General features: G+C 62.2%; 37 protein-coding genes and 1 tRNA gene (1 of these 38 running past the window's edge). 23 read left to right on the top strand and 15 right to left on the bottom strand.

Annotated elements, in window-relative coordinates:
* On the bottom strand, positions 1-445 hold the beginning of the coding sequence (gene pdxR, locus CDV46_RS01845; RefSeq protein WP_087721653.1) for a MocR-like pyridoxine biosynthesis transcription factor PdxR. The gene continues 1,184 nt to the left of window position 1, outside the view; only the first 445 of its 1,629 coding nucleotides appear in the window; the start codon lies at positions 443-445; its stop codon lies beyond the left edge, outside the window.
* A 108-nt stretch (positions 446-553) separates the two neighbouring features.
* On the opposite strand from pdxR, the gene CDV46_RS01840 reads away from it, so the two are divergent.
* Complete coding sequence (locus tag CDV46_RS01840; RefSeq protein WP_087721652.1) at positions 554-1,279, top strand: GNAT family N-acetyltransferase; 726 nt, start codon at positions 554-556, stop codon at positions 1,277-1,279.
* Positions 1,280-1,393: 114 nt separating this feature from the next.
* Here CDV46_RS01840 and CDV46_RS01835 read toward each other — a convergent pair whose 3' ends face one another.
* The 3 genes from CDV46_RS01835 to CDV46_RS01820 form a co-directional block, all read right to left on the bottom strand.
* The gene (locus CDV46_RS01835; protein WP_058377862.1) at positions 1,394-2,686 is read right to left on the bottom strand and encodes an NCS2 family permease; all 1,293 of its coding nucleotides are present in this window, start codon (positions 2,684-2,686) and stop codon (positions 1,394-1,396) included.
* 90 nt (positions 2,687-2,776) lie between these two features.
* A complete protein-coding gene (locus tag CDV46_RS01830) occupies positions 2,777-3,820 on the bottom strand; it encodes a porin (RefSeq protein WP_087686718.1) in 1,044 nt (347 codons plus the stop codon).
* Positions 3,821-5,457: 1,637 nt separating this feature from the next.
* Positions 5,458-6,297, bottom strand: a complete 840-nt coding sequence (locus tag CDV46_RS01820) for a metal-dependent hydrolase (RefSeq protein ID WP_087721649.1) — start codon at positions 6,295-6,297, stop codon at positions 5,458-5,460.
* A gap of 159 nt (positions 6,298-6,456) precedes the next feature.
* Here CDV46_RS01820 and CDV46_RS01815 point away from each other — a divergent pair, with 159 nt between their 5' ends.
* The 4 genes from CDV46_RS01815 (at position 6,457) to CDV46_RS01800 (ending at position 10,931) form a co-directional block, all read left to right on the top strand.
* Positions 6,457-7,107, top strand: coding sequence for a TetR/AcrR family transcriptional regulator (locus CDV46_RS01815; RefSeq protein WP_254915899.1), 651 nt, complete (start codon positions 6,457-6,459; stop codon positions 7,105-7,107).
* Positions 7,108-7,210: 103 nt separating this feature from the next.
* Positions 7,211-8,818, top strand: coding sequence for a Na/Pi cotransporter family protein (locus CDV46_RS01810; RefSeq protein WP_087721648.1), 1,608 nt, complete (start codon positions 7,211-7,213; stop codon positions 8,816-8,818).
* A 254-nt stretch (positions 8,819-9,072) separates the two neighbouring features.
* Positions 9,073-9,315, top strand: a complete 243-nt coding sequence (locus tag CDV46_RS01805) for a hypothetical protein (RefSeq protein ID WP_087721647.1) — start codon at positions 9,073-9,075, stop codon at positions 9,313-9,315.
* Positions 9,316-9,725: 410 nt separating this feature from the next.
* The gene (locus CDV46_RS01800) at positions 9,726-10,931 is read left to right on the top strand and encodes an arabinose transporter (protein WP_087721646.1); all 1,206 of its coding nucleotides are present in this window, start codon (positions 9,726-9,728) and stop codon (positions 10,929-10,931) included.
* Here CDV46_RS01800 and CDV46_RS01795 read toward each other — a convergent pair.
* Entirely contained in the window at positions 10,906-11,811 is a 906-nt protein-coding gene (locus tag CDV46_RS01795) for a PhzF family phenazine biosynthesis protein (RefSeq protein ID WP_087721645.1), read from the bottom strand. The two genes, CDV46_RS01800 and CDV46_RS01795, sit on opposite strands and share 26 nt — an antisense overlap.
* A gap of 543 nt (positions 11,812-12,354) precedes the next feature.
* Between CDV46_RS01795 and CDV46_RS01790 the strand changes: the two genes are divergently transcribed.
* Positions 12,355-13,665 (top strand): MFS transporter, encoded by a 1,311-nt coding sequence (locus CDV46_RS01790; protein ID WP_087686726.1) that lies wholly within the window; start codon positions 12,355-12,357, stop codon positions 13,663-13,665.
* A 26-nt stretch (positions 13,666-13,691) separates the two neighbouring features.
* On the opposite strand, the gene CDV46_RS27015 is transcribed toward CDV46_RS01790, so the two are convergent.
* From CDV46_RS27015 to CDV46_RS01765, 6 genes are all read right to left on the bottom strand, one after another.
* Entirely contained in the window at positions 13,692-13,835 is a 144-nt protein-coding gene (locus CDV46_RS27015; protein WP_176398983.1) for a hypothetical protein, read from the bottom strand.
* 22 nt (positions 13,836-13,857) lie between these two features.
* A complete protein-coding gene (locus CDV46_RS01785) occupies positions 13,858-16,098 on the bottom strand; it encodes an NADP-dependent isocitrate dehydrogenase (protein ID WP_087686727.1) in 2,241 nt (746 codons plus the stop codon).
* 465 nt (positions 16,099-16,563) lie between these two features.
* A tRNA-Val gene (locus CDV46_RS01780) sits at positions 16,564-16,638 on the bottom strand.
* Between the two features lie 255 nt (positions 16,639-16,893).
* Positions 16,894-17,631 carry a DNA polymerase III subunit epsilon gene (gene dnaQ / locus CDV46_RS01775; RefSeq protein WP_058377872.1) on the bottom strand — a complete coding sequence of 246 codons (738 nt, stop codon included), beginning with the start codon at positions 17,629-17,631 and terminating at the stop codon, positions 16,894-16,896.
* A 71-nt stretch (positions 17,632-17,702) separates the two neighbouring features.
* Positions 17,703-18,149 (bottom strand): ribonuclease HI, encoded by a 447-nt coding sequence (gene rnhA, locus CDV46_RS01770; RefSeq protein ID WP_058377873.1) that lies wholly within the window; start codon positions 18,147-18,149, stop codon positions 17,703-17,705.
* An 11-nt stretch (positions 18,150-18,160) separates the two neighbouring features.
* Positions 18,161-19,018 carry a methyltransferase domain-containing protein gene (locus CDV46_RS01765; protein WP_087721644.1) on the bottom strand — a complete coding sequence of 286 codons (858 nt, stop codon included), beginning with the start codon at positions 19,016-19,018 and terminating at the stop codon, positions 18,161-18,163.
* Positions 19,019-19,032: 14 nt separating this feature from the next.
* Between CDV46_RS01765 and gloB the strand changes: the two genes are divergently transcribed.
* The 8 genes from gloB to mdtD all read left to right on the top strand — a co-directional run bounded on the left by gloB (position 19,033) and on the right by mdtD (position 30,574).
* Positions 19,033-19,860, top strand: coding sequence for a hydroxyacylglutathione hydrolase (gene gloB, locus CDV46_RS01760; RefSeq protein WP_087721643.1), 828 nt, complete (start codon positions 19,033-19,035; stop codon positions 19,858-19,860).
* Positions 19,861-20,211: 351 nt separating this feature from the next.
* Positions 20,212-21,906, top strand: a complete 1,695-nt coding sequence (locus tag CDV46_RS01755; RefSeq protein ID WP_087721642.1) for a transglycosylase SLT domain-containing protein — start codon at positions 20,212-20,214, stop codon at positions 21,904-21,906.
* 197 nt (positions 21,907-22,103) lie between these two features.
* The gene (locus tag CDV46_RS01750; RefSeq protein WP_087686732.1) at positions 22,104-22,286 is read left to right on the top strand and encodes a hypothetical protein; all 183 of its coding nucleotides are present in this window, start codon (positions 22,104-22,106) and stop codon (positions 22,284-22,286) included.
* Positions 22,279-23,040 carry a lasso peptide biosynthesis B2 protein gene (locus CDV46_RS01745; protein WP_087721641.1) on the top strand — a complete coding sequence of 254 codons (762 nt, stop codon included), beginning with the start codon at positions 22,279-22,281 and terminating at the stop codon, positions 23,038-23,040. Before CDV46_RS01750 ends, CDV46_RS01745 begins: the two co-directional genes overlap by 8 nt.
* Positions 23,041-23,113: 73 nt before the next feature.
* The gene (locus CDV46_RS01740; RefSeq protein ID WP_087721639.1) at positions 23,114-24,871 is read left to right on the top strand and encodes an asparagine synthase-related protein; all 1,758 of its coding nucleotides are present in this window, start codon (positions 23,114-23,116) and stop codon (positions 24,869-24,871) included.
* A gap of 32 nt (positions 24,872-24,903) precedes the next feature.
* A complete protein-coding gene (locus CDV46_RS01735; protein WP_176398982.1) occupies positions 24,904-26,715 on the top strand; it encodes an ABC transporter ATP-binding protein in 1,812 nt (603 codons plus the stop codon).
* A 288-nt stretch (positions 26,716-27,003) separates the two neighbouring features.
* Positions 27,004-28,905 carry a propionate--CoA ligase gene (locus tag CDV46_RS01730; protein ID WP_087721636.1) on the top strand — a complete coding sequence of 634 codons (1,902 nt, stop codon included), beginning with the start codon at positions 27,004-27,006 and terminating at the stop codon, positions 28,903-28,905.
* 208 nt (positions 28,906-29,113) lie between these two features.
* Complete coding sequence (gene mdtD / locus CDV46_RS01725) at positions 29,114-30,574, top strand: multidrug transporter subunit MdtD (RefSeq protein WP_249277397.1); 1,461 nt, start codon at positions 29,114-29,116, stop codon at positions 30,572-30,574.
* Positions 30,575-30,635: 61 nt separating this feature from the next.
* Here the strand turns inward: mdtD and CDV46_RS01720 are convergent, their stop codons facing one another.
* On the bottom strand, positions 30,636-31,562 hold the full coding sequence (locus CDV46_RS01720) for a LysR family transcriptional regulator (protein ID WP_058377885.1): 927 nt from the start codon (positions 31,560-31,562) through the stop codon (positions 30,636-30,638).
* A gap of 242 nt (positions 31,563-31,804) precedes the next feature.
* Between CDV46_RS01720 and CDV46_RS01715 the strand changes: the two genes are divergently transcribed.
* A complete protein-coding gene (locus CDV46_RS01715; RefSeq protein WP_087686738.1) occupies positions 31,805-33,202 on the top strand; it encodes a M20 family metallopeptidase in 1,398 nt (465 codons plus the stop codon).
* On the top strand, positions 33,199-34,578 hold the full coding sequence (locus CDV46_RS01710) for an MFS transporter (protein WP_087721634.1): 1,380 nt from the start codon (positions 33,199-33,201) through the stop codon (positions 34,576-34,578). Before CDV46_RS01715 ends, CDV46_RS01710 begins: the two co-directional genes overlap by 4 nt.
* Before the next feature lie 91 nt (positions 34,579-34,669).
* Here the strand turns inward: CDV46_RS01710 and CDV46_RS01705 are convergent, their stop codons facing one another.
* The 3 genes from CDV46_RS01705 to CDV46_RS01695 all read right to left on the bottom strand — a co-directional run bounded on the left by CDV46_RS01705 (position 34,670) and on the right by CDV46_RS01695 (position 48,860).
* Positions 34,670-34,981, bottom strand: a complete 312-nt coding sequence (locus CDV46_RS01705; protein ID WP_087721633.1) for a DUF5076 domain-containing protein — start codon at positions 34,979-34,981, stop codon at positions 34,670-34,672.
* Positions 34,982-35,892: 911 nt separating this feature from the next.
* The gene (locus CDV46_RS27315) at positions 35,893-46,983 is read right to left on the bottom strand and encodes a two-partner secretion domain-containing protein (protein WP_087721631.1); all 11,091 of its coding nucleotides are present in this window, start codon (positions 46,981-46,983) and stop codon (positions 35,893-35,895) included.
* An 8-nt stretch (positions 46,984-46,991) separates the two neighbouring features.
* Positions 46,992-48,860, bottom strand: coding sequence for a ShlB/FhaC/HecB family hemolysin secretion/activation protein (locus tag CDV46_RS01695; RefSeq protein ID WP_140413269.1), 1,869 nt, complete (start codon positions 48,858-48,860; stop codon positions 46,992-46,994).
* Between the two features lie 528 nt (positions 48,861-49,388).
* On the opposite strand from CDV46_RS01695, the gene CDV46_RS01690 reads away from it, so the two are divergent.
* The 7 genes from CDV46_RS01690 to CDV46_RS01660 all read left to right on the top strand — a co-directional run bounded on the left by CDV46_RS01690 (position 49,389) and on the right by CDV46_RS01660 (position 57,336).
* Complete coding sequence (locus CDV46_RS01690; RefSeq protein ID WP_087721627.1) at positions 49,389-51,731, top strand: bifunctional salicylyl-CoA 5-hydroxylase/oxidoreductase; 2,343 nt, start codon at positions 49,389-49,391, stop codon at positions 51,729-51,731.
* Positions 51,732-51,740: 9 nt separating this feature from the next.
* Positions 51,741-52,565 carry an SDR family NAD(P)-dependent oxidoreductase gene (locus CDV46_RS01685; RefSeq protein WP_087721625.1) on the top strand — a complete coding sequence of 275 codons (825 nt, stop codon included), beginning with the start codon at positions 51,741-51,743 and terminating at the stop codon, positions 52,563-52,565.
* Positions 52,566-52,629: 64 nt separating this feature from the next.
* The gene (locus CDV46_RS01680) at positions 52,630-53,493 is read left to right on the top strand and encodes an enoyl-CoA hydratase family protein (protein ID WP_087686745.1); all 864 of its coding nucleotides are present in this window, start codon (positions 52,630-52,632) and stop codon (positions 53,491-53,493) included.
* A 13-nt stretch (positions 53,494-53,506) separates the two neighbouring features.
* Positions 53,507-54,715, top strand: coding sequence for an acyl-CoA dehydrogenase family protein (locus CDV46_RS01675; RefSeq protein ID WP_176398981.1), 1,209 nt, complete (start codon positions 53,507-53,509; stop codon positions 54,713-54,715).
* An 82-nt stretch (positions 54,716-54,797) separates the two neighbouring features.
* Entirely contained in the window at positions 54,798-56,441 is a 1,644-nt protein-coding gene (locus CDV46_RS01670) for an AMP-binding protein (RefSeq protein WP_087686746.1), read from the top strand.
* Positions 56,442-56,455: 14 nt separating this feature from the next.
* Positions 56,456-56,926: an acyl-CoA thioesterase gene (locus tag CDV46_RS01665; RefSeq protein WP_087686747.1), complete on the top strand. Its 471-nt coding sequence runs from the start codon at positions 56,456-56,458 to the stop codon at positions 56,924-56,926.
* Between the two features lie 2 nt (positions 56,927-56,928).
* The gene (locus tag CDV46_RS01660) at positions 56,929-57,336 is read left to right on the top strand and encodes a RidA family protein (RefSeq protein ID WP_058380173.1); all 408 of its coding nucleotides are present in this window, start codon (positions 56,929-56,931) and stop codon (positions 57,334-57,336) included.
* Positions 57,337-57,671: the final 335 nt, after the last annotated feature.

Genomic DNA, 57,671 nt, shown 5'->3' with positions numbered 1-57,671 from the left:
GTGAGTCGCCGACGTGGGGCTCGGGCGTCTGGTGCGCGACGTCGGCGCTCGTAGTTTTGGCGACCACCGCGTCTTCAGCCGATCTGCGGCGGGCCGATTGTCTGGCGGCTTCTTCGGCGACACGCGGGTCGAGCGAGAGTTGGGCGACACGGGTGCCAAGCCGGTGCGGCACGATGAAGCCTTCGGCGGCCAGTTGGTCGTAGACGATCGACACCGTGTTACGCGAGACGGCGAGATCTTCCGCGAGCGTGCGCGAGGCCGGCAGGCGTGCACCGGCGGGCAGCCGTCCTTCGAGAATCGCGTGCTTGAGCCGGGCGAGCAATTGCTTCTGGAGCGAGAGGCCACGTCCCGTGCCGGTGTTCAGCGGACTGTCGAACAGCGCCGCGACATTCTCGGGCCCGGGATCGTTGTGGATCTCACTGGCGTGCTTGGCGGATGCGGGCATGACGTGGCACCATTAGATTGCATGATTGTGGTGCTTTTTATCGTACCACCAATGCGTTACTTTGGTGTCGTGACACTTGCGTCCATCACGTTCCTGGAGAGGACATTCATGACCGAAGCACCGTTGTTCAACGAATACGACCAACCTATCGGGCCGCCGATGCCGGATTGGACGCCGCGCGCACAGCCGCCCCGCACGCCGATCACTGGCCGCTACTGCCGTGTCGAACCGCTCGACGTGGAGCGTCACGCGAAGGACTTGTTCGACGCCTACGCAAGCGCCCCTGACGGGCGTGACTGGACTTACCTTGGCGTGGGTCCGTTCGCCGATTTCGATAGTTATTACACGCATGCCACCAAGCAGGCCGCGTCCACCGACCCGATGCACCATGCGGTGATCGATCTGGAGACGGGCAAGGCCGTGGGCACGCTTGCCCTCATGCGCATCGACACGGCCAATGGCGTGACCGAAGTGGGGCACGTGGCGTACTCGCCGCTGCTCAAGCGCACCCGGGCGGGCACGGAAGCCCAGTATCTGTTGCTCAAGCGCGCCTTCGACGAGTTGGGTTATCGCCGTTACGAATGGAAGTGCGACGCGTTGAACGCGCCATCGCGCCGGGCGGCCACGCGCTACGGCTTCACGTTCGAGGGCATCTTCCGTCAGGCGATCATCTACCGAGGCCGCAGCCGCGACACGGCGTGGTTCTCGATCACGGACGGTGAGTGGTCTGCCATCAGCCGCGGTTTTGCGCAGTGGTTGTCGCCGGAGAACTTCGATGCCGAGGGTGAGCATCGGGCGAGTCTGGCCGAACTGATTTCGGCCGCGAAGGGATGACCTTCCGATAGAAAACGCCCCGCTGGAATTGCTTCCAGCGGGGCGTTTTGTCGTTCAGAGACTGGCGTTGCGTGTTGCGGTATTGCCCGCCAGTCTCGCCGGGTTCGCGGGGTATTACCCCGGGAAGAACGCGTACTTCAACACGAACAGCACGGCGATGACCCATGCGGCCGGGTGCACGTCCTTCGCACGGCCCGTGAACAGCTTGAGCACGGCGTAGGAAATGAAGCCGAATGCCAGACCCGTCGCGATCGAGTACGTGAACGGCATGGCGAGGGCGGTCAGGGCGGCCGGGGTGGCTTCCGTGATGTCGTCCCATTCCACGTCGAGCAGTTCGCGCAGCATCAGGCCGGCCACGTAGAGCAGGGCCGGGGCCGCGGCGTAGGCCGGGACCGAACCCGCCAGCGGCGCGACGAACAGTGCCAGGATGAACAGCCCGGCAATGGTGAGGGCGGTGAGGCCCGTGCGACCGCCGGCTTGCACGCCCGAGGCGCTTTCCACGTAGGCGGTGGTGCTGCTCGTGCCCAACAGCGAGCCGAAGAAGATGGCGATCGAGTCGGCGAACAGTGCGCGTCCCAGCCCCTTGTATTGGGTGCCTTCGAGCAGACCGGCGCGCTTGGCCACACCCATCAGCGTGCCGGTGGCGTCGAACACTTCGACCAGCACGAAGGCCAGAATCACGTGCACGAAGCCAGCGTGCAATGCGCCGGGAATGTCGAGCTGGAGGAACGTCGGTGCGAGGCTCGGCGGCATGGCGAACACGCCCTGAAACTGGTTCAGGCCAAGCACCATCGAGAGCACCGTCACGACGAGAATGCCGATGAGGATGGCACCCCGAATGCGCAGCGCGTCGAGCACGGCGATCAGGAAGAAGCCGAAGATCGCGAGCAGCGCTTGCGGCGAGTGCAGATCGCCGAGGCCGATCTTGGTGGCCGGGTTGGCCACGACGATGCCGGCGTTACCCAGCGCGATGATCGCGAGGAACAGACCGATACCGGCCGCGATGGCGCAGCGTAGCGATTTGGGTACCCCGGCAATGAGCCACGATCGCACCCCAGTCACGGTCAGGATGATGAAAATACACCCCGAGATGAAGACTGCGCCCAGCGCTTGCTGCCAGGTGTAGCCCATGGCCCCCACCACGGTGAACGCGAAGAAGGCGTTCAGGCCCATACCGGGCGCCATGCCGATCGGGTAGTTGGCCACGAAGGCCATGATCACCGAGCCAATCGCTGCCGCCAGACACGTCGCCACGAACACGGCACTCTTGTCCATGCCGGTGGTGCCGAGAATGTTGGGGTTGACGAAGATGATGTAAGACATCGTCAGGAAGGTGGTGAGACCCGCCACCATTTCTGTCCTGACATTGGAGCCATGCTCCTCGAGTTTGAAGAATTTGGTCAGCAACGTGCGCTCCTATTCACTTTGTTATGCCGTCGTCCGTGTGCAGCGGGGGCGCGCGCATTGTACTGCGCGCGCGCCGTGCTGCCGAGTTTGTCAGAACTTGGTGCGCATGCCCACCCCGAAAGTATTGCCGGCTTCCAGCCCCGACACCTTGTCGTTGAGGTAGGCGGCATACAGATCGGTGCGCTTGGAGAGGTTGTAGTCGTAACCGACGGCCCACGTGTTGCGGCTCACGTTATTGGCGCCGGTGTTCTTGGTATAAGCGTAGGACGCCATGACACTGCCGCCACCGAGCGGCACCGACACACCGAACTGGCCGCCGTTGGAGGTGAGGTTGCCGCCGGTGATGTTGTTCTTGATGTACTGATACTGGCCGTAGAGCTTGACGATCTGGAAGTCGTACGTGAGACCGGCCTGCAACGCTTGTTGATTGCGGAAGCCGGTAATGCCGGCCTGATCGTCGGGCGTCGAGTCGAATTTCACTTGCTGGAACGCGACGGTGGCAGCAAGCGGGCCATGGAAGTACATGGCGGCGGCGCTCCACTTGTTCTGGCCGGCTTCGCCCGCCTTGTTGCCGAAGGCGTACGAGAAGCTTGCGCCCAGACCCTTGTAGTCGGGCGTGGCGTACATCACGCCGTTGCTCCAGCCGGAGTCACCCACGATGCCTTGCCCGGATTGGCCAAGGAACGTGTGATAGACCATCGGGCTGAAGGTATAGGAGTCGACAAACGGGTTGAACAGAATCGTCGACACAAAGTACGACGTGGTCAACCGGCCCATCGTGACGGTGCCGAGCGTGTTCGACTGGAGACCGACGTAGGCGTTGCGCGAGAAGAAGCTGTCGCCCGTGTAGCGGCCGTAGTTACCGTTTTGCGGCAGGAAGAAGTCTTCCAATACGAAGATTGCCTTGAGACCGTCGCCCAGATCTTCGCTACCTTTCATGCCCCAGTACGACGTGGACATGCCGCCGCCGCCCTGCGTCCATGCCCGCTCGCCGCCGGGTGTTTTAGCCGCGCCGACCCAAGCGTCGACCTGACCGTAAAGCGATACGTTGGATTGTGCTTGTGCCGCCCCTGCCGCCGCACCACAAACCGCGAGGGCGAACGCGCCCCGCAGCCATCCCGCTGCCTTGCTCATGAATGTGTCTCCGTCTCGTTTTGATTTATGCGTGCGCCTTGTGCAGTTGTTTCACCGATGCATTTCAGGGGCACGCCCGAGTCATTGACACTGACTTCACGTTGCGCGGTATCGGTGCTGCTTTAAGGCGTGATCATTATTATCAAGACGGTAATGTCGAAATATCATCGGGGTTTGATACTCGGTATTACGTTGTGAACGGCATACGGCGCGGGTTAACACCGAAGTTTTCTTGGAAAACTTTCAAAAAAATGGCCGTCTCTGTGGGCGGCCTTAAGTCTTTTGAATCGTAGTGCGGATTCGCGAGCGTGTATGAGCAGGGTTACAGGGGTATTGCCAGAGTCGTTGGGGCGGCATGCGCAGTGACGCCAATGCTGATGTGATCACCCCCTTGGGCACGGGTGGCGAACGCGCAAAGCGATTGCACTAGCTGGTCGCGTTTGATATCACGCGAAGCGGCGGCGGGATGGGATTCAGGGGCGTCCCATTTGAGGCATTCGTGCGTGTTGGGGTCGCGAAGACACTCGTAGGGGATTCCCTTCTGATCAAGATCGATGCCGGGCTGGGCAGAGCCATAGACTGCACTCATCGCATTATCTCCAAGTGGTGTCCTGAGAGCCTCTACGACAAGATTGCGTTCGCGGCTCACGTTCAATCTGTCACGCAAACCTGGCGCTGCATTCTGATTCACTTGAACTTGGGAGTCGTCATTGCGGTCATGTGAAAAATCATCGCGGGCGCGCTGGGAAATGGGCGTCTAATGCAACGCCGTCGGGACATGCACGATAAATAAAAAAAGGCCGTCGCTATGGACGGCCTTAAGTCTTTTGAATCGTGGTTGCGATTCGAAAGACGAGCAGGAAATCTGATGCTTGCTTTTTGCTGTTCGCTATTTTGTGAAAATTTCAATTCTTCGGTTGGTTGGCGTCTGACCTACGCATAACGTTTGCGGTCTGCCGCCGGTACGGTCCCCGTTTTCGTCGCTCCCCGTTACTCGCTTTGGAAAACGGGGACCGCACCGACGGCCATCTCCCTACCTCCGCATCGTCGCAACCGATCGCGTTACCCGCTTCGCCGCGCTTCTCCCTCTCTCTCATCCCGATAACACCGCCTTCTCCAACGCAAAGGGTCTCGCCAGTCGTCCCCACGTGCTTCGCATCTGCTGGTGACGACCGTCGAGACCCTCGCTCCTCCCGATGTCGTTCTCCATGCCCGGTCCACCTGGGTCTCCGTAGTGAACACCCGTGGGACTCAACGCGAAGCGGGTCTCCCAAAGCGATCACCTGACCCGACCGGGAGTAGGGAAGTACCGCGGGGATATCGAGGGTCTCGGCGACCATCCCCAGCAGATGCAAAGCACGTGGGGATGGGCGACGAGGCCCTCTGCGTTGGAGAAGGCGGTGTTATCGGGATGGGGGAGTCGGGGAGCATGGAGACGCGGGTGGGGCGATCGGGTGCGACGTTGTGATCGCGTGTGACGAGCCGTCGGCCCGGTCCCCGTTTTCCAAAGCGAGTAACGGGGAGCGACGAAAACGGGGACCGGGCCGGCGGCAGACCACAGGAGTGTGAGTCGCCGGGCCTCGGTGCATCGCAAAGATCATCGTTAGCCACGAACGCCGTAAGCCAAACGCCACCGCTCAACGCACCGCGCGCCAATCCGCGTTATGCGCCGCCAGCCAGCTCTCAGCCAATTGCGGATCGCCGTGGTTGTTCGGATGAAACCCCGTCGACATGTACTTCAACATCGGCCCCGTGCAACGCCACACCACGCCATCGCGGCCGAAGAACATCGTCGTGAATCCCCACCACGTACTCGGTTTGAATAACGAGCCGTCGCGCCACAAATTGCTGATCGTCTGCGCATGGCTTTCCAGCGCGAACATCATCAACACATACACGTACGTGAGAACGCGCATCCGCTCGCTGCCGCCCAAGGCGCGATACAGATCGAACGCCACCGCCTTGTGCTCGGTCTCTTCCGCCGCATGCCAGCGCCACATCAATCGCATCTTCGGCTCGGCCTTCGCCAGCCAGCGGTCGTAACGCAATGCGCCATCGCCAAACACCGCCGTGCAATGCTCATACGCCGCCGTCACGGCCAGCATGTACATCGGCGAAAGCTTTCGACGCCGCGCAAATTGAATCCGGCGCGTCGCCCAGTTTTCCCAGTGATTCACCAAGCCCTGTTTGGTCAACTGCGCGTTGTACTGCCCGTGGATGTGACGGTGCGTCGCCTCCTGCCCGATGAACTGCGCAATGTCGGCGCGCAGCTTGTCATAGCGCGAATCGTCGGGCAAACGATCCATCGTGTCGCGAACGGAATCGATGAACGACTGCTCCCCAACCGGGAAACTCATCGACAACGCGTTGTAGTACATCGTGCGGTAGGCGTCCCCACTGTGCCAGTGGCGCTCGAAGCCACTCGCCAGATCGACCGTAAGCTTGCGAACGGTAAGGGCTGAAGTGTCTGTGGTCATGGCGCTTGCCTCTTAAATGTCTCAAACGGTTGGGCGGAACCGCAACGGCCGCCGTTTTGTGGCACCGGCATGTCGTCACTTGAATTCCTCAACGAATGTGAGCATTATTCATTTCTTGCGCACTTTGCCGCAACTCGCTTCCCGCTCAGGTTTTTCGACATGTCCACACCCAAATCGCCCGCCCCGCTCAATGCCCCGTCCACCATGCGAAAGCGGCCGATGCAGGCGCGCGCACAACACACGGTGGAGACCATTTTCGAGGCCACTGCTCAGGTTCTTGATGAGGAAGGCGAGGGTGCGCTGACGACCAATCGCATTGCCAAGAAGGCCGGATTCTCGATCGGCACGCTGTATCAGTACTTCCCGACCAAGGAAGCCATCCTGCTCGCGATGATTGCCCGCGAACGCCGTCGGGTGATGGACGAACTCAACGAACGGCTCGCGCGCGCAGCAGAAGAGGGCGCCGACCCGGAGCGCGTGATTCGCGAGCGGCTGCGCGTGCTGATCGAAGCGTTCGGCTCCGGCGGCCGCGTGAAGCGCTCACTTATCAAGATGGCGTGGCAACTCGATCATCACGAAAACATCATGCAGGCACTTCGCGAAGCCTCGGAACACATTGCCATTGCGATGGCCCGACGCGATGCACCGGGCATGCGCCCGCCCACCGCCGCGACGGTGTTTGTGCTCACCCGCGCCGTCATGGGCACGCTGCGCTCGGCAGCGCTCGAAGACTCGCCATTGCTTGGCACTCCGGAATTCGAAGACGAGCTTTACCGGTTATGCTGGGGCGTTTTGCGCGCAGACGCTTGATTGTCGTCTTGGTGTCGTCTTAGTGTCGTCTGAAGGTCGTTTGCGTGTCGTTTAAGTAAGGCTTGGGTGTCTTCTCTCCCATCGCACTAAGGAAACGCATTCCATGGGCGAAATCGTCAAGGCGGTAAGCATTCTGGCCGGCGGCGTCGGCATCTTTCTGGTCGGCATGTCGATGATGTCCGATGGCCTTAAACTCGCCGCCGGACCAGCCCTTGAACGTATCCTTGCCGGGGCCACACGCACGCGCTGGCAAGCCTTCGCCTCCGGTGTACTGGTCACCGCCATCACGCAGTCGTCGTCAGTCGTGACGATCGCCACCATCGGCTTCGTCAACGCTGGCCTGCTCAAGCTCGGCGGCGCGCTCTGGCTGATGTTCGGCTCGAACCTCGGCTCGACGATGATGGGCTGGATCGTCGCCGTCATCGGCCTGAAATTCAATATCGATGCCTTCGCCCTGCCGATGATCGCGGTCGGCGTTGCCTTGCGCCTCTCCGGTGCAGGCTCGCGACGCGGGGCCATCGGCAATGCACTCGCCGGTTTCGGCCTGCTCTTCTTCGGTATCTCTTTGCTGCAATCGGCCTTTATCGATATGGCCGGCGCGATTCGCATGCCCGACGGGGAAGGGCCACTCGATGTCCTCCTGCAAGTGGTCGTCGGCTTCGTGCTGACCTGCATCGTGCAGTCGTCCGCTGCCGCGATGGCCATTACGTTGACCGCTGCGCAAAACGGCATGCTCGGTGCGCAAGGCGCTGCCGCTGTCGTGATCGGTGCGAACGTCGGCACTACAGTGACCGCCGTCATTGCAGGCATCGGGGCCACCCCCAACGCGCGCCGGGCTGCCATGGCGCACGTCGCGTTCAACGTGGTCGCTGCGGTGGTGGCTCTGCTCCTTCTGCCGTGGATGATCGGCGCGATTACCGCCGCCATGAAATGGTTGGGCTATACCGACGATCCGGCCATCAAGCTCGCCATTTTTCACACGACGTTCAACGTGCTCGGCGTGCTGCTGATGATTCCGCTGGCCACGCCGCTGTTGCACTGGCTACAGCGACGTTTTCGAACGCGGGAAGAGGACGAGGGTGCGCCGCAGTTTCTCGACGACAACGTGCTTCAGGTGCCGCAACTGGCCGTGGAAGCGCTCAAGCACGAAGTGGATCGACTCGGTGATATGTGCCGCCATATGGTGCGCGGCGCACTCCTCGGGACCAGCGCCGGCGTGCTGGCACAAGAGCACGCTTCGGTCACGCGGCTGGGCGGCGCGTGCCAGACGTTTGCGGAGCGCATGAGCCGTGTGGCAATGGAGGCAGCCGCTGCACAGGCGTTGGCCGACACGCTGCGCACACTGCGCTACTACGAGAGCGCGGCGGAGCAGGCCGTCGCCGCTGCCGCGTTGCGTGATCAGACGACCACGGCGACGGGACTCTCGGATGTGTATAACGCCTTTCAGCGCGAAGCGACGGCACTGCTCGACCACGTGGAAGGCGATGCCATGCCCGCCGATGGCGGTCAGTCGCTGACGACGCACGCCGCTGCGATGGAAGCCTCTTACGGCGGACTCAAGGCGAAATTGCTCGCCGACGGCGCAGCGGGCACCGTGCGTATCGCCATCATGGAAGAAGCGCTGCGCCGCTACAGCGCCCTGCGCCGCGCGCTGCAACAAACGGTCAAGGCGAGCACGCGTCTCGCGAGAGGCACTGACCCGATCGACTGACCGGCGGGGAATTTCAGGGGGCGCAGTGCCCCGTGTCAACGTCGCGTGACCTATCGCCGACAGTGAGCGGCGGCGCGAGTGCGCGCGAGGGGGCGGCCAGCACACCGCACCGAGAACGTTATCTACCAATATGGTAGAAAAAATACCAAATTGGTTTGTTGTTGATTTATAGTTAACGCGCGCTGCGTTAGCGGAATCGCTCGTCGAATCCTTTGCGTCGTGGCACCTCCCCCCATCCACTGCCAAGGACTGTTGTGCTGAATTTCATCCGGGACGCGATCGCGCTCATCAAGCGGCACAAGGGCGCGTTCGTCGTGCTCAACGTGACGTTCTTCGGCCTTGTCGGCCTGAGTTTTTACACCGCTGCCGACAAGCCGGAATCGCCGCCTGAGCGCGAGCTGCGCGTGCCGGTCCGGGTCTTGGTGCATCGGCCACTCGTCAAAGCCGGGCGGTTTATTTTCTGCCTGCCGCCATCCGGCCACTGTGGCCGTCGCTGACGAAGTCGCGTGCTAATGCGTGCGGGTGCCTGTTGTTGCGCTGCGTCACCTCATCTTGCGTTACACGAAACGCCCCGCTAGAATCCGCAAATGATTGATGGCAGACGGTGACGATTCATGTGACTCACATGATGATGTGCCGGTGCCACGTAAGCGTTCACGTCAACCAACGCATTCTCCGCGACAGCGGTCGGTCAGTCCGGCTTATCGGTCGAGGGGTGTGCGTTCGTATGTCGACCGCCGGACAATGCCATCCATTGCGCCGGTCCTCTTCCGCGCTGCGCGTCTCCCTTCCCCTGATTTTCCCGATTCGATTTTCCTGACGGCCTCCCGCGTCGCGGTCATTCGACTGCCGGCCTGCATCGCCATTGCTTTGTCGTGTGCGCCGGTCTTACGTGGAGTCTTCTCGCATGTCGTCTTCCGCTGCATCGCCCGCTCAAGCGGCTGCCGCAGCACCCGCTAACGCCACCGCGTTGCTGGTGCGCTTTTCTCTCAACGTGTTTCTCGCGTGCCTGACCATCGGCATGTCGCTCTCGGTCGTGCCGCTGTTCGTGCACGACACGCTCGGGTATCACAACATCGTCGTCGGCTTTGCCGTCGGTATTCAGTCGCTGGCCACGGTGCTCACCCGCAAGTTCGCCGGACGCACCGCCGATCAGCGCGGTGCCCGTGTCGCCTTGAAACGCGGCCTGCTGTTCGTCGTACTGTCGGGCATCGCCTTGCTCGCGACCAGCCTGCTCGTATTGCCCGCCGGGCCGCGTCTGGGCGTGCTCACGGCCGCGCGTTTGCTGCTCGGTGTCGGTGAAAGCCTTGTCATTACGGGCACGCTCACCTATGCCATCGGCAGTCTCGGTGCGCCGCAATCGGGCCGCGTGATGTCTTGGACCGGTGCGGCCATCTTCGGGGCGCTCGCCGTCGGTGCGCCGGTCGGACTCACGCTTTACGGCAGCACGTCGCTCGTGGGCGTAGCGGTTGCAACCTGCTTGCTGCCGTTCATCGGATGGTGTGTGATCGCGCGTATTCCTGCCGTCGCGCCCGCACATCACGCGGGTGGCGCGCTGCCGTATTCGCAGGTGCTGCGCATCGTCTTTCTGCCGGGGCTCGCCCTCGCCATGCAGGGGGTCGGCTTCGCCGTGGTGGGCGCGTTCGTGGTGTTGTTCTTCGACTCGGCGCGGTGGTCAGGTGCCGCGCTGGCGCTGTCGGCATTCGGTCTGGCTTTCGTGCTGATGCGCCTGATCGGCGGGCGCTGGCCCGAGCGATTCGGCAATCTGCGCGTTGCCCAGATTTCGATGATCGTGGAAGCGCTGGGTTTGCTGCTGGTGTGGCAAGCGCCGGGCGCCGGCGTGGCACTCGTGGGCACGGCACTCGCAGGCGCTGGTGCGTCGCTGATCTTTCCGTCGCTCGGTATCGAAGTCGTCAAGCGCGCACCGGCAGCCAGCCGTGGCACCAGTCTGGGAACGTATGCCGCGTTTCAGGACATCGCCATTCTGCTGACCGGGCCGCTGGCCGGTGCCGTTGCCAACCCGTTCGGCTATCGCGCGGTGTTTCTGTGCGGTGCCGTCGCGGCCGTGCTCGGTGCGGTCGTGGTCGTTACATTGCGTGCACGTCGCCGCTGATCCAGCACCCGGCGGCGGCTTCGAGCGTGTCGCGTAGCGTCACGGTGATGGCTGACGGATGCCCCATCGCCACGCCCTGACGCACCACGACGCCGCGCTCGCCCGGGCGCAGCCAACCGAAACGTCGTGCGCCGTAGAGCAGGGCGGCGGCCGCAATGCCGGTCGCCGCATCTTCCGGATATCCCGACGAACGCGGAAACTGGCGGGCCTGCAAGATCGGCAGCGATTTGCCGTCGCCGACATCCTCGCGCGCACACGGATATAACCCAGTGGAGCCGATGGCGTCGCAGGTGGCGAGCATCGTTGCGAAGTCGGGCTGGAGCGCTTGCAGTTGCGCGACGTTGCGTAACGGGATGAGGGTCTTCACGCGGCTCGTGGCGGCATTGCAGATGCCCTCAAGCGCGATGTCGTCCGGCGAGATTCGCAACGCCGCGCAAATGGCGGTGATGGCACTCGCGTCGATGATCGGCTCCGTGCGTCCCGCCGGTTGGCTGACTTCGATGTGCTCGCCGTCTGCTGCCAGTCGGCCTTCAACGATCCCGCTCAACGTTTCGATCCGCACGGGCTTGCCGTCCCAACGCCCCTCGCGACGCAACACCCACAACGACCCCAGCGTCGCGTGGCCGCACATCTCCATCTCGTGATTCGGTACGAAGAACCGGAAACGCCAGTCGTTGCCGCTGTTTTCAGGGGCCATGACAAACGCGCTTTCGTGGCCGTAATGGGCGGCGACACGTCGCATGTCGTCGGCGCTCATTGCATCGGCATCGAGCACGATGGGGGCAGGGTTGCCACCGTTTTCGGCCGCCGGGAAAACGCTGACCAGCGAGACGGCGGCCGGTGCGGGAAGTGAAAACGGAAGTGGGGTGTGCAACGTCATGGGCGTAGGGAATTCGAAGCCATCAGTGTTGAAAGATTACGCTTTGCGCGGAGTGTCCGTAAGTCTCTTCGAAAAGGAATTTCCGGACGCGCGCTAGTCGTCGTGGGTATGTCAGTGCTCGCATGGCCCGTGTGGCATGGCGATGTGCGGTTGACGTGGCGGATAACGGCGTGTCGTGTCAATTCACGTAGAACGTCACATTGTTACGACAAGCGAAACCGCACGCACTTTCAGAAAATAACCATTGACTGAATCAATGCTCGAAGTCGGGCGGCGTTTGTTGGTTTACAATCGCGCCGGCCTCCCGAAAACGAAAGGGGATGGCAGGGTGAGAACCGTGGCGCATCGGCCTATCCGGCTGGGGCGCAACGTCCGGAGACAAGGCTTCGGGCCCCGTGTGACGCATTCCCGTCACGCGAGAATCGTGCGGTCTGTGAGAGCAGTCGAGTAGGTAAGGCAGCGTGATCGGTACGAGTGGTCCGTAGGCACTGTTGCAGTGGCAGTTCTGGCTGCGAGGGCAGCCAAAAGATCGAAGTGGAGACCATGAGTACTATCGCTAGCGGTACCAATACCGGCGCACGCACGCGCGAAATCGAGGCGCAAGCCTACGCGAAAGCCACCTGGCGTTTGTTGCCGTTCCTGTTCCTGTGTTACGTCGCGGCCTACCTTGACCGCGTGAACGTCGGCTTCGCCAAGCTGCAAATGCTGAACGATCTTCAGTTCAGCGAGACGGTGTACGGTCTGGGGGCCGGCATCTTCTTCATCGGCTACTTCTTCTTTGAAGTACCGAGCAACATCATCATGCACAAGGTCGGCGCCCGTCGCTGGATCGCCCGCATCATGATCACGTGGGCCGTGCTCTCGGCCGCCACGCTGCTCGTCAAGACGCCGACGCAGTTCTATCTGGTGCGCTTCTTCCTCGGTGTGGCAGAAGCCGGGTTCTTCCCGGGCATCGTGCTGTACCTCACGTACTGGTTCCCGGCACAACGTCGCGGCCGTATGAACGCCCTGTTCATGATCGGGATTCCTATCGCCGGCGTGTTCGGCGGCCCGCTGTCGGGCTGGATTCTCTCCGCGTTCAATGGCGTGGGCGGATGGGCCGCATGGCAGTGGCTGTTCTTTATCGAAGCCATTCCGTCGGTGATTCTCGGCGTGGTCACGCTGATGTACCTGCCGAACGGCATTCGCTCGGCCTCGTGGCTGTCTGACGAAGAGAAGACGATTCTCGAGAACAACATCGCACAGGACGGCGCGGGCAAGGCGCAGCACTCGATCGCGTCGGTGTTCACCAACCGTCGCGTGTGGCTGATGGCACTGATCTACTTCTGCTGCATGATGGGTCTCTACGGCATCGGCTTCTATCTGCCGACGCTGATCAAGGCCAGCGGTGTGAAGAGCGCACTCGACGTCGGTCTGCTGACCGCCATTCCTTACGCTTGCGCTGTCGTGAGCATGATCACCGTGGCCCGCAGCTCGGACCGCACGGGTGAGCGCCGCTGGCACTTTGCCGTGGTCTCGTTCGCCGGTGCCATTGGTCTGTACCTGAGCACGGTGTGGGGCAATAACGTGCCGCTGGCCATGGTCGCGTTGTCGATCGGCACGGCAGGCATGCTGGCCACGATGCCGGTGTTCTGGACGTACCCGAGCGCGTTGCTCGTGGGCGGCTCGGCAGCAGCGGCCATCGGCATGATCAACTCGATCGGCAATCTGGCCGGCTTCGTGAGCCCGTTCATCATCGGCTGGCTCAAGGACGTGACGCAAAGCACCAACGCGGGGATGTACTGCGTGTCGGCGGCGCTCGCGCTTGGTGCCGTGCTGGCACTCACGCAGTCGAAGGCGCAGGTCAATCGCTGATGCGATTGATGTGAGCGCTCATGTCATCAGTCACCCGGTTTGCGCCGGGTGGCGAGATAAATAAAAAAGCCGGCAATTGGATTGCCGGCTTTTTTATTTGCTGCGTGCGATGCGTTGAAGATCGGTGGCAGCAGAGCGGCCCAGAAGGGCCACCCGTGCTGCAACGTCACGCAAGCATCGCCGCGGTACGACTTACGCCTTCGCGACGCTTTCCAGCGCGGCGTTGAACGTCTTGCTCGGACGCATGACCAGATCGAGCTTCGCGAAGTCCGGCTTGTAGTAGCCGCCGATATCGGTCGGCTTGCCTTGCACGTCGGCGAGTTCGCCAACGATGGTCTTCTCGTTCTCGGTCAGTTGCTTGGCCAGCGAAGCGAATTGCTTGGCCAGCTCGGCGTCGTCCTTCTGCTCGGCCAGTTCTTGCGCCCAGTACATCGACAGATAGAACTGGCTGCCGCGGTTGTCCAGCTCGCCGGTCTTCGGCGACGGACCCTTGTTGTTGTCGAGCAGCTTGCCCGTGGCGGCGTCGAGCGTCTTGGCGAGAATCTTGGCGCGTTCGTTACCCGTCTTGATGCCCAGGTCTTCCAGCGACACGGCCAATGCGAGGAATTCGCCGAGCGAGTCCCAACGCAGATGGTTTTCTTCCACCAGTTGCTTGACGTGCTTCGGTGCCGAGCCGCCTGCACCCGTTTCGTACATGCCGCCACCGGCCATCAGCGGCACGATCGACAGCATCTTGGCGCTGGTACCCAGTTCCATGATCGGGAACAGGTCGGTCAGGTAGTCGCGCAGAATGTTGCCGGTCACCGAGATGGTGTCCAGGCCGCGAATCACGCGCTCGAGCGTGTAACGCATGGCGCGCACTTGCGACATGATCTGGATATCGAGACCCTTGGTGTCGTAATCCTTCAGGTACGTTTCGACCTTCTTGATCAGTTCGGCTTCGTGCGGACGATACGGGTCGAGCCAGAACACGGCCGGCATGCCCGAGTTGCGCACGCGGTTCACGGCGAGCTTCACCCAGTCGCGGATCGGTGCATCCTTGACCTGGCACATACGCCAGATGTCGCCGGCTTCCACGTTTTGCGACAGCAGAACTTCACCGGTCGCGATGTCGACGATGTTCGCCACGCCGTCTTCAGCGATCTCGAATGTCTTGTCGTGCGAACCGTACTCTTCTGCCTTCTGTGCCATCAGGCCCACGTTCGGCACCGTACCCATCGTGGTCGGATCGAAGTTGCCGTTGGTCTTGCAGAAGTTGATGATTTCCTGATAAATGCGCGCGAACGTGCTTTCCGGAATCACAGCCTTGGTGTCCTTCGGACGACCATCGGCACCCCACATCTTGCCGCCGATGCGGATCATGGCCGGCATCGAGGCGTCGACGATCACGTCGTTCGGGGCGTGCAGGTTCGAGATGCCCTTGGCCGAATCGACCATCGCGAGTTCCGGACGGTGCTCATGGCACGCGTGCAGATCGCGGATGACTTCTTCGCGCTGCGTGCTCGGCAGCGTTTCGAGCTTTTCGTACAGATTGACCAGGCCGTTGTTGACGTTCACGCCCAGTTGGTCGAACAGCTTGCCGTGCTTCTCGAAGGCGTCCTTGTAGAAGATCTTCACGGCGTGGCCGAACACGATCGGGTGCGAGACCTTCATCATGGTGGCTTTCACGTGCAGCGAGAACATGACACCGGTCTCGCGCGCATCTTCCATCTGTGCTTCGTAGAACTCGCACAGTGCCTTCTTGCTCATGAACATGCTGTCGATGATTTCGCCGTCGAGCAGCGAGACCTTCGGCTTGAGCACGATCGTCTTGCCGCTCGTCGTGACGAGTTCCATCTTGACGTCACGGGCGCGATCGATCGTCATCGACTTTTCGCCGTGATAGAAGTCGCCATGCGTCATGTGCGCAACGTGGGTACGCGAAGCCATGCTCCACTTGCCCATGCTGTGCGGATGCTTCTTGGCGTAGTTCTTGACGGCGAGCGGGGCGCGGCGGTCCGAGTTGCCTTCACGCAGCACCGGGTTCACGGCCGAGCCGAGGCACTTCGAGTAGCGCTTTTGAATGGCCTTTTCTTCGTCGGTCTTCGGATCTTCCGGGAAGTCGGGGATCTTGTAGCCCTTCGATTGCAATTCCTTGATCGCGCTCTGGAGCTGGAACACCGATGCGCTGATGTTCGGCAGCTTGATGATGTTCGTGTCCGGGTCTTGCGTCAGACGGCCCAGTTCGGCCAGATTGTCCGGCACGCGCTGTTCTTCCGTCAGGAATTCGGGGAACTCACCGAGGATACGGCCCGAGACCGAAATGTCGCTCGTCTCGACAGCTACGCCGGCCGGCGCAGCGAACGTACGAATGATCGGGAGAAAGGAGCTCGTGGCCAGAAGCGGCGCTTCGTCGGTCAGGGTGTAGATGATGCTGGGTTGCTGCTTACTCATCGCGAAGTCTCGAATCCAAGAATCAGGAAAAGGTGGGGGAACGCCGCCGACTGGAAACAGCCCGGTAGCCATGTGCGAATTTCCCTGATTGTGACACGGGTCGGGGGCAAAACTGAAATGCCTTTTCGTAATGTGAAGGCTTAGGTCTTATATAAGACTTGCCCTATAGGCCCCGTCGGACGGTTCAAACGCCCGCAGCATGCGGCACTCGGCCCTTGGGGTGGCGACGAAGCGGGGGTGTCAAGACGCAAGCCATCGTTCGCTGACGCACATGCGGCGAAAAATGCGAACGGATCATCGCGAAAAAGCAATGAAAACGACGCCGTTGCGGATGAGGCGATTAACTTCGGTGCTGCTGGGAAAGTAATTTGCGCGAGAGGGAGTTGCGCAAGAATCAGTATTTCGGAGGTGGGCTTTTCCGTCTCGGGGACTGACTCACCGCTGAGTCGGAAAAGCCTGAAATACTGGTGGGTGGTACAGGGATTGAACCTGTGACCCCTGCCGTGTGAAGGCAGTGCTCTACCGCTGAGCTAACCACCCAAATCATTAACTAAATCAATGACTTAGTGTTGATTGTTGAAGCTTTCGTTTCGCAATCAGGAGCAGAACTTTAACTGTTTTCGTAGAAGTCTGCAACCTTTCTTTTAATCTTATTTTGCTGCCGTCGTGATGATATCTCTCGATCACTTCACGTCGTTTCTTGCGATGACTCGCAAGCAGCAAAGAAAGCGATTATAAGGACGTTTTTTGCGCTTGTGAAGGGGTTCCTGCGAATATTTCGCAGAAATCGCCAACTCACGCTGCGGGTGCCGCTTCGCCTTCGGGCGGCGCCGGCTCGGTGCGCCACACGCAGGTGCCCTTGATGCCCTTGTCGATCTCGCTCAGCACGCCGTCGTGCATCGTCACTTCTTCCGCGGCGGCGAGAATGACCGGTAATTCGAACTGACGCAGCGAGATTTTCTCGCGCTGATTGCCGTCCTCGTCGTCGCCATCGCCCGCGTCGATCACGAGACTCTTCTGGCCGCGCGTCATCGCGAGATAGACGTCGGCAAGCAATTCCGCGTCGAGCAATGCGCCGTGCAGCGTGCGGTGCGCGTTGTTCACGCCCAGACGTTCGCAAAGCGCATCGAGCGAGTTGCGCTTGCCTGGGAACATTTCTCGCGCGCGCAGCAACGTGTCGATCAGGCTCGCGCAGTTCTCCATGAACGGCGGCCAGCCCATGCGGCCGAATTCCATGTCGAGGAAGCCCAAATCGAAGGCCGCGTTGTGAATGATGATCTCGGCACCACGGCAATACTCACGCAGCTCTTCGGCCACGTCGGCGAACTTCGGTTTGTCGGAGAGAAATTCGGTGGTCAGTCCGTGCACCGCCAACGCGCCCGGATCGCTGTCGCGCTCAGGGTTGATATAGAAGTGCAGGTTGTTGCCGGTCAGGCGGCGATTGACCAGTTCCACGCAACCGATTTCCAGCAGGCGGTCACCCGTCCTGGGGTTCAGGCCAGTGGTTTCGGTATCGAGAATCAGTTGTCGCATGGTGTTCGGTGTCTTTCAGAATTGGCTTGCAGGCATCGGGCTACGCGGAGGCTGGCGCAGGCGCAGGCGGGTTAAGCCCGGCGCAGACTCTCGACGCCGCGATTGGCGAGTTGGTCGGCAGCTTCGTTGCCTTCGTGACCGGCGTGGCCCTTCACCCAGCGCCACTCGATGTCGTGCTTTTGCGAGACGGCGTCGAGTTCTTGCCAGAGGTCGGCGTTCTTCACGGGTTCCTTGGCGGCCGTTTTCCAACCACGCGCCTTCCAGCCGTGAATCCACTCGCTGATGCCTTTCTGTACATATTGCGAGTCGGTGTGAAGTACGACCTGACAGGGTTTGTTCAGCGCCTCGAGCGCGCGGATCACCGCGAGCAGTTCCATGCGGTTATTGGTCGTGTTGGCTTCGCCGCCGAACAGTTCCTTGCGGTGCTTGCCCGCGACGAGCAGGGCGCCCCAGCCGCCGGGGCCGGGATTGCCTTTGCAGGCACCGTCGGTATAGATATCAACTTGCGGCAAGGTTATCTCTCAAACAATCAATCAGGCAGGTCGGCCATTTCCGCGATCTTGCGATGCGTCGTGTTGGGCGTGGCCACCGGCGCCGCAGCCGGCTGGAGGCCGAGTATACGCTTGCGCACTTTGCCGACCAAGCGCATGCCGCGCACGCGCTTGACCGCACGTACCGCATAAAGCGCACCGAAAATCGGCCACCAGCGGTCGCCCGCCGGTTCCATGAAGTCGAACCGTTGCAGCCAGTGTTCGCCTCGCAGCGGCGGGCGATAGCACCCGAACCGGCCACGGTCGATATCGAACGAGAGCAGCTTGAGCCAGTCCTTGAGCCGCGTGAACGCGATCAGGTCGGCCCCCGGCGGCAAAAACGGCGCGCCGGCCAGCTTGCCGAGTTCTTCGCGGGCGCCCCACAGACTCAGATTGTTGAAGCCGGTGATGATCACCTGCCCCTCGGGGACCAGAATGCGCTCGACTTCGCGAAGGATGTCGTGCGGGTTCTCGGCAAATTCGAGCACGTGCGGCAACACGACGAGGTCGGTGCTTGCCGTGGCGATGGGCAATTCGTCGAAGCGGCTCACGAGGATGTCGCGCATGACCATCTCGGGCGATGCCGTGTCGCATGACAGGTTGCCGGTGGTATCACTGGCGGCCTTGGTCATGAGTGGCGGGGCTTTCACGCCGCGCGGCGCGGTAAGGACGAGGCCCCGGTAAGGCATGCGATTCTCGCGCAGCGTATCGAGCTCGGGGCGGCCAAGTTGCAGCGCATGATAGCCGAACAGATCCCCGACCCATTGGTCGAAGAGGGCCTGTTCCCATGCAAGCGCGTAGCGGCCTGGCGGTGAGACGAGCCAAACGGGCCAGTCTATAATCGGACGTTCTGACATGGTGGCGAGTATATATGGATGCGCACGCAGATGCGGTGACCGGGCAGTCGACCGGTACACTGACCGTCTTTCCCGTCCCTGCGTTCCAGGACAATTATCTCTGGGTCATCGATAACGGCAAAGATGCCGTGGCCGTCGACCCGGGCGACGCCGCGCCGGTGCTCGCCTATCTCGATGCGCGCCATCTGACGCTGCGCGCCATTCTCATCACGCACAAACATGCCGACCACATCGGTGGCGTCGACGCGTTGCTTGCACGCTTCGATGTGCCGGTGCACGGCCCCGCCCACGAGCCGATTGCGTGCGTCGATCATCCGCATGAGGGCGGCGAGACATTCTCGATCGACGCCCCGGCCATGACGCTGGAGGTCATCGATGTGCCCGGCCATACGTTGGGTCACATCGCTTACTTCCTGGGCGAAGGGGCGGCAGGTGCGCCCCGGCTGTTCTGCGGCGACACGTTGTTCTCGTGCGGTTGCGGCCGGCTCTTCGAAGGCACGCCGGCGCAGATGCTGACGTCGCTCGACAAGCTCTCGGCCTTGCCGCCGGCTTCGCTCGTGCATTGCGCGCATGAATATACGCTATCGAATATTCGCTTCGCGCTGGCGGTCGATCCCGACAATCAGGCGTTGGTGAACTGGCACGACAAGGCGACAGCGCTGCGCGCCGCCGGTCAACCCACGCTGCCGACGACGCTCGCTCAGGAGCTTGCCACCAACCCGTTCCTGCGCAGCGACGCCCCCGCGGTCGTGGCGTCTGCCCAAGATCACGCCGGGCGCACGCCGCTCTCGCGTGAAGCGGTCTTCGCGACCGTGCGTGGCTGGAAAGATACCTTCCGATAAGCGGGCGCACTAGTCGCGAGAACGTCAGGCTGTCAACAGCCTGACGTGCCATAACCTCTGTCCCAATCCGAGCGTTGACACCTGCGCGGGTGCCTGCTCTGCCTTGCCGTATCGCCCCGGATGTGATGTTTCGGTGTCATATCGATGGCATCGTATATGGGCAAAATGCGTGAGGTGCGTGTGGCGAAGCGTTGACAATTCAGGCCTTCTATCTAAGGAATAACCCTGATTTTTCGGGCGTTTTGGGCGAATTTTTGCAAAAAATTTAGGCATAAAGGTTGACGCATCCGAAGGGTTTCCTTAACATCCTTGCCAATTTCATGAAGATGTCACCCTATTCGAGCCCGATCAATGCGACTTATCGTTAGCTTGCTTCTGACGCTGCTTCTGGCGGCTTGTGCCAGTACAGCGCCACCTACAGGTGCATCGAATTCCACGCCCGAAGCGCAGAGCAAGTCGCCGCTCGCATCGAATGCCAAGGGAAAGCAACGCGTGTCGAGCGATCAGACGATCGACCTTGATACCGACTCGATCAACGATCTGGCCTACGGCAGCGACGATGCCGATCTCTGGGCCCGCATCCGTCACGGCTTCTCCATTCCCGATCTCGACACCGATCTCGCGCAGGACCGCACGCAGTGGTACGCGCAGCGCCCCGAGTACGTGGAGCGCATGATCCAGCGTTCGAACAAGTATCTGTTCCATATCGTTGAAGAGCTTGAGCGCCGTCATATGCCGACGGAACTCGCGCTGCTGCCGTTCGTGGAAAGCGCCTACAACCCGCAAGCGCTGTCGACGGCGAAGGCCGCCGGCATGTGGCAGTTCATCCCGAGCACCGGCAAGACGTACAACCTGAAGCAGAACATGTTCCAGGACGAGCGCCGCGACGTGCTCGCGTCGACCACCGCCGCACTGGACTATCTGTCGAAGCTGTATGCGATGTTCGGCGACTGGCATCTGGCACTGGCCGCGTACAACTGGGGCGAAGGCAATGTGCAGCGCGCCATCGACCGCAATCAGGCGCAAGGGCTGCCGACCGATTACCTGAGCCTGCGCATGCCGACCGAGACGCGTTACTACGTGCCGAAGTTGCAGGCGATCAAGAACATCATTGCGCACCCGGATCTCTACAGCGTGAAGCTGCCGGAGATTCCGAACCACCCGTATTTCGTGAGCGTTACCACCAAGCGTGACATCGACGTGGCGCTCGCTGCCAAGCTGGCCGATCTGCCGCTCGATGAATTCCGCGCGCTCAACCCGTCGTTCCGCAAGCCAGTGATTCTTGGTGCTGCCCAGCCGCAGATTCTGCTGCCGTTCGATAGCGCCGAAGTTTTCCAGAAGCGCCTGAAGGGTTATGACAAGCCGCTGTCGAGCTGGACGACGTACACGTCGGCATCGCGCGAGCGTCCGGAAGACGTGGCCCGCAAGCTCGGCGTCGACGCTGCCGTGATTCGCTCGGTGAACAACATTGCACCGCGTATGCGTCTGAAGGCAGGTTCCACACTGCTGGTGCCGCGCTCGGATGACATCGACGAAGACATCAGCGCATCGGTGGCCACCAACGCCGTGTTGGCGCTGGAGCCGGATCTGCCCGACACCCGCAAGGTGATGGTGCGTGCCCGTAAGCACGACACGCTCGCTGCCGTCGCATCGCGCAGCGGTGTCTCCGTGGCCCAGATCAAGGGCTGGAACCATCTGCGCCGCGACGCGCTGACCGGCGGGCAACTGCTGGTGCTGCATGTGCCGGTGAAGGATGCGTCGCGTGTGATGGCGGCTTCGGCAGCGCCTGCTGCCCCTGTCGCCTCGGCAGCCAGCAAGGACGAAGATGACGCACCGCGTACACGTCTGGTCAAGGGCAAGAACGGCAAGATGATTCGCGTGGTCGACCACCGTCCGGCCGCCAAGACGACCAAGACCGTGGTATCGACCACGAAGGCCGCACCCGCCAAGTCGGCTGGCAAGGCACCGGCAAAGGTAGTCGCCAAGACGGCAGCTAAGCCGGCCGCCAAGGCCCCGGCCAAGGTCACGAAGACCGCACAGCGCTAAAACGCCGCAGACGCCGCACAACGTAGTACCCGACGCCCGTGAGATCACTCTCACGGGCGTTTTGTTTTTCCCCTCGGTAATCGGCTACCGCTTCCGCGCACCTGCCTTCGGAAAATTCCCATAAATGCACTGGCTCTCGTTTCCTATGATGGAGACGCGGACGATTCCGTTCGCGCCCATGACTTAAGGAGTGCTAAATGAATAAGGCAATGGCAACTGCGAAAGAAGTGTCCGAACTCGAAGCGCTGGCCTCCGTGGATGCCACGCATGCCACGCGGGGCGTGCTCGGCAACGACGCGGAAGGCATCACGCTCCTGCCGCTGTGCTTCAAGCCGATCTGCATTCCCACGTTGCCGCCGTTGACCGGGGGCCATGCCTGAGGTGTCCGACCCGACACACATCGGAACCGGCGCGTGTGCGGACGCGCCGGTTTTCCGCCATCTGGCACCCGATGTTCACATCGCGGGTATCGACGGCCACGTCGTGGTGCTCAAGCTCTCGCAAGATCGCTACTTCAATCTCTCCCACCAGCACTCGCAGGGGTTGCGTCGATTGATCGGCTGGCGCAGTGACGGTGATATCCCCGTTGACGTCCTGCTCGCCACGCAGGCGATGTTCGACGCGCAGGGCATTCTTGCACCCGGTGCGCACGCCACCCCCGACCCTCGTATTGCGAAACGCGATATGTCGCCACGACTCGGCTTCGATGCATGGCTCGCCATGCCCGCCGACGTGGCTCGCGAGTCGCGGGTGCGTGACGTGATGCGCGCGGGATACTGGCTCTGGCAGGCCCAGCGCGTGACGCGGCGCGCCCGCATGCGTGGCGTGGTCGACATGGTGGTGCGCTCGCAGTCCGGCGTTCGAACGCAGTACGGCGCGCCTCAGGACTACCTGCCGTACGTGGCGGCCATGCACAGCGCCGCGTTGGTGTATCCGCAATGCTCGCCGTGTTTGCCGTGGTACGCCGCGCTCACCGCCTGGTGCGCCCGCGACGGTTTGCGCCTGCGTCTGGTGATCGGCGTACAGCGTCAGCCCTTCTATGCGCACGCGTGGGCGGAGAGCGACGCGCGGGTGATTGGCGATGACCTGCGCCGGCGCGAGCAACTCGCCGTGATCTACGAGACACCGGTCTGACTTGCGACCGCGTCGAAGCCGCGTCGATCGTCGGATTCCTCACACATTCAAGCATCCAAGCACGGAGCCACTGATGAAACTTGCCCGCCTGAGACCGGGACCTGCCGAGCGGCACGAGCCCTTTCCCGACGCTGTGGTGATGCGCGGTCTGGACGGCGTACCGGTGGCACGCATTCGTCCCGATGCCGACAGCACACGGCTGCATTCAAGCGGGCAGAGCGAACTGCTGGCCTGGTACATCAGCGGCACCTTGTTTCTCAAGGAAGATGGCCGGGAGGTCGCCCCGGGCATGGACGTGGCGCGGTTGGCGCTGGAGTCGCCCGAGCATTTTGTCGAGCGCTACTGGGGACACTATCGTGTGATCGTGCATGACCGCTGGCGTGGCACGACACTGGTGCTGTGCGACCCCTGCGGGCAGTGTCCGACGTACTACCGTTTTTGCCGCGACGGCGCCGTACATGTGGCGGCCGACCCGGCGGCACTGGTCGACGATCACCCCACCTTCGATAGCCTCGCGCTGAAGTCGTTTCTCGTGCATGGCGATCTGGGCGGCGTGCAGTGTGCGCTCCACGATGTCGAGCGTCTGCCGTTGGGTCACGCGCTGTGGATTCCGGAGCGCGGCGCGCCGCAGACACGTGTTGTATGGTGGCCTGACTGGCGGATGGCCGATCAGGAAGCGCAGAACGTGGCCTCGGGGGGGGGGCTGTTGCGGCTATTGCGACGTTCGGTGGAGCGTAGTGTCGGTGACCGGCCTGCGGTGCTCGAACTCTCGGGTGGTGTGGAGTCGACGTCGCTCGCGCTCGCATTGGCCGAGTCAGGGCGGGCGGACACCTGCACGGCGATCAATCATCGCGATCCGTCATCGCCATCGAGCGACGAGTCGCATCATGCCGGTAGCGTCGCGCGCCACGTGCGCATGGCCTTCGAACGGCTGGATATCGACTGCGCAGCCTTCTCGCCGTCGCCGTCGTCGGCGATTCCGCGTCTCGCGCGCCCGGCATTGCATCTGTGCATGCTGGCGCAACTCGATGCCGTGCGTGAGCGGCTGAGCACCTACAGTGGCCATCGGCTGGTGAACGGGCACGGTGGCGATGCCATCTTTCTCGCGCCGCCGCCCAATGGGGCGTTTCTCGATGCTGTTGCCGATGGTCAATGGCGCCGGGCGTTCAGTGCGTGGCGCGATCTGGCCGTAATGCAGCGCTTGCCGCTGTGGTGGGTAGCGCAGGGCGCGTTCGCGCAGCTTGGGCAGCGTCACGCGAATCCCGACGCAGCGCTCACGACGGGGCTGCTCACGCCGGCGGCCCGCATTGCCGATACGCCGCGCACCGAGCCACTGGCGTCGGCGTGGCTGTCGCGCTGGGCGTTGCGTGTGCGTCCCGGCAAGCGGGCGCAGATCCTCGGCATTCTTGGCAATCTGCGCGACGTGGAAGTGCAACCCTCGCTCGCCGCGGCCGGTACGGTGTTTCCGTTCCTGACGCAACCGATGGTCGAGGCTGGGCTGAAGATGCCGACCTACCGCCTGTTCAACGCGATCCATAATCGCCTGCCATTGCGCCGGGCAGCGTATCTGGCGAGCGGATTGCCGAATCTCTGGCGGCGGGACAAAGGGGTGTTGACGGGCATGGTCGGCGCGGGTGCAGCGGCGAATCTGGTGCATATCGAAGAGGTCTGCCTCGATGGCTATTGCGCGGCGTCGGGCTGGATTGACCGCGATGCGTGCCGACGGGCGATCGGTCGCATGGCGCACCATCATCTGGAATCGATGACGACGATCCGCAGACTCTATGCGATCGAAATGTTCGTACGCGGCTGGCGCGTGGGCGCGGTATGAGGCGGCAAGCGGGCTGGCGGGCGTTATGTTTTGTGCTGCGAAAGCTCTGGGCGCGCGAGACGCAGACATCGCGTCATCGTGTCTGGGTGGTGATGGCGGCGCTGGCTGCGGCGTTCATGCTGGCGTTGCGGCTTGTGGCGCCGTGGGTGCTCGGGCTTGCCGTCGATGCGCTGACGGGCGAGCGGGCAGTCGGTTTGGCGTTGCCGCTGGCGACGGCCTACGTGGTGCTCTGGTCGGCAGCGGCCATTGGCGAGCGTGGCAAAGACCTGTTGATTCAGCGCGCGATGGAAGACCTGCGGCGGCGCACGGCACTGGGTTATCTGTCGCGGCTTGTCGGTCTGCCGGCGCATCGCGCACGCGAGGTGAATGCGGGGCAGACGCTGGATTGCCTGTTTCGCGTCGAGGTGGCGTTGCCCGTCATCGTGACCGGTCTGGTGTTCGGTTTGCTGCCATTGGCGGTGCAGGTGCTGGCGACGGGCATCATCCTGATGGTCAACTTCGGCGTGATTTACGGGGTGTTGCTGGGCGCGACAGTCGTGGCCTATGGGCTGACATTGCGCCCATCGCTCGCCCGCGTGACGCGCCGGGAAGCACAGGCGAACGACATTTCTCGCGCCACGACGGGAGCGCTCGCCGATACGCTGACGCAACTCGAATGTGTGAAGACGTTTGCACAGGAACCCGCAGAGATCAGCCGACTGTCGCAACGGCTGCGCACGCGTTACGTGGCGGCGCTCTCGACGGCGACCACGGCGCAGGTCACGAGCGCGTGTCAGATGGCGATCATGGCGCTCGGCGTGTCGGCCATGACGTTGCTCGCTGTGCGCGATGTCGTGCGCGGCGCGGAACCCGTCGGCACGCTGGTGCAGATCAACGCCTATCTGCTGCAATTCGCACTACCTGCGGCGATGCTGGGCGCGCTGGTGTCGCAAGTGGCGAGAGCGCTGGTCAGTGTCGATGAGCATCTTCGCGATGCCACGAGCGGGCCGATGACGGACGACGTGGAAGGTGTGGAAGCAGCGAAAGAGGCGAAAGAGACGAAAGAGTCGGGACAAGGCGGCGTAGCCGAGGCGGCAGGGATTCTGGCCGTGCCGTCACCGCGCGCCCCGTGCATCGAACTCGATCAGGTCAGCGTGACGCTGCATGACGGCCCGCCGGTGGTTGCGCGCGTCAGCCTCAGCATTCGCGCCGGAGAATACGTGGCAATCGTCGGACCGTCGGGCGCTGGCAAATCCACGCTGTTGCGCCTGATGACAGGGCTCACGTTGCCGATGCAGGGGCAGGTCCGCATCGATGGTCGTACGCTCAATGGTGCCGCTGCGACAGCACTGCGTCGCGTGACCGGATTCGTCACGCAAGACTGCCGGTTGTTCGACCGGTCCGTGTTCGAGAATGTCGCGTACCGCGCGGGCTTATTCAGCGCGACGCCTCCCGAAGATGCGGCCATCCGCGACGAATTGGCACGTGTGATGGCCATCGCCGAGGTGCCGGACGTGACGTCCGTCATGGGGCTATCCGGCGGGGAGCGTCAGCGAGTGAACATCGCTCGCGCCTTGTGGGGACGCCCTCGATTGCTGTTGCTCGACGAGCCCACCGCGGCGCTCGACGCCCTCACCGAAGCCCGCATCCTCAACCGTCTGGCGCACGAACGTGCCGGCGCGACATGCGTGGTCGTGGCCCATCGACTTGCGGCCATTTGTCGCGCCGGCCGGATCGTCGTGATGGATCAAGGGCATATCGTCGACGTCGGCGCTCACACGGCGCTGCTCGCACGCGGCGGCCTGTACGCCCGCATGTGGCAGGCACAGCAGGCCGATCTTGGGGCGGAAGCCGTACTGGGCTGACGCACCTGCTTCGGCCTGGCGTTCGTCGTTGCCTCCGCGTAATCCCTAGGTTCTACAGCGCCCCGAGCCACCCCCGGGGTAAGCCTTCCGTAAGCGTCAACGCGCACACTGAACGTGAGGCATCCTAGGGTGTCCGACGAATTCCATGCCATACCCGCTTTGCTGTCGATGCCCGCTTGGTGTACCGACATTGCCGGCTCGATCCGGCGCCGCGCGGCGTCCAATCCTGTGCCGTATTCAGCCAGGTTGCGACGCGTGCGAGCCCACCAAAACATGCAAGGAGACATCATGACTTCGTATGCGTCGTTTCACGCCCGCTCGGTGACGCCCGAATCGCGCGAGGCGTTCTGGGAGGAACAAGCGCGTCTGATCGACTGGGAGACGCCTTTCACCAAGGTGCTCGATTACGACAAGCCGCCGTTTGCCCGCTGGTTTGTCGGCGGCCGCACCAATCTTTGTCACAACGCGGTCGATCGTCACCTGCCGTCGCGCGGCTCGCAAAACGCGCTGATCTGGGTGTCGACGGAAACCGAGCAGGAGCGCGTGTACACCTACGACGCGCTGGCCGCCGAGGTCAATCGCATGGCCGCGTCGTTGCAATCGCTGGGCGTGACGCGCGGGGAGCGCGTGCTGATCTACATGCCGATGGTGCCCGAGGCGCTGTTCGCGATGCTGGCATGCACCCGTCTCGGCGCGATTCACTCGGTGGTGTTCGGCGGCTTTGCGTCGGTGAATCTTGCCGCGCGTATCGACGATGCGCGCCCGAAAGTCATCGTGTCTGCGGATGCCGGCTCTCGCAACGGTAAGGTTGTGCCCTACAAGCCGCTGCTCGATGAAGGGATCGCGCTCGCGCAAAGCAAGCCGGACAGCGTGCTGCTCATCGACCGTGGTCTTGTGCCGATGGATCGTGTGGAAGGGCGAGACGTCGACTACACGGCCCTGCGCGAGCAGCATCTCGATGCGTTAGTGCCTTGCGAGTGGCTCGAATCGAGCGAGCCGTCGTACGTGCTCTACACGTCGGGGACCACGGGCAAGCCGAAGGGTGTGCAGCGCGACACGGGGGGCTACGCGGTGGCGTTGGCCTCGTCGATGCAGCACATCTTCTGCGCGAAGCCGGGCGACACGATGTTCTGCGCATCCGACATCGGGTGGGTGGTCGGGCACAGCTACATCGTGTACGCACCGCTGCTCGCGGGCATTGCCACGGTGATGTACGAGGGCACGCCGATTCGTCCGGACGGTGGCATCTGGTGGCGCACCATCGAGAAATATCGTGTGACGCAGCTGTTCACGGCACCGACGGCAATTCGCGTGCTCAAGAAGCAGGACCCTGCGTATCTCACGCAATACGACTTGTCATCGCTGCGGCTGATCTTCCTCGCGGGCGAGCCGCTGGACGAGCCCACGGCGCGGTGGCTGACGGAGGGTGTTGGCAAACCGGTGGTCGACAACTATTGGCAGACGGAGACGGGCTGGCCGATTCTCGGGATGGCGCGCGGTATTGAGGAACTGCCGAGCAAGCTGGGCTCTCCGGGCAAGGCGGTGTATGGCTATGACGTGAAGCTGGTTGACGAGGTGACGGGCGAAGATTGCGGGCCGAATCAGAAGGGCGTGCTCGCCATCGAGGGGCCGTTGCCACCGGGGTGCATGAGTACGCTGTGGGGCGACGACGCCCGCTTCGTCAAGACTTACTGGCAGACGGTGCCCGGGCGCCAGTTGTATTCGAGCTTCGACTGGGGCGTGCGCGACGACGATGGCTATTACTTCATCCTTGGGCGCACGGACGACGTGATCAATGTGGCGGGGCACCGGTTGGGGTCGCGGGAGATCGAGGAGAGTATTGCGAGCCATCCGGCGGTGGCGGAAGTGGCGGTGATCGGCGCACAGGACGCTCTCAAGGGGCAGGTGGCCATCGCGTTCGCCGTGCTGCGTCAGCCGGAGTTGGTCGAGACGGTCGAGCAGCGGATGGCGCTGGAGGGCGATGTGATGAAGACGGTGGACAAGCAACTGGGCGCGGTGGCACGTCCGGCGCGCGTGTTCTTCGTGTCGATGCTGCCCAAGACACGTTCGGGCAAGCTGTTGCGCCGCGCGATTCAGGCGATCTGCGAGGGCCGCGAGACCGGCGATCTCATCACGCTGGAAGACCCGGCGGCGCTGGAACAGGTGCGCGAGGCCGTGCGCGGGAAGTGACAGGCGGGTTGTGGGGCACTGCGGCACAGTCGATTTTTCGGACTGTGCCGCAGTGCTTTGGAAAAGCGATCACAACATGCGTGGCTCGCCTTGCCGCTGACGATCGCAAAAGGCATTTGGTTTGTTGATATCGACGAGATTGCGATTGCATTCATGGAGGGTATGCGAACATACGCGGATCCGTGATTTCCGTCGATGACGCAGCGCTATGACCGAACCCACCCTCACTGTCTGGCGACAAAAGGCGATGCTTCTCGTCGTGTCTGTCGGCTTCTTCATGCAGACGCTGGACTCGACGATCGTCAACACGGCCTTGCCTGCCATGGCACGCGATCTCGGTCAGTCGCCGCTGCACATGCAGGCAGTCGTCATTGCTTACGCGCTGACGATGGCTGTAACGATTCCGCTCTCGGGGTGGTTGGCCGACCGGCTCGGCACACGTATCGTCTTCACGAGCGCACTGACGATTTTCTCCATCGGTTCGGCGATGTGCGCCTATTCGACTACGCTCGACGCGCTCGTCCTCTGGCGCGTGGTGCAGGGGTTTGGCGGCGCGATGTTATTGCCCGTGGGGCGTTTGGCGGTGCTTCGCGCATTTCCGCGCGAACAGTACCTGCAAGCGCTCGCCTTCGTTGCCGTGCCGGGCATGATCGGGCCGTTGATCGGCCCGACCCTTGGCGGCTGGCTGGTCAAGGTCGCCTCGTGGCATTGGGTCTTCCTCATCAATGTCCCGGTGGGTGTGCTCGGCTGCGTTGCCGCGCACTTCTTTCTCGTCAATGCGAGGGCACCACATCAGACCCGGTTCGACATCAAGGGCTATTTGCTGCTTTCTGTTGGGATGATTGCCACGTCGCTGGCGCTCGATCGTCACGCGGACATGGCCGGCGCGCATGCGCTGATGCTCGTGTTGCTGGTCGTGGGGTTTGCCGGTTTCGTCGCCTATGGGCTCTATGCCAACCGCACCCCGCAGCCGCTGTTCTCGCTGGCAATGTTCCGCGTGCACACGTTCAGCGTTGGCCTGCTGGGCAACTTGTTTGCGCGTATCGGCATTGCGGCGGTGCCTTACCTCGTACCGCTGCTGCTTCAGGTCAGTCTTGGCTATTCCGCATTCGAGGCGGGGTTGCTGATGTTGCCGATCACGATCACCGGCATCTTTGCCAAGAGCCTCGCGACGCACTTGGTGACGCGGTACGGTTACCGCTCGGTGCTGGTCTGGAACACGATCCTCGCGGGCGTGGTGATGGCGAGTTTCGCGCTGGTGACGCCTCACTACCCGGTGCCGCTACTCATCGTGCAGTTGGGGATTCTCGGCGGTGTGAATTCGATTCAGTTCACCGCGATGAATACGCTGACGCTCAAGGACTTGAATCCGGACGATGCCAGCGGTGGCAATAGCCTGTTCTCGCTGGTGCAGATGTTGGCGATGAGCTTCGGTCTGACGGTTGGTGGCGCATTGCTGGTGACGTTCACCGGGGCGTTTGGCGAGAGCGCGGGCGTTGGTGCGTTGCCAGCGTTCCGCGCAACGTTTGCTTGCGTCGGGTTCATCACCTGCTGTTCGGCATGGATCTTCGCGCAATTGACCGATCGGGAACAACTCGCAAACGACGAACACGTGACGCCCGCACAGGCCGCCGCCGCAGCCACTACGCCGCCACCGCCCGCCAACTAGGCGACGCTGACCGTCACCAAGCGGTACGAAGGCCCTGACGACACCGACAGCGTGAAACGCGTCAGTCGCGAGCAGCGAGCGGCCGGTCAAGAATCTCAGGCGCGCGGATGGCGTCGATCAACAACCCGAGGAACGCTTCGACGGGCGCGGGCAGTGTACGGCCGGCCATCGTCTGCACTTGCAGCGAGCGCTGATGCAATGCCGGGTTGCGGATCGGAATGGCGACCAGACCTTCCGGCGCGAGGCGACTGCGTACGGTCAGCAAGCCGGTGAGGGTGACGGCGTTGCCTGAGCGCACAAAGCTGTGCAGCGCCGCGTGGTAGTTGCTGACAAACACGGGTTCGAACAACAGCCCTTCGAGCGTGCAACACAGATCGAACATCTGCCGGATGGTCACGCCGGCATTCGACAACGCGAGCGGGTAGGGCAGCAGGTCAGCCAGCGCCACGTCGCGACGCTTGGCCAACGGATGCGCGCGCGCCATCAACGCGTAGATCGGCGCAGGTTGCGTGTGAACGACCTGCACGCCCTTTTCCGGGGCCACGCTGAAACAAACCGCAATGTCGGCCTCGCCATCGCGCACGCGTTCGGTTGCCACAAACGGTGAGACGACATCGAGCAGGAAGTGCGCCCCCGGGTAAGCCTCGCGAAAGCGCGCGAAAACCTGCGGCAGGAAATCACGCGCCACGCCTTCCGCGCTTGCTACGCGAATCGTCGCGCGACCGACTTCCGTCAGCCCCCGAATTTCCGATGTCACCCGCTCGGCATCGAGCAAAACGCGCCGGGCATGATCGGCCAGCATTTCTCCCGCTTCGCTAAGCACCATGCCGCGAGGGCGTCGCTCGAACAGCGGCGTGCCCAGATCCTCCTCCAGCTTGGCAATCTGTCGGCTCAGTGCCGATACCGCAACGTGCAGACGCTCCGACGCGCGGCTGAGCGACCCGGTGCGGGCCACTTCGAGAAAGTAACGCAGGGCATGAGTTTGCATGGGCGAGACGAGGCCATGGTCAAGGGCGGAAACAACGATAGGCAAAGGCGCTGACACGCGCGGAATGCTCGCTTTCTGCTTTGCCGAAACGGCAAAGAAACGTTCGAAATATTATCATTGTTGTCAAAAAAACCGACTTCTAGAATGGCCTGAACGGTTGTGCCAGAGCGTGCTACCGACACGCGTCGCAGCGCTTGTGCGAGCCCCGGCCGCCGTCCCCATAAGCCCTCTGGAGACATGCAGTGACCCGTAATGCCGCAATTGCCCAAGCCACCGCCCAATACGATTCGGGCGCATTTCTCGATACCCTCAACCGCCGCGTGGCGTTCAAGACAGAGAGTCAGGAAGCCGACAGCGGCGAGATTCTCCACGCTTATCTCGCAGATGAAATGACCCCCGCGCTCGCTGCGCTGGGTTTCACCTCGCGTATCGTGCCGAACCCGGCGCCGGGCGGCGGTCCGTTCCTGATTGCCGAACGCCGCGAGGGCGATGACCTGCCCACCGTACTGACCTATGGTCACGGCGACGTCGTGCGTGGCTACGACGCGCAATGGCGCACCGGCCTGAAGCCATGGGAGATCGTCGTCGAGGGCGACCGCTGGTACGGACGCGGCACCGCAGACAACAAAGGGCAGCACACGATCAACCTGGCGGCGCTCGCCGAAGTGCTTGCCGCGCGCGGCGGCAAGCTTGGCTACAACGTGAAGATGATTGTGGAGATGGGCGAGGAAATGGGTTCGCCCGGGCTCCACGCCGTCTGCGAACAACTGCGCGAAGAGTTGCGTGCCGATGTCCTGATCGCCTCCGACGGTCCGCGCTTGGCCGCCACGCACCCCACGGTCTTTCTGGGCTCGCGCGGTCTCGTCAATTTCAAGCTGAGTCTGAATCTGCGCGAAGGCGGGCACCACTCGGGCAACTGGGGCGGCTTGTTGCGCAACCCGGGCGTGGTGCTGGCCAACGCGATTGCGTCGATGGTCGATGGCAACGGCAAGATTCTGGTCGAAGGGCTCCGTCCGCCGGAACTGCCTGCGTCGGTACGCCGCGCGCTTGCCGGTCTCGAAGTTGGTGGCGGTCCGAACGATCCCGAAGTCGATGCCGACTACGGCGAGCCGGGTTTGACGCCAACTGAGCGCGTCATCGGCTGGAACAACATCGAAGTGCTGGCGTTCAAGACGGGCAACCCGGAAAAGCCGGTCAACGCGATTCCCCCGTACGCCTATGCCCACATGCAGATCCGCTTCGTGGTCGGCACTGACTGGGAGCGACTGGGCGAGATCGTGCGCCAGCATTTAGACGCGCATGGTTTCACGATGGTCGATGTGGAAGTCGAGCGCGGCGTGATGGCGACGCGCCTTGATCCGGAGGACCCATGGGTGTTGTGGGCACTGGCGTCGATGCGCGAGACCACCGGCAAGCCGCCGGTGCTGCTGCCCAACCTCGGCGGCACGCTTCCGAACGATGTTTTTGCCGACGTGTTGGGTCTGCCAACGCTGTGGGTGCCGCACTCGTACCCGGCCTGCTCGCAGCATGCGCCCGACGAGCACTTGCTCGGTTCGGTGGCACGTGAAGCGTTGCAAATCATGGCGGGTTTGTTCTGGGATCTGGGCGACGTCGATCTGAAAGAGGGAAAACCGCGATGAACACATCTGCAACCGCCTCCGGGGCGGGGCACACGGGAAGTCTTCCGGATGTCGGCGCGGAAGCTTCTGCCGATGCGCGGACGACCGCCCACGTGCCCGTCTACAAGTTGATCGTTGCCACGTCGATTGGCAATGCGCTCGAATGGTATGACTTGATCGTCTACGGTTACTTCGCCGTGACGATTTCGAAGCTGTTCTTTCCGGCACACGACGAGACGGTGTCGTTGTTGATGGCGTTGGGCACGTTTGCGCTGTCGTATCTGGCGCGGCCGTTGGGCGCGTTTGTGCTGGGCGCGTATGCCGATCGTCACGGCCGGCGGGCGTCGCTGATGTTGTCGATCGCAATGATGACCGTCGGCACGGGGATCATCGCGTTCATGCCGACGTATGCGGTGATCGGCGTGTGGGCGCCCATCGGCATTTTTCTGTCGCGCTTGATGCAGGGCTTTTCGGCGGGGGGCGAGTTTGGCAGTTCGACGGCATTTCTCGTCGAGCACGTGCCGAACCGTCCGGGCTTTATGTCGAGCTGGCAGTTTGCGAGTCAGGGCGCGAGCACGTTGTTGGCGTCTGCCTTCGGCGCGGTGCTGACGGGGGCGCTCACGCAGCCACAACTCGAGTCGTGGGGATGGCGTATTCCGTTCATCTTCGGGATGCTTGTCGGGCCGATCGGCTTGTATATCCGCAAGTATGTGGACGAGACACCAGCGTTTCAGAAGGAAGCGTTGGCCGCGCGCGAAGCGAGCCGGAAGGCGGCGGATGACAAGGACGCAGGACCGTCACCGATTCGGGAAGTGCTGGCGACGCAGAAGGCGCGGTTGTTGGTGTGCATTGGTGCGTTGATTCTGACGACGACGGCGAACTACATGATCTTGTACATGCCGACGTATGCGACCAAGCAGTTGGGGCTTCCGCCGCAGCAGGGCTTTATCGCGACACTGGTGACGGGCTTCGTGATCATGACGTTGACGCCGTTCGTCGGACATTGGTCGGATCGCGTCGGGCGTATTCGCATCATGGCAGTGGCTGGGGCGTTGTTCTTGTGCACGGTGTACCCGGCGTTTGCGTTCATGAATGCGCACGCGTCACTCGCGACGATGATGTTGGTGATGTTGTGGGTGGGAACGTTGAAGGCGGTGTATTTCGCCCCGATTCCGGCGTTGATGTCGTCGTTGTTTCCGACGCGGACGCGGGCGACTGGGATGGCGGTGGGTTACAACCTCGGTACGACGATCTTCGGCGGTTTTACACCGCTTGCCGTCGCGTGGCTGATTGCCTCAACGGGCAACAAGCTTGCACCGGGGCTGTATCTGATGGTCGGCGCCGTCATCAGTTTGACGACGTTGCTGATTGCGCGAGTGAAGATGGGCGCGCGGTAGGCGGTAGGGTTGTGGGGAAAATTCTGTGCTCTTGCGCAGGGTTAGGGGTGACTGGCGGGCGGTTGAGGTTCAATCGCCTGCCGGGCCTCGGTCAGTGATGTTGGACAAAGCCGCCGCTGCCCTCGGTGAGTGGCGCGAACAATCCTTCAAAAAAGGCGTCACCGATTTTCGCGAGTGTCTCGGCCGGATCGCAGGCGTATCCGACGTGCAGGGCTTTCGACAGCGTGCGGGCGACGTCGGCGAGAATCGTTCCCCAGACGGACTCTTCCGTGATGTCCATGACCTCGGCGTATCGCCCGACTTTCATGGAGCAGTGCAAATCTCCCTCGGTGATCCATACGCGAAGCATTTCGACGGCGCTGTCGTCCAGCAGTGCGGCTTCCGGTATCGGGCATTCATTCATGATTCACCTCGCTTCTCGATGTAGGTACGGAGTTGGAGGATTCGTAAGTGCCGCGAGAACGCGGTCGTTTGCGATTCCTCCGTCTGTCGCCGTTGATCGGCTGGGGCAACCGTACCGCGCCGATTTGCGAAATTTCGCGGTACGCCAGATACGGTTTGGACGAATACGAAGCTTCGAAAGGAACCTCAAGCGCCCGTATCGCGAGGGCTGCGGGGGGATTGTTGACGGCAGTTGACTGCATTTTGGATCACTCTTGGCGAGAGTTTTTGCAGACTATTCACAGGGTGTGGTGATGGGGGTGGGACGGAAGTTGCGGAGGAATTCTCGTACTGGCGCGACGCGAACGAAGGCAACGCGAGGCGTTTTGACACACGTGAGGGGAATTTGACCGCCGAATTTTGGACGTCTGGATCGGGGATGGGGGACGGGGGAGAGGGCTGAGCCCGGTGGTCAGCCAGCCGGGGCATCTCATCGACGGCTCAGCGAAGCGTTGCTTCGGCGGAGATCGTGACCTTGTCAGGACGTGTTTAGTGTCCTGCGGTCAGCGTGTGGCACACATTGCCGATCTCGACCAACTGCCCGGTTGTACTGGCAATCGCTCTGGTTCGTCACCCATCCGTCGCGAATCGTGTTCGCGTATTCAGTCGCGTGGACCTCCTGTACGACGCCTGTCGGAAAATCCGATAAGAATTCAACGAATTTTCAGAAGGAAAAATACTGCACCGGTGCAAAGACCTATGCCTCCCATTTTCAGGTAGTAATGGATATTTTTGTAAATGAATAATAATATTTCGTCTCCGCCTTTGATCCAGTAACCTAAAACATGGCCGATGATCGTGAATGTGAATAAAAATATAAACATCGAAATCATTAAATATAAACATAAAATTATTGATTTTAATTTTGATTCTTTATTTATCATCTTTTGTGTTGTTTATCGAAGTTGAAAATGCTCCGGATAACGCGGAATCTCCGATGTTTCCGGTTATCGATGGGATATTGCTTCTTGGTATTGGTTTTGTTATCGTGAATATTCCCGTTGGAATTAATTCATAACTCTTGGAAATTGGGTTGAATATCTTTTCCGTAGGAATTTTTAGAATACTCCCGGTTGCATAGCCGCCAGACGCCCCGACGCTACTAACAATTCCAGCCATAAACGGATCGTCACCGTTTATTTTTGCGGAATAATAACCGCCTATAGCATTCCAAATAACTGTGGGGTTGTAACTTTTTCCGCCGGTTATTGATGCTATAACTGCTGATCCAATTAGATCCGATAGTTTTACGTCGCCGGTTGTGCCATATTGAATGGCGGCATTTACTGCTCCCGATGTTCCTGCTGCTATTAATAGTTCCTTTCCGGCTACCCCTTGAATTATCGCTCTGGCGCCAAGTCCGAGTGATATCCACGTAACTGGATCAGTGGCAACGTCGATAAATCTATCTGTTTTTGTGATGTTGTCTTGGAGGAATTTAATGTCAACGCTGTTAAGATAATTAACTATGTCTGTGGCATCTTTGTCTTTTAACTTCTTGCTGGATCTTATCTGGATGCCATCGGTATCAAGTGCAACATTTGCGTTCGCGATAATCAATTCCTCCCAAGTCACACATGCCACGCCGCCTCCGGTGCAGGCGTCGACAAGTTCCTTGCTTCTTTCGTTGTTGATCGCAAGGTACTTTTCGACAACATCAAGGCAGTCGCCTTGGGATGCTTTGCAGGCCGAGATTTCCTTATCAAGCTGTCGTGCTTCTTTTTCACTGAGGTAGTTGTTCTCAATCTCGATACGTGCGGATGAGGCGGTTGACGTGGTGTCAATTCCACTGCCGCTGGCGGCGGCAATGCCCGCGACGATACTGGTCACCAGATTTTCACGAGCCTCTTTCTCATCCGCTGACCGATCGATTTCGGGCGTATTGCCAGCGTGATCAAGCAAATTGTTCAACACAACACTCGCGGACGCGCCCAACGCCCCTGCGGAGCAGTTACCACCCGAAGCTGCCGCGCCCGCACACCCAACAATGCCTTGCAGCGCTGCGCGCGCAGTCTCGCTGTTGAGGCCATCGGCGATTTGCTTGACCTTTTCCACACCGAGTGTCTGCAAGTAGCCCACGGCGGCGCGTTGCACGAATTCACCCATGCCAGCACTGACGTTGCCACTCGCCGCGGCCGATATGACTGTGGCGATTTGGCGGTAGGTTCCACCCGGTGCCCATCGCTTCGCGTCTTCGAGTTTTCGGTCCAGTTCCGCAAACTTGGTCGGATCCTTCTCTGCCTCGCGAGCCTGCTTCAACGCTGCATAGTCCTTAACCCGGTTATTCAAGAACGACCCCAACTCCCGCTGCACCGCGTGCATGATCTCGAAGCCGGTCTCGATCTGTTCCTTGTCGAATTTGTTGGTGAGGGCGTTGGCGCCGTCCTTGTCGGAGGACACGTCCCGGTTCACGGAGGCGACCGCTTCTTCCGCTGTCTTACCCGTTTTTTCGCGCTGCGCCGCGTCATCGGTAATCTCGATCACGCCCGCACTGATCCCACTTCGCGTGACGCTCCTCTCGCTACCGCTTGCCCCAGCGACCATCGGAGGCGCCACGCTGATCGACCCGGTCTTCGGTAACTCGCTGCCCGGAGTAGCGTTGGCGCCTGTCTCGGCTTTGCCTTTCTGATCGGTGCCAACTTTGGCGCTGTCTCCGCCGCCCGTGGCGAAGCCGCCACCCAGACTGACGCCGAACGCGTCGAACTCGGCGTGGTTCTCGATATCGCGCTCGGTCAAAGATCCGGTTTTCAGACGATTCCTACCTGCTTCGGCAGCCTTGTCGGTCGACGCAATGACGGCGCCCACGAGATCGGTGTTCCCGCCAACCGTGACGTCAAAGCCCTTGTCGCCGGCTTTGATCCCGGCCTGCTCACCCACGCTCGCGAAATCGCTGTTGATCTGCTGATGGCTGACGTTGATGCTGCCGGAGGCGCCGCCTATACCGACTGTGCCGCTAGCACTGATGGATTGGTCCTTGGATTGGTAGACGCTCGTGTCTTGCAAGCTTTCGATATTCAGGTCGCCGCCGACATCCGCCACGACACGCTCACCAGCAATCACCCCGCCCCTGATATTGGTATCGCCACCGGAGGCAACGTTCGCTTCGCCGCCGGCCGTGACGTGGCTGTACTTCTGAGTCACATCACGACCGTCAGCTTTGCCGCGTGACGCGCTGGCGTTTGCCGTTACGCCAAACGCCGCTCCTTTGCTGCCGACCGAAATGCCCACACCAATGCCGCCTGACACACCACTGCTCTTGCGGTGCTGTTCAAAGGTGTTGGTGCTCGCCTGAATGTCGATATCGCCGTCTGCCTTGAGCGCGATGTCGTGCGTTGCGGTGATGTCGCTGCCACGAACGATCAGGGATGAGCCCTCTCCATCTCCCGTCGCGCTAACCGATGCATTGCCGCCAGCGCTTACCGTCGAGCCAACCGACGTGGTGCTTTCCGTTGTCTCGCGACTCTGCTGTAGTGATCCGCCGACGGTGACCGAGATGCTCACGTTGGCTGCGTCACTCAGGTTCTTGATGCTATCGGCCGCATTCTTGACCGCCAGTGCGCCTGCCACCACACCCAGCGCTTTCATGCGCCCGTCATCGACCTTGCCCACGGCCTTGCCCATCTGGCCGACGGTCTCGGCCGCCGCCAATACCGGGCTGGAGATCGCAATCGTCACGCCCGCTTGACGCACTTCCGTCTCGCGCACACTGGCATCCGTCTCGGCGCTCTCGATAATGGCAACACGCTGGGCCTCGATATCGATATCGCCTTTGCCTGCAATGACCTTGCTGCCTTCCTGCCGGTAATCGTTACCCGCCCGCACGGACATATCGCCCGAGACAGAGCCAACTACGCTCCCCGTTTGAGATGTGCTCTCGCGACGCTGCTTGTCCTTCTCGCTGCGTTGGCCGATAGTGAGGCTCGTGCCGCTGCCGAATACGCCGCTCGTAGTGATTTCGGACGTGTTCACCGATCGCTGACGGTCTTCGGCGGACGTGATCGTGACGTCGCGCTTCGCCGAGATGTTCACGTCACCATCGGCGACGACGTTTGAGCCGGCGATCGCAACGTCCTGTCCCGAGGCAATCGTGACCGTGTCCCCCGACACGGTGCTGCCGATGGTTTGCGTAGCGTGCAACTCCCGGAGGCGTTCCTCCGTCGTGGTGGAGAGCAGGCCGCGCTTGGTGTCACGTGACCACCGCACGTCGTCCTGCTCCGTGGTGACGCCGCCGATGGTCACGTCGCCCGTGGCGACGATCTGGACGGTTCCCTTCTGAGCGGCACTGACCTTGTCTTCAGTGGCTCCTGCAACGCCAACGCCAGTTCCAGTGCCGGTTCGGCTGCCACGCCCGGCGCTGACGTCGCGGTCCCCTGCACTGACATATGAACCAAGGATCGTTGCGTTGCCCTTACGCGATTCATCGTCGGTGACGTAAGCCCGTACGCCGCGCTCGTCGAGCACGCGTTGAATGGCTTCAACTTGTCCCGCACCCATCCCGATGTCGCCGCCCGCACGAATCTCGCCGCCACGAACGGTTTCCATGTGAGTGTCGGCGTTCGCGGCGTAGTCGTCGTTACGCACGCGGCCAGTGAAGTCGAGCTTGTCGGTGACGGCGGTGATTTCAACGTCACGCCCCGCAGCGATGATGAGATTGCCGCCCGTGGTCACTTTCGCACCCTCGGCCACCACATCGCGGCCAGCGGCGATGGCGGTGTCGCCGCCCACACCGATGACCGACGCGGCATGCTCGGTGATTTTCGTAAGGCTGCGGTTGTCGCCGCTACGGCTGCCGTCACCAAAGCGCCGCTCCAGTTCGATGGCGCCGACGGACACGTCACGGCCGGCAACCAAACTGGCGTCACCGCCCGCCTGAATCTGCGCGCCGGTAACGCTCAGGTCGCGTCCGGCGATCACATTGAGCGAGTCTTGAGCGTCAATGCGCCCCCCCGATTCGAGGGTGGTACTCCGCCCGCTGCCGCCGCGACTTTCCCAATCGATGCTGCGCGTCCGACTCGTCACGACAACGTCGCGGCCAGCCTCCACGTGCACTTGCTTACCGGTGATATCGCCGCCGATGTTCAAGACGTCGCGCGAGGCGATGACTTCGACCTTGCCGCCCGTCGCACCATCGACGCCGGCAGTGCTGCCATTTCCTTGCGTGCCACGACGCCCGATGACTCCGTGGTTCTCGATATCGACGGCGCGAATCTGTGTACTCGAATCGCCCACGATCCGTCCGCGGTTGCTTACCTGCTGGCTGGCTTGCACGAGCACATCGCGACCAGTCACCAATGCGCCGCCGGGATGCAGGCTCACACGCTTGCCGTGGGCGAGATACAACGTCGGGACCAGTACCGTTTGCGTCGTCCCGTCGGGTAGCGTTACGTCTTGCCGCACCAGCCACACGATGTCGTCGGTCAATGCCTGCATCTGATCTTCAGTGAGGCGAATGCCCACCCGTAACGTCAGGTCGCGACCCGCGCGTGCACCTTGCGTCAGTAATGCCCGGTACTCGGCATCCGCATCCGTTGCACTCGCGGCGTCGTTGCTGTCGTAACCCCGCAGGCGGGCGCGTCCGGTGAGACGAAGAATCTGCTCGCGTACCAGCTTCGCCTCATAGAACCCGTCGCCAATGCGTCGTTCGATACCCGCCGGGTCGATGTTCAGCAGGTCCAGCATGTAGTTGCTGGAGACAAACGTGCCGTAGTCGGTAAAGCGCGCGTCGGTGACCACGAGATAGGGCTGCGACGGCGACGTGACAATGCTGAACAAGCCGCTGCGCGGCAACGTCAGATCGGGAATGCCACCTGAGACAGCGTCGAGCGTCTGAATTGCGCCCGATACTCCGGTCGACGTGCGCTCATGTTGCGGCGCGTCGATGGCGGATTGTGATGTAGTGGAAACCGATGCGTGAGATGAATCGTTGCCATCGATGACAATACGGGGCTGCCCGACATCCGGGAAATTTGTTGCGATTTGGCTGTCGACCCACCTCGCGTCAATGAGACGACCATCGGTCGATGCCGTGTCGATCACGATGTCTCGCGCGTTGATACGCGTCGATTGGTTCGACGAAATCAAGGCGTCAAGACCGCCGACGATGGACCGGTGCTCTGTCGCTCCCAGTTCGACTTGAGGGAACCAGAAATCGCTGTTGCCGCTCTTCTCGTGCCAGTAGAGATGCGACGTCTGGCGGGTCCGATCGATGCGTTCCAGCCCGAGGCTGCGATTCGTAATCTGGCCGCCGTTGCCACGAATGCCGATATTTCCGCCAGCGCTGATCGACGACGCGTGATTGATCGCGCTGCCGCCGTCAACGTTTAGCCGGAACGACCCTTGCGAAGTCAACGTGCCCGGCGCAGACGCATGAATGATTCGGTCGACGGTACTGTGGGTGGTGATGTCCCGTCGGTACTCGTTCGTGTCGCGGCCATCCTCAATCCCGTGGCCGTAACGGAATATCCGTACGCCCTCGTCAGGTGCACCGGTGATGACGCTATTTCGCCCCTCGTCGACATACGTCGGACGGAGGTGCTCGGCTGGGTCGTAATCCGGCCAGAAGCCGATGATCCAGTTGCCTTTTCCGTCGTCCTGAATGGATTCGAAGTGCTGAGTCGAACGCTTGGTGATATTGCGTGAGCTGAAGTTGACGTCGAACCCAGACCCCTTGTAGACCTCGATGATCGGATTCACTAAGGAGAAGGTCTTCTTGCCGGTATCGAGTGTCGTGAGATGCCCCTTGGGCAGCGTGACGGTAATCGGCGTGCCGGCCACGTATAACTTTTCGGCCGAGAGCTCTGCTCTGGCCTCTCGCCCCCACTGCCATTGAGTGAACGGAATGTTGGCCGGGTTCGGGACTTTGTTGACTTCTTTGATGTCGTAGCTCGGTTGCCCGTGGTCATTCAATTTATAGATGACCTCATTGACCATGGCAGGCCCACCGTCGATCTGGAGGCTATGGCTCCAATGCGTCGTGGGCAATCTTTCACACGGGGCACCGCTCACCGCCTGGCATTGTTCGAACTCTGAGGCACCGGGAAACGTGAGGTAACCCGCAATCCAGATGTGTCGAACCACCGTAGTCGTACCCGCGTCGACGCCGCGCTCGATCGTGACCTGACCGCGCTCGTTCACGAACGTCTTGACCGCGACATCGATGTCGCCACCGGCTTCGATCGTGGCCGATCGATTGGTCAGTCCGGCCGATTGCCGGGCAAGAAATCCGTCAGCGTCGCGCGTGTCCGCCGCGCCGATGCGCAAGCCGTTGAGGCTGTACAACGTTGCACCGCTTTCGTTCAACACCTGACCTTGCGCGAAGACATCGAGTTGCTGCGTCGCCGCCATGACGGCTTGCGCCCCGGCGTTGGTCAGGTGCGTGCCGTCGAATCTGATGCGCCCGCCGATGACGGCGCCGGTGTTAACGAAGGTCGGCGTGCGCAGCCAGACCTCGTCGCCATCGATTCGCGTTTCGTTGTCGATCCGGTCGGTGGCGTTGGCGTAGACGGCCTTCCCCCTGATGCGTCCGCCGTCTTGGTTGCGTAGCTGCGCCGCATGGATCGTCAGTTGTTGCACCGCCTCCAGTTCGCCAGTGATCGTCAGCAGGCCGCCAATCGTCAGGTTGAGATCGCTGTTGGCGCGCCAGAGATGCGCGGGGCTGTAAGTGAAATCGCCCGGCAGGGTGACGTGCAGGTTGTTGCCCGCGCGAAGCTGTCCGGTGCCGATGAGGTGCGTTGCGGTCAGCGTGAGGTCACGGTTGACGGCGATTTCGCCGCCAGTGTGATTGATCCCGGCTGCGAGAAGCGTCGCGTCACGGCGAGCCTGAAGCTGGCCGAGATTGTCGAGCGTGGCCGTGCTCGTGCCGTTCTGCCCGGCAAGGTGCAAGTCCTGACCGGCGAACAGCGTGCCCGCATTCTCTACGCGATCGCCCATGCCGAGCCGAAGGTCGTTGCCAGCGCTGACGTTGGCGCCCGGACCGTTGGCCAAGGTCCGCGCCAGTAGTGAGACGTCACCGTTTCCGGCAATGAAGCCGGTCGGCCGGGACGTCGTTGCGGGGAGCGTGGCGTGGTTGCGAACGACGTCGGCGGTGAGCGTCAGTTCACCTCGCGTGGCGTTGACGATGCGTCCGTCGGTGTTGTCCAGCGTGGCGGCTGCCACGGTGATGGCTTCGTCGGACGTGGTGGGCACACTTTCGCTTGAGATGCCTGTAGCGTCGTTACCTTGATGCGAAAGCGCTTCATCGCTGGCCATTTCGGAGGGGCGCTTGCCCGCAACTTCGATACTCCCGCGAACGTTTTGAATGTCGCCACCGGCGCGCACGTGCATTGTGCCAGTCGAAAAAATCTCACCGTCAGCGTTATCTACATTGCTGCGCGCCGTGAGCGACAGCGTGTCGTTCGTCCGGATGCTGCCTTGCCGGTTGACGGCGTTGCGGCCATTCACCTGCATGGCACCGCCGGCGTGGATCTCGCCATCCGTGTTGTCGAGATCGTCATTGGTCGTCAACGACAACCGCCCGTTCGTGCGCACATGACCCTGCCGATTGACGAAGTCAGTGCCGCTTGCGACGGCGAGCGATTGGCCGGCTTCGAGACGGGCGCCGTCGAGGTTCTCGATGCGGTTCGCCGACACGTTGACGGCGCCATTGCCTGCTATGAAGCCGCCCACGTCGGTGCCTTCAATACGGGCAGACGCACGGTTCAGGAGGTGTCCGGATACGGCAACGTCGAGCGCCTGATTTCCTACGTTGACGATGGCGCCGTTGTCGTTGGTAAGACCGCTTGCCGAAAGCGACAGTTGTGCCGTGCTCCCGGCAGTTTCGATGCGGCCGTCGGTGTTATCGACCCCTTCCGTCACCATGAGGCGCATGCTGTCTTGCGCTACTGTGCGGCCCGACCGATTGACGAATGCGCCGCCAATCGTGGCATCGAGCGCTTCGGCCGCGCGGAGCTCGCCGTCCTCGTTGATCAGATCTGCGGCGGCTTCCAGCGCGAGCGACTTGCCTGTGCGAATCGCGCCGCCGGTGTTGTCCAGCGTGCCGGTGGTCAGGGCCACGTCCGCGTTTGCCGCGATCTGTGCGCCGTTTCGATTGCGGATGGCGTCCACCGCGACGATCCGGGTCTGACCGTGGCCGCTGTTGCGCATTGCGCCGCCGTCGTTGTCGAGTTCCCGGGCGAAGACTTGCAGGTTGTCTGCCGACTCGATCGCGCCTTGTGCGTTGCCGAGCGTCGTCTGCGCAGTCAGCGAGACGGACTCACCGGCGAAGACGCCGGATGCGTTCTCGATGAACGTCTCGGCATCTGCTGACAACGTCCGCAATGCCGTTATGCGGCCGTGATTGTTGGAAAGCGATTCTGCGGTCAGTTTCAGGTCACCGTTCGTGCCGATCTGACCGCTGCGGCTCTCAATGGCCGTGGCAAGGATCGACAGCTTGCCGTCACCCGCATGCGCGACCGTGCCGTTGGTGTTGTCGAATGTCCGCGTCTCGATCCGTGCGTCGCGCGCGGCAAGCTTGATGGCTCCCGTGCGGTTGCTCAGGGTTTCCGTGATATTCAGGCGCGCGGGCGCATCGCCCTGTGGATCGGATTGCACAATCTCGCCCGCGTCGTTGTCGAGCCGGGCCGCATTCATCGTCAACCGGGCGGAGGACATCTGCCCGCGAACGTTGCGGATTGTGTCGGCTGACGTATCAAGATGGCCATCCGTATCCAACTTGCCGCCGGAATTGTCGAGAACATCGCCCACGGCAAGCACGACATGTTGCCGGGCAAGAATCTGACCGCCGGTGTTCAAGAGGCTGCCCGCCGTCTCGAACCGGAACGTACCGTCGGACGCCCATCTCCCGCTATTGACGGCATTACCGGCCGTCATGACCACATCGCCCTTGCCGGCGATCTCGCCTTGGGTGTCGGTCTGCGACGTGTTGAGCAACTCGCGGGATACGTTGATTCGCATCCCCGCATCGCTCAACGCCAGTAAGCGACCGCCGTCGTTGTGCAGCGCCCCTGCGTCGAGCGAGAAGAGGCCACCCGATTGGATCAGGCCGACTTGATTGCTCAACAACCCGTGCGTCAGCAAGTACAGCGCGTGCTTCGCGGAGACGGTGCCCCGGTCGTTGCGCCAGCTATCCGCACTCACACGCATCGTGCCGTTGGTGGCGAGTGTGCCGTCGGTGTTATCGAATCGACCCGTTGACAGGCGCAGCACCCCCGCGCCCGCGTGCTCGATCTTGCCCGACGCGTTGTCCAGCGCCGTCGAGGTGACTGACAGGTCGTCGCCGTTGGCGGTAATTTGGCCGTTGCGGTTATCCAGCGCACCGAGAAGGGCGAGTTTCGTGGAGGATGTTCCCCACTGAGAGATGCTGCCGCGATGGTTGCTTAAACCGGCAGTCGCAACCGACAGGTGTTGCGTTGTCAGCGACGCACCGTCGTGATTCATGGTGCCGAAGCTGCTTAAATTCGATGTGCCGCCGACGCGGGTCGTGGTGCCGGCCAAGGTGAGGGGGCCGCCGAGTGCGTGGAGAAAGAGATTCTGCGGGGTTGTCGTCGACGCACTGGACAGGTCGATGGCGTTCGCGGTGAAGCGAATATTCCCCGTCGTGGCGTGCGTACCGGTGGCGCGCAATGAACGAGCGACGGAGAGCGTGATGTCCGACGTTGGGCCGGGCGTCCCGTCTGGATTGGCTCCAGCGGCAATCGTGCCGCTCGATACCACGTCGCCTGCGTCGACCTGCCAGTGGCGTGCGGCAGACGCGATGCCGTCGTGCTGCCACGTTCCACCAATAAGGAGTTTCACGTCCCGCCCGCCGCGAAGCTGTCCTGTGCTGATCAGGTCGCGCGTCGTGCGTACATTCAGCGCATCATTCGCGAGCACGTCGCCACCAATACGGATGGTGTCGGCGGCAGTGGCATCGAGCACCTCGCCCGCATGGACTTTGCCGTCGATGCGTAGCTCGCCAGCGCTGGTCAGCGTCAGCGTGCCGCCGTTTGCCGAGATGTCGCCATCGATGTTCACGCCGACACCCGCTTCGGTGCCGATGAGCCGGATCTTGCCGGCGTACATGCCGCCTAAACGGGAGACGTCCAGCGCAAAGGCGGGGGCGTCACTCGCGGTGGCCTCGGTCGAGCGCACGTCAAACGTCGTCGCGTCGATCTCGTTGCGGCCGGTCACGACGTCCAACGTCGGTGCGTGAATCGCCGCATTGACTTCGATGGCCCGTGCAAGCAACGCAGCATGCGTGAGGTTGCCCGCATTCAGACCGTTGCCGGTCACACGAATCGCACCCTCGGTGACACGAAACGCTTCCAACGACCCGCTGCCACCAAACACGGGGATGCCGGTTGTCAGTACCCCGCGCGACGTGTTGATGAAGCCGCACCCGTTACAGGTGATGCCATTCGGGTTGCTGACGATGACTTCGGCGCGGCTGCCGGCGACCTCGAGATACCCCGCCAGATTCGACGGCAGTGCACTCGTCACCTGATTCAGAATGATTCGCGCCGGATCGCCGGTCAGATTGGGGTTGCCCGGCACCCATCCCCCCGTTTGCGTCTGCACGATCGAGCGGGCGTTGTTGAGAATGGCGCCTTGTGTCGGCACGTCGAACTGCTGGTACTGGTTATGCGAGACACCGCCCGCCGTCGGGGCCGTGATGTTTACCAGCGGCAAGCCGTTGGGCGTGACGCTGACGCCGGGCGCGTGGGGTCCCGGCGCGGCAACGATTTGTGCGTGGGTTTGCGCGCTGAATCCCAGAACAGTGAACGCAAGTAGCGTCGCAACGGTGCGTTGGCGATACCCGGCAGTGACGGTGGCGGTGACGATGGCGGAGGCACCCTCTCGGCCACAAGCACCCCGGCGACGCGCGCTACGCGATGCCCCGGGCGTACGGCCACGGCGGACATGTTCACCGACGGCAATCCATTGGCGCCGGACGTGACTGAAGACAAGACGGAAGCAGCGTTGATTCATGGAAAGTCTCAGTAGCGAAGGGCGAGGGAGAAGCCGGCAACGGCGGAACTGACCGGGAAACCGGCCGGGCGATAGAGCGGCTTGGCAAGAAAGACGTCGTAACTGGCGCTGACGAACGCGCCGGCGTTGGCGCCGAACTGACCGCGTGCGCCGATGACAGCGCCCGCGAGCCGCGTGCCGGGTAGGTCGCGCGTGCCCGGGCCGAAGACCTGTCCGTAGTCGATGCCGACGTAGAGCGCGTGTGCGCTTGTGCCTATTGGCAGATGGATTTCGTTGCGAAGAAAGAAGCCGCGCGACGCACTCAACGTGTAGTCGCCTGTGAAGCCGCGCACGCTGTATCGGCCACCGATGGCGATCTGGTCGACGGCCCATAGGGCGTTGGCGGTGGTCTGCGCGTGGAAGACACCGACGTAGCGCAACGGTGTCGGACCGATGGATAGCGCGGGAAATGCCGGCAATGCGGGCAGCGGAACCGACCACTGTGCATCCAGCAAGACGACGCGGTAGCGGTAGGTTTGCGGCGTAGGGCGTTGGGTGACCGGGTCACGCAAATCGTCTTGCGCGCCGAACCACGGCATGCCTTGCCGGTAGCCCAGCACGATGTCGGCCTGTGCCGCGCCAAGGTATTGGCGGCGCGCCACGCTGAGCTGCAAATAGGTGTTGTTCCGGTACTGCTGCGAGATTTCGAAGTCTTCGATGAAGCTCTTGCCGAACCGGCGGCCGAGTCGTACGTCGAGTGCGGTCTTACCGTTGCGGTCACGTTGCACCACGCGTTCGACCTTCAGTTCGGCGATCTGATTACGCCCGCTCGACACGAATGTTTGATTCGCCCCGGCAATGCGCTGGAAGTACGCGCGCGTACTGCCGAAGAGGGAAACCGTGTTGTAGCCCCACGGGAATGAGTAGCTCAGACTCCCGCCTTTCGCGCCGAAACGATCGTCGCCGGTGGCAAGGTCGTGCTGTACCGCGACGTCAAGCAGATCGTTCAACCCCAGCACGTTGTCGATACCCAGCGCGAGTTGTCCTTGCAGTCGCCCCGTGTCCCGGGTGCCGCTGTTGTCGACGGAGGCGAGCAGACGCCACGCACGACGGCGTTGGGTATCGATGACCAGCACGCTCGTGCCCGGCATTTCACCCGGCTCGATGCGAATGTCGGCGTCCTGACTCGGCATGCGCTTGAGCTGTTCAAGGCCTTGTTCGAGTGCGGCGAGTGACAGCACGTCGCCCTCGCTCACGGGCAGCGCGGCCCGCCATGAGGTGCGGGTGTCCGGATCGCTGAACCTGACGGCAGAGATCACCCCCGGGATTAGCCGCAACGTGAGGCGCCCGTCCGTCAGATCCTGTTCGGGCACCACCACGCGTGTCGTCAGCCAGCCGCGGGTCAACACGGCATCTGTGGCGAAGGTGGCTATCTGGGCGACCCCCGCAGCCCCCGCGCACTGCGTGATGAACGGCGTCAGGGCGCTTTGTAGGAATTCGAGTGACGGCGGGAGAGGCGTACCGTCCACGGCGGCGACATCGATGTCGCGAAGCACCACGCATGGCGCTTCCGCCGGTAGCGTGGTCAGTGGCGCGGTGTCAGCCGTTGATGTGGCGGGCGCCACAGGTGTGACGGGGGACAGCCGGACATCGGGGGCGTCGCTGCGTCGCTCCCGCTCTTCGGTCTCGCGCCGTTGCTGTTCGAGACGTTGGTCTTGCACGCCCTGACGGGTGGCGTCGCGAAGGCCTCGAAGCTCGGGGAGGGCAACCGGTTGCATGGGTTGCGCCACGACCGCTGCGCCCGCCGTGGCTGCCGCTTTCGCCGCAAGCGGGAGGGCGAGGACGAACACTGCGGCAACGCGGGACAGGAAAAAATCAGGACGGTCACGGAGTTTCACGAATGCATTGCCCGGTGATGGGTTCGAAAAACGCAGCACGCGACAAGACACCCGTCGGCCGGAGGTCGTCGGTACGTGTCATTTCGTATGCGCACGCAGGTGCGGGAGGAGGGCGTAAAAGTGAGCACGACGGGCGTGCTACGGCCGGGGGGGGCTTACACCTACGCGTTAGGCCGGGGTTTGCAATGAGAACCACAGATGGCGAAACAGACAGCGATTTTGTCAGTCTGGCGATGACTTGTAATTGTAAAAATCGCTCAAATGACGAGAATCAGAATCGTCCGATACGGTGTTACGTGATATCCCAAGCTCTTTTTGGCATCTGGACGCATGATTTCAGCATTTGGCAATCGCGCGCCAACTGCTCGTCAACTGCTCGCCGATACCTCGCGTTTTCCCCACCCCCTGGCCTGAAATCCGAGCTTGTAGCGGGTAATTTTTTTCGCTAGTATTTTAGGCATAAACTATTTACGATTTAACAAAGATCGACGTGAACGGTGCGTGGTCTGTGTTTTCCGGAGGGTGAAGATGAATATCGTCTGTATCGGTGGCGGTCCTGCCGGCCTGTATTTCGGGTTGTTGATGAAGCTGCGCCAGCCGTCGCACCGCGTGGTGGTGGTCGAGCGCAATCGTCCGTACGACACCTTCGGCTGGGGCGTGGTGTTCTCCGACGCCACCATGGATAACCTCCAGGTTGCCGATCCGGTGAGCGCCGCACAGATCAACGAGGCCTTCAATCACTGGGACGACATCGATATCCACTTCGAAGGCCGCACCATTACATCGGGCGGCCACGGCTTCATCGGCATCGGCCGCAAGAAGCTGCTCAATATTCTTCAGGCACGTTGCGAAGCGCTCGGCGTGGAACTCGTCTTCGAGACGGATGTTGCCGACGATCAGGAGATCGCCCGCCGTTATCAGGCCGATCTGGTGATCGCGTCCGACGGCCTGAACAGCCGCATTCGCACCCGTTACGCCGACTCGTTCCGCCCCGACATCGACACGCGCAAGAACCGCTTCGTCTGGCTCGGCACGCATCAACGCTTCGACGCTTTCACCTTCGCGTTCGAGAAAACCGAGCACGGCTGGTTTCAGGCCCACGCCTACCAGTTCGATGCCGACACGTCGACATTCATCGTCGAGACCCCCGAGGAAGTCTGGCGCGCCCACGGCATCGACCAGATGAGCCAGGAAGAGGGCGTGAAGTTCTGCGAGCAACTGTTTGCCAAGTATCTCGGCGGCAATGAACTGCTCAGCAACGCCAAGCACCTGCGCGGCTCGGCGATCTGGATTCAGTTCCCGCGCGTGATCTGCGAGCGCTGGGTGCACTGGAACGACATGGACGGCAAACGTGTGCCGGTGGTGCTGATGGGCGACGCCGCACACACGGCGCACTTCTCCATCGGTTCGGGCACCAAACTCGCGCTCGAAGATTCCATCGCGCTGGCCGACGGTCTGGGGACCGACGGTGTCGATGCGCTGCCGCGTGTTCTCAACGATTACGAGGCAGCGCGCAGCATCGAAGTGCTCAAGATTCAGAACGCCGCACGTAATTCCACGGAATGGTTCGAGACCGTCGATCGCTACGCCAATTTCTCGCCGGAACAATTTGCCTACTCGCTGCTGACCCGCTCGCAGCGCATCTCGCACGAGAATCTGCGCGTGCGCGACGCGGCTTATGTCGACGGTTTCGAGGACTGGCTTGCATCGCACGCCGGCGTGGAGCGCGCCGCCGGTCAGCACTCGATTCCACCGATGTTCACGCCGTTCAAGGCACGCGGGCTCACGCTCAAGAATCGCATCGTGATGTCGCCGATGGCCATGTATTCAGCCGTTGACGGCGTGCCGGGAGACTTCCATCTGGTGCACCTTGGCAGCCGTGCGCTCGGCGGCGCGGGCATGATCGTCGCGGAAATGACCTGCGTGTCGCCGGACGCGCGTATCACGCCGGGATGCCCGGGGCTGTGGAACGACGCCCAACGCGACGCGTGGAAACGTATCGTCGACTTCGTGCACGCCGGTGGCGACGCGAAAATCGCCATGCAGATCGGCCACGCCGGACGCAAGGGCTCGACGCGTCTCGCGTGGGACGGCATCGACCAGCCGCTCGATGAGGGCAACTGGCCGCTGATCTCCGCCTCGCCGCTGCCCTATATCGACGGTGTCTCGCAGACGCCTCGCGAGATGACCCGCGCCGACATGGATCGCGTGAAAGACGACTTCGTGCAAGCCACGCGCCGCGCCGCCGAGGCCGGTTTCGATTGGCTGGAACTGCACTGCGCGCACGGCTATCTGCTGTCGAGCTTCATCTCGCCGCTGACCAACCAGCGCAGCGATGAATACGGCGGCTCGCTGGAGAACCGCCTGCGCTATCCGCTCGAAGTGTTCCACGCCGTGCGTGCCGTCTGGCCGGAGAACAAACCGATGTCGGTACGTATTTCCGCCAGCGACTGGGTCGAAGGCGGCATTACGCCGGACGACGCGGTGCTCATCGCCCGTGCCTTCAAGGCCGCAGGCGCAGACCTCATCGATTGTTCGTCGGGGCAGGTGAGCAAGGAAGAAAAGCCGGTTTATGGCCGCATGTTCCAGACGCCGTTCGCCGATCGCGTGCGCAACGACGCCGGTATTCCGACGATCGCCGTGGGCGCCATCTTCGAGGCCGATCACGTGAACAGCATCATCGCGTCGGGCCGCGCCGACCTGTGCGCGCTGGCACGTCCGCATTTGGCCGACCCGTTCTGGACGCTGCACGAAGCCGCAAAGATCGGCTACAAGGATCTCGCGTGGCCAGCGCAGTACTATGCCGGCAAACGTCAGTACGAGACCAATCTGGAACGTGCTGCCGCCTACGCACAACAGATCGGTAAATAAGGACGCGTGATGACGCAACAAACGACACCGGCTAATTCCGCTAATGCCGCAGTGCCCACTTCGCTGAAAGGCGTGCACGCCCTCGTGACGGGCGGGGCGCGCGGCATTGGCGAAGCGGTGGCGCGCTCGCTGCTCGCAAAGGGCGCGCGTGTCACGCTGCTCGGGCGCAGCGAGGCCGCGCTTGCGGCAGGGACGGAGGCACTGGCGTCCCACGGTGAGGTCAACTGGGTGAGCGCGGATATCGCCGACGCCGCCGCGGTCGAAGCCGCTTTCGCGCGCGCAGCGGAACGCTTCGGCCCGGTGCAGGTGCTCGTGAACAACGCAGGGCAGGCGGTGAGCGCACCGTTCGGCAAGACCGACAGCGCGCTGTGGCAACAGATGATCGGCGTGAACCTGACCGGGACGTTCCACTGCATTCAGGCAGCACTGCCCGCGATGCTGGCCGCCGGCTGGGGCCGCATCGTCAATGTGGCGAGCACGGCCGGGCTGGTCGGCTATCCGTACGTCACCGCCTATTGCGCGGCGAAGCACGGGGTCATCGGTCTCACGCGGGCGCTGGCGCTGGAAGTCGCCAAGAAGGGCGTGACGGTCAATGCTGTCTGCCCGGGCTACACCGAGACCGACATTCTGCGCGACACGATTGCAAACATCGTCGCAAAAACGGGCCGCAGCGAAGCAGAGGCGCGCGCCGAGCTGGCCAAACACAATCCCCAAGGACGTCTGGTGCAACCGGATGAAGTCGCCGACACGGTGCTGTGGCTGTGTCAGCCCGGCGCGGGCGCGATCACCGGCCAATCGGTCGCGGTCGCGGGTGGCGAAGTCCTGACGGGCTGATAACAATCGAATGGCGTCAGATGGCCCGGTCGCGGTGCCGATGACACCCAAGGAGGCAAATGTAATGAGTGACGTGAAACTGACCATGGCGCACCACAAGCGCCCGTTCGCGAACTTCGAGGCCAAACATTTTCTGTGGTCGGTGTCGAACGACGCGCAAGGGCGTCCGAGCATCGGCACCATCACGCTGAACCGGCCCGACAAGAAGAACCCGCTCACGTTCGACTCGTACGCCGAGCTGCGCGATCTGTTCCGTGGTCTGGTCTACGCGACGGACATCAAGACGGTGGTCGTGACAGGCGCGGGCGGTAACTACTGCTCGGGCGGCGACGTGCATGAAATCATCGGCCCGCTCACGCAGATGCGCATGCCGGAACTGCTCGATTTCACGCGCATGACGGGTGACCTCGTGAAAGCGATGCGCGCGTGTCCGCAGCCGATCATTAGCGCAATCGACGGCATTTGCGCCGGTGCGGGCGCGATGATGGCGCTCGCCTCGGACATGCGTCTGGGCACGCCGCAGACGAAGACGGCATTCCTCTTCGTGCGTGTGGGGCTGGCCGGTGCCGATATGGGCGCCTGCACGCTGCTGCCGCGCATGATCGGTCAGGGCCGCGCATCGGAACTGCTGTACACCGGTCGCGTGATGACGGCGGAGGAGGGGCTGCAATGGGGCTTCTTCAACGCGTTGCACGATGGCGGCGCGGTGCTCTCGGCAGCGCAAACGCTGGCCGATCAGATCGCCTGCGGCCCGACGTTCGCACATGGTGTGACGAAGAAGCTGCTGCATCAGGAGTGGAACATGGGTGTGGACGAGGCCATCGAGGCCGAAGCCGAAGCGCAGGCCATCTGCATGCAGACGCAGGACTTCCGCCGCGCTTACGACGCTTTCGTCGCGAAGCAGAAGCCGGTATTCAAGGGCGACTGAGGCGAACCAAACGATGAGCCAGAACACGACGCACAACGTGCACGCCAGCACCCCGCAGAACGCCCGCAATGGCGACTTCCTCGCGTGGCCGTTCTTCGACGACGCGCATCGCCAGCTCGGCACGCAACTCGACGCGTGGTGCACGCAAGAGCTGCATGTCGATCATGACGCTGACACCGATGCGACCTGCGTGTCGCTGGTGCGCCAATTGGGGCGCGCGGGATGGCTGAAGTATTGCGTACCGGCCAGCCATGGCGGCGCGCTCGACAAACTGGATTCGCGCGCCCTGTGCGTGCTGCGCGAGACGCTGGCGCGTCACGACGGGCTGGCCGATTTTGCCTTCGCCATGCAAGGGCTGGGTAGCGGCGCCATCACGCTCGCCGGAAGCGACGATCTGAAACAACGCTATCTGCCGCGCGTTGCGGCGGGTGAGGCGATCGCAGCATTTGCCCTGTCGGAACCCGACGCAGGCTCGGACGTCGCGGCAATGGCCTGCACGGCGACACTCGACGGCGATCACTACGTGCTCAACGGCGAGAAGACGTGGATCTCGAACGGCGGCATCGCGGATTTCTATTGCGTGTTTGTGCGCACGGGAGAAGCGCCGGGCGCGCGTGGCATCAGCGCCTTTGTGGTCGACGCGGACACACCGGGACTGACGATTGCTGAGCGCATCGACGTGAGCGCGCCGCATCCGCTCGCGCGGCTCAAATTCGAGAACTGCCGGGTGGCGGCGTCGCAGCGATTGGGGGAAGCGGGGCAGGGCTTCAAGGTCGCAATGATGACGCTCGATATCTTCCGGGCATCGGTGGCGGCGGCGGCGCTGGGTTTCGCGCGTCGTGCACTCGACGAAGGGCTGGCGCGTGCCAAGTCGCGTCAGATGTTCGGTCAGACGCTTGCCGACTTTCAACTGACGCAGGCAGCGCTGGGTGACATGGCGACGGCCGTGGACGCGGCGGCGCTGCTGACGTACCGCGCCGCATGGCAGCGCGATGTGCTGGGGCAGCGCACCACGCGCGAGGCCGCGATGGCAAAGATGTTCGCGACGGAATCGGCCCAGCAGGTGATCGACCGGGCGCTGCAAATGTTTGGTGGTGCCGGGGTCGTGTCGGGCGCCATTGTGGAGCGGCTCTATCGCGAAATTCGCTCGCTGCGAATTTACGAAGGGGCTACGGAAGTGCAAAAGCTGATCATCGCGCGCGAACTGCTCAAAGACGGCTGAACGTTGCTAACGGCACGTTGACCGCCGGCCACGGGCCGACCTCATGCTGCATTGCTGGATTACCGGGGGCAAGGAGAAGCACATGGAACGATCTGGACATCTCGACACTTTCGCGCGCGACAATCTGCCGCCCGCAGATCAGTGGCCCGAGTTTCTGCTCGACAATCCCGACGTGGCGTATCCGGCGCGCATCAACTGCGCAGCGGAATTGCTCGATCGCACGATTGCGCAAGGGCGCGGCGATGCCCCGGCGATTTACTCGGTCGAGAACGGGCAACCGACGACCACGTCGTATCGCGGTCTGCGCGAGATGGTCGACCGGATCGCCCATGTGTTGTGCAACGACATGGCACTGGTGCCGGGCAATCGTGTGTTGCTGCGCGGCCCGAATAATCTGTTCATGGCGGCAGCATGGCTCGCGGTGATCAAGGCGGGGCTGGTCGGCGTGCCGACGATGCCGCTGTTGCGCGCGAAGGAACTCAAGCAAATCATCGACAAGGCGGAGGTCAGCGCCGCACTGTGCGACGGCCGCCTGAAGGAAGAGCTGGAATTCAATCGTCAGACGGGGCATGACTATTTCTGTCCGGCGTTGACGCAGGTGGTGTACTTCCACGACGCAGGTGAGCACTCACTGGAGGCCCGCATGGCGCGTCAGCCGGCGAGCTTCGAGGCGTGCGACACGGCGGTGGACGACGTCTGTCTGATTGCGTTCACGAGCGGCACGACGGGGCAGCCGAAGGGCACAATGCACTTTCATCGCGACGTGCTCGCGATGTGCGATCTGTTCCCGCGTCACGTGCTGAAGCCGGGGCCGGACGATATCTTCTGCGGCACTCCCCCGTTAGCGTTCACTTTCGGTACGGGCGGCTTGCTTACGTTCCCGCTGCGTGTGGGGGCGGCGACGGTGCTGCTCGAAAAGCTCACGCCGGACTCGCTGCTGCAAGCCATTCAGGACTATCGCGCGACGATCTGCTTCACGGCGCCGACGTTCTACCGTCAGATGGCTGGGCTGGTAGGTAAGTACACGCTATCGAGCCTGAAGAAGACGGTCTCGGCGGGCGAGGCGTTGCCGGATGCGACGCGCCAGCTGTGGAAGCAGGCGTCGGGGATCGAGATGATCGACGGGATCGGCGGCACGGAGATGATTCACATCTTCATCTCGGCCGCGAACGGCGATGTGGTGCCGGGCGCTATCGGCAAGCCGGTGCCGGGCTACATCGCGATGATCGTTGACGAGAACATGCAGCCGCTGCCCCCGGGCAAGGTCGGCAAGCTGGCGGTGAAGGGCCCGACAGGGTGCCGCTATCTCGCGGATTCGCGCCAGAAGAACTATGTGAAGCAAGGCTGGAATCTGCCGGGCGACACGTTCATGTGCGACGAAGCGGGCAATTACTACTATCAGGCGCGCTCGGACGACATGATCGTCTCGGCGGGCTATAACATCGCGGGCCCGGAGGTGGAGTCGGCGCTGTTGCAGCACCCCGCCGTTGCGGAGTGCGGCGTGGTAGGGGCGAACGACGACGCGCGCGGGCAGATCGTGAAGGCGTACGTGGTGCTCAAGCCGGGGCAACCGAGCGACGAGGCCATGGTGAAGACGCTTCAGGAGTATGTGAAGGCTAACATCGCGCCTTATAAATATCCGCGTGCCATTGAATTTGTGGACGCGCTGCCGCGCACGGAAACGGGTAAATTGCAGCGCTTCAAGCTGCGGCAGATGGCGCAGTAAGGGAGGAGTGAATGATGTCGACGACTGACGCGGCCGCGCATGCGTTCGTGAAGCCGCTGCTGGTGCGCTTCAAGCATTGCGATCCGGCAGGCATCGTGTTTTACCCGCGCTACTTCGAAATGATCAACGATCTGGTCGAAGACTGGTGCGCCGAAGGGCTAGGTTTGTCTTTCGGCGAAATGCACCTGCGCGATGGACTGGGCGTGCCGACGGCAAATGTCGAATGCCGGTTCAGTGCACCGAGTTTTTTGGGCGATACGCTGTCGCGTTCGCTAGAAGTCACGCGTCTCGGACGCTCGTCGATGACGCTGCGCATCCGCTTCGCAGGCGCAAACGACGAGACGCGTTTGCAAGCCACGCTGGTGTTGGTCTGGGTCGCGAAAGGCGAGGGCGGCAAGCCCGCACCCATCGCCGTGCCCCCAGCCCAGCGCGCGGCAATTGTGCGCTTTGCCGCACCCGATTCTGTAATTGAAGGAGTGACCTGATGCTGCAAGTTCTGCAACCGCCCGAGTGGGCGAAACCGCGCGGCTACGCGAACGGCATGGCGTTCGAGATGTCAGTAGGCAGCCGCATCGTGTTTGTAGGCGGTCAGATCGGCTGGAATGCACAGCAACGCTTCGAGACGGACGATTTCGCTCTGCAAGTGCGTCAGACGCTGGAAAACATCGTGGCGATTCTCGCGGAAGGCAACGCGAAGCCGGAACACATCGTGCGCATGACCTGGTACGTGAAGAACAAAGCGGAGTATGTGGCGAACTATCCGGCGATTGGCGAGCACTATCGCGCAGTCATCGGGCGCCATTTTCCTGCGATGACGGCGGTGGAAGTGGCCGATCTTGTGGAGGACGAAGCTAAGGTGGAAATCGAAGTCACCGCAGTGGTGCCGGCAGCCTGATTTTTTGTTTCGCTTGTGGGGAAGGGGCCGAAAACCTCCCCGCTGGACAGACCGAAGCCCCTTCCCGCTGCTCAGACAGTGTTCAACTCGCCTCGGGAAGGGGCTCCGGTCTATCCTTACCCACGTCGCTGGTCCCTCCGGCGACACCGCCCCCTCCGCTCTTCGTTTCCTCTTCCCGCCAAACAAAAACGCCAGACATCGTCTGGCGTTCTTGTTTGATTCCCTGCCGGGCTGTCAGTTATGCAGCTTTCTGCTCGCCCTGCACTTTGTCCAACTCGGCCTGTGTCAGCCAGTACGTTGCGGGCAAATCCAACTCATCACAGTTGTGACCCTCA

It is taken from the genome of Pandoraea sp. PE-S2T-3, assembly GCF_002179965.1.
In the GTDB taxonomy this organism is placed as follows: Bacteria; Pseudomonadota; Gammaproteobacteria; order Burkholderiales; family Burkholderiaceae; genus Pandoraea.
This window is presented reverse-complemented; position numbering and strand designations above follow the sequence as displayed.

Bases quoted from the DNA above. Each gene is read 5' to 3' on its own strand.
- CDV46_RS01665 (WP_087686747.1), top strand. From the start codon at position 56,456: ATGTCGACGACTGACGCGGCCGCGCATGCGTTCGTGAAGCCGCTGCTG.
- CDV46_RS01820 (WP_087721649.1), bottom strand. From the start codon at position 6,297: ATGACCACAGACACTTCAGCCCTTACCGTTCGCAAGCTTACGGTCGAT.
- CDV46_RS01785 (WP_087686727.1), bottom strand. From the start codon at position 16,098: ATGAGTAAGCAGCAACCCAGCATCATCTACACCCTGACCGACGAAGCG.
- CDV46_RS01755 (WP_087721642.1), top strand. From the start codon at position 20,212: ATGCGACTTATCGTTAGCTTGCTTCTGACGCTGCTTCTGGCGGCTTGT.
- CDV46_RS01745 (WP_087721641.1), top strand. From the start codon at position 22,279: ATGCCTGAGGTGTCCGACCCGACACACATCGGAACCGGCGCGTGTGCG.
- CDV46_RS01800 (WP_087721646.1), top strand. From the start codon at position 9,726: ATGTCGTCTTCCGCTGCATCGCCCGCTCAAGCGGCTGCCGCAGCACCC.
- dnaQ (WP_058377872.1), bottom strand. From the start codon at position 17,631: ATGCGACAACTGATTCTCGATACCGAAACCACTGGCCTGAACCCCAGG.
- CDV46_RS01705 (WP_087721633.1), bottom strand. From the start codon at position 34,981: ATGAATGAATGCCCGATACCGGAAGCCGCACTGCTGGACGACAGCGCC.
- CDV46_RS01730 (WP_087721636.1), top strand. From the start codon at position 27,004: ATGACTTCGTATGCGTCGTTTCACGCCCGCTCGGTGACGCCCGAATCG.
- CDV46_RS01810 (WP_087721648.1), top strand. From the start codon at position 7,211: ATGGGCGAAATCGTCAAGGCGGTAAGCATTCTGGCCGGCGGCGTCGGC.
- CDV46_RS01720 (WP_058377885.1), bottom strand. From the start codon at position 31,562: ATGCAAACTCATGCCCTGCGTTACTTTCTCGAAGTGGCCCGCACCGGG.
- CDV46_RS01690 (WP_087721627.1), top strand. From the start codon at position 49,389: ATGAATATCGTCTGTATCGGTGGCGGTCCTGCCGGCCTGTATTTCGGG.
- CDV46_RS01680 (WP_087686745.1), top strand. From the start codon at position 52,630: ATGAGTGACGTGAAACTGACCATGGCGCACCACAAGCGCCCGTTCGCG.
- CDV46_RS01675 (WP_176398981.1), top strand. From the start codon at position 53,507: ATGAGCCAGAACACGACGCACAACGTGCACGCCAGCACCCCGCAGAAC.
- CDV46_RS01740 (WP_087721639.1), top strand. From the start codon at position 23,114: ATGAAACTTGCCCGCCTGAGACCGGGACCTGCCGAGCGGCACGAGCCC.
- CDV46_RS01795 (WP_087721645.1), bottom strand. From the start codon at position 11,811: ATGACGTTGCACACCCCACTTCCGTTTTCACTTCCCGCACCGGCCGCC.
- CDV46_RS01670 (WP_087686746.1), top strand. From the start codon at position 54,798: ATGGAACGATCTGGACATCTCGACACTTTCGCGCGCGACAATCTGCCG.
- CDV46_RS01765 (WP_087721644.1), bottom strand. From the start codon at position 19,018: ATGTCAGAACGTCCGATTATAGACTGGCCCGTTTGGCTCGTCTCACCG.
- CDV46_RS27315 (WP_087721631.1), bottom strand. From the start codon at position 46,983: ATGAATCAACGCTGCTTCCGTCTTGTCTTCAGTCACGTCCGGCGCCAA.
- CDV46_RS01750 (WP_087686732.1), top strand. From the start codon at position 22,104: ATGAATAAGGCAATGGCAACTGCGAAAGAAGTGTCCGAACTCGAAGCG.
- CDV46_RS01830 (WP_087686718.1), bottom strand. From the start codon at position 3,820: ATGAGCAAGGCAGCGGGATGGCTGCGGGGCGCGTTCGCCCTCGCGGTT.
- gloB (WP_087721643.1), top strand. From the start codon at position 19,033: ATGGATGCGCACGCAGATGCGGTGACCGGGCAGTCGACCGGTACACTG.
- CDV46_RS01790 (WP_087686726.1), top strand. From the start codon at position 12,355: ATGAGTACTATCGCTAGCGGTACCAATACCGGCGCACGCACGCGCGAA.
- CDV46_RS01840 (WP_087721652.1), top strand. From the start codon at position 554: ATGACCGAAGCACCGTTGTTCAACGAATACGACCAACCTATCGGGCCG.
- CDV46_RS01685 (WP_087721625.1), top strand. From the start codon at position 51,741: ATGACGCAACAAACGACACCGGCTAATTCCGCTAATGCCGCAGTGCCC.
- CDV46_RS01815 (WP_254915899.1), top strand. From the start codon at position 6,457: ATGTCCACACCCAAATCGCCCGCCCCGCTCAATGCCCCGTCCACCATG.
- mdtD (WP_249277397.1), top strand. From the start codon at position 29,114: ATGACCGAACCCACCCTCACTGTCTGGCGACAAAAGGCGATGCTTCTC.
- CDV46_RS01710 (WP_087721634.1), top strand. From the start codon at position 33,199: ATGAACACATCTGCAACCGCCTCCGGGGCGGGGCACACGGGAAGTCTT.